Origin of the sequence: Rhodosalinus sp., from assembly GCF_046542825.1 — a bacterium.
Classification (GTDB): domain Bacteria; phylum Pseudomonadota; class Alphaproteobacteria; order Rhodobacterales; family Rhodobacteraceae; genus Rhodosalinus.
The window spans coordinates 1-55,940 of the sequence record NZ_JBKHAQ010000001.1; the positions used below are offsets into that span (position 1 = coordinate 1).

General features: G+C 70.3%; 50 protein-coding genes (1 of these 50 running past the window's edge). 27 read left to right on the forward strand and 23 right to left on the reverse strand.

Annotation, left to right across the window (positions count from 1 at the left end; translation table 11 throughout):
* The 4 genes from leuS to ACLFOB_RS00020 all read left to right on the forward strand — a co-directional run.
* Window positions 1-2,376, forward strand: a 2,376-nt coding sequence (gene leuS / locus ACLFOB_RS00005; protein WP_410924206.1) for a leucine--tRNA ligase, incomplete at its 5' end; no start/stop codon positions are given.
* The gene (lptE, locus tag ACLFOB_RS00010; RefSeq protein WP_410916155.1) at window positions 2,363-2,869 is read left to right on the forward strand and encodes an LPS assembly lipoprotein LptE; all 507 of its coding nucleotides are present in this window, start codon (window positions 2,363-2,365) and stop codon (window positions 2,867-2,869) included. The genes leuS and lptE, both read left to right, overlap by 14 nt.
* The gene (gene holA, locus ACLFOB_RS00015; RefSeq protein ID WP_410924208.1) at window positions 2,866-3,942 is read left to right on the forward strand and encodes a DNA polymerase III subunit delta; all 1,077 of its coding nucleotides are present in this window, start codon (window positions 2,866-2,868) and stop codon (window positions 3,940-3,942) included. Before lptE ends, holA begins: the two co-directional genes overlap by 4 nt.
* 13 nt (window positions 3,943-3,955) lie before the next feature.
* On the forward strand, window positions 3,956-4,552 hold the full coding sequence (locus ACLFOB_RS00020) for a glutathione S-transferase family protein (RefSeq protein ID WP_410924209.1): 597 nt from the start codon (window positions 3,956-3,958) through the stop codon (window positions 4,550-4,552).
* A gap of 87 nt (window positions 4,553-4,639) precedes the next feature.
* Here ACLFOB_RS00020 and ACLFOB_RS00025 read toward each other — a convergent pair whose 3' ends face one another.
* The gene (locus ACLFOB_RS00025; RefSeq protein ID WP_410916152.1) at window positions 4,640-5,812 is read right to left on the reverse strand and encodes a thiolase family protein; all 1,173 of its coding nucleotides are present in this window, start codon (window positions 5,810-5,812) and stop codon (window positions 4,640-4,642) included.
* Window positions 5,813-5,909: 97 nt separating this feature from the next.
* Here ACLFOB_RS00025 and ACLFOB_RS00030 point away from each other — a divergent pair, with 97 nt between their 5' ends.
* From ACLFOB_RS00030 to ACLFOB_RS00040, 3 genes are all read left to right on the forward strand, one after another.
* Window positions 5,910-6,245 (forward strand): STAS domain-containing protein, encoded by a 336-nt coding sequence (locus tag ACLFOB_RS00030; protein ID WP_410916151.1) that lies wholly within the window; start codon window positions 5,910-5,912, stop codon window positions 6,243-6,245.
* Window positions 6,246-6,278: 33 nt separating this feature from the next.
* Window positions 6,279-6,779 carry an ATP-binding protein gene (locus ACLFOB_RS00035; protein ID WP_410916150.1) on the forward strand — a complete coding sequence of 167 codons (501 nt, stop codon included), beginning with the start codon at window positions 6,279-6,281 and terminating at the stop codon, window positions 6,777-6,779.
* Window positions 6,780-6,961: 182 nt separating this feature from the next.
* The gene (locus ACLFOB_RS00040) at window positions 6,962-8,536 is read left to right on the forward strand and encodes a gamma-glutamyltransferase family protein (RefSeq protein WP_410916149.1); all 1,575 of its coding nucleotides are present in this window, start codon (window positions 6,962-6,964) and stop codon (window positions 8,534-8,536) included.
* Between the two features lie 13 nt (window positions 8,537-8,549).
* Here ACLFOB_RS00040 and hspQ read toward each other — a convergent pair whose 3' ends face one another.
* Window positions 8,550-8,876 (reverse strand): heat shock protein HspQ, encoded by a 327-nt coding sequence (gene hspQ / locus ACLFOB_RS00045; RefSeq protein WP_410916148.1) that lies wholly within the window; start codon window positions 8,874-8,876, stop codon window positions 8,550-8,552.
* Between the two features lie 230 nt (window positions 8,877-9,106).
* Between hspQ and ACLFOB_RS00050 the strand changes: the two genes are divergently transcribed.
* Window positions 9,107-9,691, forward strand: coding sequence for a lytic transglycosylase (locus ACLFOB_RS00050; protein ID WP_410916147.1), 585 nt, complete (start codon window positions 9,107-9,109; stop codon window positions 9,689-9,691).
* A 7-nt stretch (window positions 9,692-9,698) separates the two neighbouring features.
* On the opposite strand, the gene ACLFOB_RS00055 is transcribed toward ACLFOB_RS00050, so the two are convergent.
* From ACLFOB_RS00055 to ACLFOB_RS00080, 6 genes are all read right to left on the reverse strand, one after another.
* The gene (locus ACLFOB_RS00055; protein ID WP_410916146.1) at window positions 9,699-10,304 is read right to left on the reverse strand and encodes a LolA family protein; all 606 of its coding nucleotides are present in this window, start codon (window positions 10,302-10,304) and stop codon (window positions 9,699-9,701) included.
* Between the two features lie 70 nt (window positions 10,305-10,374).
* Entirely contained in the window at window positions 10,375-11,823 is a 1,449-nt protein-coding gene (locus ACLFOB_RS00060; RefSeq protein ID WP_410916145.1) for an FAD-linked oxidase C-terminal domain-containing protein, read from the reverse strand.
* Between the two features lie 253 nt (window positions 11,824-12,076).
* A complete protein-coding gene (locus ACLFOB_RS00065; RefSeq protein ID WP_410924210.1) occupies window positions 12,077-14,119 on the reverse strand; it encodes a hypothetical protein in 2,043 nt (680 codons plus the stop codon).
* Window positions 14,116-16,884 carry a DUF4159 domain-containing protein gene (locus ACLFOB_RS00070; RefSeq protein ID WP_410924211.1) on the reverse strand — a complete coding sequence of 923 codons (2,769 nt, stop codon included), beginning with the start codon at window positions 16,882-16,884 and terminating at the stop codon, window positions 14,116-14,118. The genes ACLFOB_RS00065 and ACLFOB_RS00070 overlap by 4 nt, the downstream gene beginning before the upstream one ends.
* Window positions 16,881-17,756: a DUF58 domain-containing protein gene (locus ACLFOB_RS00075; RefSeq protein WP_410916142.1), complete on the reverse strand. Its 876-nt coding sequence runs from the start codon at window positions 17,754-17,756 to the stop codon at window positions 16,881-16,883. Before ACLFOB_RS00075 ends, ACLFOB_RS00070 begins: the two co-directional genes overlap by 4 nt.
* Window positions 17,753-18,760 (reverse strand): AAA family ATPase, encoded by a 1,008-nt coding sequence (locus tag ACLFOB_RS00080; RefSeq protein WP_410924212.1) that lies wholly within the window; start codon window positions 18,758-18,760, stop codon window positions 17,753-17,755. Before ACLFOB_RS00080 ends, ACLFOB_RS00075 begins: the two co-directional genes overlap by 4 nt.
* 67 nt (window positions 18,761-18,827) lie before the next feature.
* Between ACLFOB_RS00080 and ACLFOB_RS00085 the strand changes: the two genes are divergently transcribed.
* Complete coding sequence (locus tag ACLFOB_RS00085) at window positions 18,828-19,424, forward strand: DUF1285 domain-containing protein (protein WP_410916283.1); 597 nt, start codon at window positions 18,828-18,830, stop codon at window positions 19,422-19,424.
* 241 nt (window positions 19,425-19,665) lie between these two features.
* On the opposite strand, the gene ACLFOB_RS00090 is transcribed toward ACLFOB_RS00085, so the two are convergent.
* From ACLFOB_RS00090 to polA, 4 genes are all read right to left on the reverse strand, one after another.
* The gene (locus ACLFOB_RS00090; protein ID WP_410924214.1) at window positions 19,666-20,574 is read right to left on the reverse strand and encodes a cation diffusion facilitator family transporter; all 909 of its coding nucleotides are present in this window, start codon (window positions 20,572-20,574) and stop codon (window positions 19,666-19,668) included.
* A 67-nt stretch (window positions 20,575-20,641) separates the two neighbouring features.
* A complete protein-coding gene (locus ACLFOB_RS00095) occupies window positions 20,642-21,058 on the reverse strand; it encodes a universal stress protein (RefSeq protein WP_410916281.1) in 417 nt (138 codons plus the stop codon).
* 12 nt (window positions 21,059-21,070) lie between these two features.
* Window positions 21,071-21,733, reverse strand: a complete 663-nt coding sequence (locus ACLFOB_RS00100) for a hypothetical protein (RefSeq protein WP_410916280.1) — start codon at window positions 21,731-21,733, stop codon at window positions 21,071-21,073.
* A 54-nt stretch (window positions 21,734-21,787) separates the two neighbouring features.
* Window positions 21,788-24,601, reverse strand: a complete 2,814-nt coding sequence (gene polA / locus ACLFOB_RS00105) for a DNA polymerase I (RefSeq protein ID WP_410924215.1) — start codon at window positions 24,599-24,601, stop codon at window positions 21,788-21,790.
* A gap of 247 nt (window positions 24,602-24,848) precedes the next feature.
* Between polA and ade the strand changes: the two genes are divergently transcribed.
* The gene (ade, locus tag ACLFOB_RS00110; protein WP_410924216.1) at window positions 24,849-26,555 is read left to right on the forward strand and encodes an adenine deaminase; all 1,707 of its coding nucleotides are present in this window, start codon (window positions 24,849-24,851) and stop codon (window positions 26,553-26,555) included.
* Here the strand turns inward: ade and ACLFOB_RS00115 are convergent.
* The 3 genes from ACLFOB_RS00115 to gloB all read right to left on the reverse strand — a co-directional run bounded on the left by ACLFOB_RS00115 (window position 26,542) and on the right by gloB (window position 30,755).
* Window positions 26,542-27,507, reverse strand: a complete 966-nt coding sequence (locus ACLFOB_RS00115; RefSeq protein WP_410924218.1) for a M23 family metallopeptidase — start codon at window positions 27,505-27,507, stop codon at window positions 26,542-26,544. The two genes, ade and ACLFOB_RS00115, sit on opposite strands and share 14 nt — an antisense overlap.
* Window positions 27,507-29,831, reverse strand: a complete 2,325-nt coding sequence (gene clpA / locus ACLFOB_RS00120; protein ID WP_410924219.1) for an ATP-dependent Clp protease ATP-binding subunit ClpA — start codon at window positions 29,829-29,831, stop codon at window positions 27,507-27,509. Before clpA ends, ACLFOB_RS00115 begins: the two co-directional genes overlap by 1 nt.
* A gap of 156 nt (window positions 29,832-29,987) precedes the next feature.
* Window positions 29,988-30,755: a hydroxyacylglutathione hydrolase gene (gene gloB / locus ACLFOB_RS00125; protein WP_410916275.1), complete on the reverse strand. Its 768-nt coding sequence runs from the start codon at window positions 30,753-30,755 to the stop codon at window positions 29,988-29,990.
* Between the two features lie 62 nt (window positions 30,756-30,817).
* On the opposite strand from gloB, the gene ACLFOB_RS00130 reads away from it, so the two are divergent.
* The 8 genes from ACLFOB_RS00130 to ACLFOB_RS00165 all read left to right on the forward strand — a co-directional run bounded on the left by ACLFOB_RS00130 (window position 30,818) and on the right by ACLFOB_RS00165 (window position 38,546).
* On the forward strand, window positions 30,818-31,549 hold the full coding sequence (locus ACLFOB_RS00130; protein WP_410916274.1) for a class I SAM-dependent methyltransferase: 732 nt from the start codon (window positions 30,818-30,820) through the stop codon (window positions 31,547-31,549).
* A 702-nt stretch (window positions 31,550-32,251) separates the two neighbouring features.
* On the forward strand, window positions 32,252-32,818 hold the full coding sequence (locus ACLFOB_RS00135; RefSeq protein WP_410916273.1) for a F0F1 ATP synthase subunit delta: 567 nt from the start codon (window positions 32,252-32,254) through the stop codon (window positions 32,816-32,818).
* On the forward strand, window positions 32,819-34,357 hold the full coding sequence (atpA, locus tag ACLFOB_RS00140) for a F0F1 ATP synthase subunit alpha (RefSeq protein WP_410924220.1): 1,539 nt from the start codon (window positions 32,819-32,821) through the stop codon (window positions 34,355-34,357).
* A 32-nt stretch (window positions 34,358-34,389) separates the two neighbouring features.
* Window positions 34,390-35,265, forward strand: coding sequence for a F0F1 ATP synthase subunit gamma (locus ACLFOB_RS00145; RefSeq protein WP_410917570.1), 876 nt, complete (start codon window positions 34,390-34,392; stop codon window positions 35,263-35,265).
* A gap of 28 nt (window positions 35,266-35,293) precedes the next feature.
* Complete coding sequence (locus ACLFOB_RS00150) at window positions 35,294-36,145, forward strand: hypothetical protein (RefSeq protein WP_410924222.1); 852 nt, start codon at window positions 35,294-35,296, stop codon at window positions 36,143-36,145.
* A gap of 12 nt (window positions 36,146-36,157) precedes the next feature.
* Window positions 36,158-37,582: a F0F1 ATP synthase subunit beta gene (atpD, locus tag ACLFOB_RS00155; protein WP_410917568.1), complete on the forward strand. Its 1,425-nt coding sequence runs from the start codon at window positions 36,158-36,160 to the stop codon at window positions 37,580-37,582.
* A 54-nt stretch (window positions 37,583-37,636) separates the two neighbouring features.
* On the forward strand, window positions 37,637-38,074 hold the full coding sequence (locus ACLFOB_RS00160) for a F0F1 ATP synthase subunit epsilon (RefSeq protein ID WP_410917567.1): 438 nt from the start codon (window positions 37,637-37,639) through the stop codon (window positions 38,072-38,074).
* A 121-nt stretch (window positions 38,075-38,195) separates the two neighbouring features.
* Window positions 38,196-38,546, forward strand: a complete 351-nt coding sequence (locus tag ACLFOB_RS00165; protein WP_410924224.1) for an H-type lectin domain-containing protein — start codon at window positions 38,196-38,198, stop codon at window positions 38,544-38,546.
* A gap of 69 nt (window positions 38,547-38,615) precedes the next feature.
* On the opposite strand, the gene ACLFOB_RS00170 is transcribed toward ACLFOB_RS00165, so the two are convergent.
* Window positions 38,616-39,632, reverse strand: a complete 1,017-nt coding sequence (locus tag ACLFOB_RS00170; RefSeq protein ID WP_410924226.1) for a ribose-phosphate pyrophosphokinase — start codon at window positions 39,630-39,632, stop codon at window positions 38,616-38,618.
* Between the two features lie 105 nt (window positions 39,633-39,737).
* Here ACLFOB_RS00170 and ACLFOB_RS00175 point away from each other — a divergent pair, with 105 nt between their 5' ends.
* Both ACLFOB_RS00175 and ACLFOB_RS00180 read left to right on the forward strand, forming a co-directional pair.
* Window positions 39,738-40,331: a 2-hydroxychromene-2-carboxylate isomerase gene (locus tag ACLFOB_RS00175; protein WP_410924227.1), complete on the forward strand. Its 594-nt coding sequence runs from the start codon at window positions 39,738-39,740 to the stop codon at window positions 40,329-40,331.
* 2 nt (window positions 40,332-40,333) lie between these two features.
* On the forward strand, window positions 40,334-41,182 hold the full coding sequence (locus ACLFOB_RS00180) for an alpha/beta fold hydrolase (RefSeq protein ID WP_410924229.1): 849 nt from the start codon (window positions 40,334-40,336) through the stop codon (window positions 41,180-41,182).
* A gap of 138 nt (window positions 41,183-41,320) precedes the next feature.
* On the opposite strand, the gene plsY is transcribed toward ACLFOB_RS00180, so the two are convergent.
* The 5 genes from plsY to ACLFOB_RS00205 are packed head-to-tail and all read right to left on the reverse strand — an operon-like array spanning window position 41,321 to window position 45,102.
* Complete coding sequence (plsY, locus tag ACLFOB_RS00185; protein WP_410924231.1) at window positions 41,321-41,935, reverse strand: glycerol-3-phosphate 1-O-acyltransferase PlsY; 615 nt, start codon at window positions 41,933-41,935, stop codon at window positions 41,321-41,323.
* Window positions 41,935-43,215, reverse strand: a complete 1,281-nt coding sequence (gene pyrC / locus ACLFOB_RS00190; RefSeq protein ID WP_410924232.1) for a dihydroorotase — start codon at window positions 43,213-43,215, stop codon at window positions 41,935-41,937. The genes plsY and pyrC overlap by 1 nt, the downstream gene beginning before the upstream one ends.
* Complete coding sequence (locus ACLFOB_RS00195; RefSeq protein WP_410924234.1) at window positions 43,212-43,601, reverse strand: hypothetical protein; 390 nt, start codon at window positions 43,599-43,601, stop codon at window positions 43,212-43,214. Before ACLFOB_RS00195 ends, pyrC begins: the two co-directional genes overlap by 4 nt.
* On the reverse strand, window positions 43,598-44,155 hold the full coding sequence (locus tag ACLFOB_RS00200; RefSeq protein WP_410924235.1) for a hypothetical protein: 558 nt from the start codon (window positions 44,153-44,155) through the stop codon (window positions 43,598-43,600). Before ACLFOB_RS00200 ends, ACLFOB_RS00195 begins: the two co-directional genes overlap by 4 nt.
* Complete coding sequence (locus tag ACLFOB_RS00205; RefSeq protein WP_410916110.1) at window positions 44,152-45,102, reverse strand: aspartate carbamoyltransferase catalytic subunit; 951 nt, start codon at window positions 45,100-45,102, stop codon at window positions 44,152-44,154. Before ACLFOB_RS00205 ends, ACLFOB_RS00200 begins: the two co-directional genes overlap by 4 nt.
* A 214-nt stretch (window positions 45,103-45,316) precedes the next feature.
* On the opposite strand from ACLFOB_RS00205, the gene ACLFOB_RS00210 reads away from it, so the two are divergent.
* The 6 genes from ACLFOB_RS00210 to ACLFOB_RS00235 all read left to right on the forward strand — a co-directional run bounded on the left by ACLFOB_RS00210 (window position 45,317) and on the right by ACLFOB_RS00235 (window position 52,665).
* The gene (locus ACLFOB_RS00210; protein WP_410924237.1) at window positions 45,317-46,105 is read left to right on the forward strand and encodes a uracil-DNA glycosylase; all 789 of its coding nucleotides are present in this window, start codon (window positions 45,317-45,319) and stop codon (window positions 46,103-46,105) included.
* Window positions 46,102-46,728: a LysE family translocator gene (locus ACLFOB_RS00215; protein ID WP_410924239.1), complete on the forward strand. Its 627-nt coding sequence runs from the start codon at window positions 46,102-46,104 to the stop codon at window positions 46,726-46,728. Before ACLFOB_RS00210 ends, ACLFOB_RS00215 begins: the two co-directional genes overlap by 4 nt.
* A complete protein-coding gene (moaB, locus tag ACLFOB_RS00220) occupies window positions 46,725-47,267 on the forward strand; it encodes a molybdenum cofactor biosynthesis protein B (protein WP_410916113.1) in 543 nt (180 codons plus the stop codon). Before ACLFOB_RS00215 ends, moaB begins: the two co-directional genes overlap by 4 nt.
* Window positions 47,264-47,701 carry an NUDIX domain-containing protein gene (locus ACLFOB_RS00225; RefSeq protein ID WP_410916114.1) on the forward strand — a complete coding sequence of 146 codons (438 nt, stop codon included), beginning with the start codon at window positions 47,264-47,266 and terminating at the stop codon, window positions 47,699-47,701. The genes moaB and ACLFOB_RS00225 overlap by 4 nt, the downstream gene beginning before the upstream one ends.
* Window positions 47,702-47,810: 109 nt before the next feature.
* Entirely contained in the window at window positions 47,811-49,268 is a 1,458-nt protein-coding gene (locus ACLFOB_RS00230) for an efflux RND transporter periplasmic adaptor subunit (protein WP_410924241.1), read from the forward strand.
* Window positions 49,269-49,272: 4 nt separating this feature from the next.
* The gene (locus ACLFOB_RS00235) at window positions 49,273-52,665 is read left to right on the forward strand and encodes an efflux RND transporter permease subunit (RefSeq protein ID WP_410916116.1); all 3,393 of its coding nucleotides are present in this window, start codon (window positions 49,273-49,275) and stop codon (window positions 52,663-52,665) included.
* A gap of 130 nt (window positions 52,666-52,795) precedes the next feature.
* On the opposite strand, the gene ACLFOB_RS00240 is transcribed toward ACLFOB_RS00235, so the two are convergent.
* Window positions 52,796-53,590 carry a protein-disulfide reductase DsbD domain-containing protein gene (locus ACLFOB_RS00240; protein WP_410924243.1) on the reverse strand — a complete coding sequence of 265 codons (795 nt, stop codon included), beginning with the start codon at window positions 53,588-53,590 and terminating at the stop codon, window positions 52,796-52,798.
* 137 nt (window positions 53,591-53,727) lie between these two features.
* Here ACLFOB_RS00240 and ACLFOB_RS00245 point away from each other — a divergent pair, with 137 nt between their 5' ends.
* Complete coding sequence (locus ACLFOB_RS00245; RefSeq protein ID WP_410924244.1) at window positions 53,728-54,294, forward strand: YqgE/AlgH family protein; 567 nt, start codon at window positions 53,728-53,730, stop codon at window positions 54,292-54,294.
* A gap of 422 nt (window positions 54,295-54,716) precedes the next feature.
* On the opposite strand, the gene ACLFOB_RS00250 is transcribed toward ACLFOB_RS00245, so the two are convergent.
* Window positions 54,717-55,940, reverse strand: partial view of a cytochrome P450 gene (locus ACLFOB_RS00250; protein WP_410924246.1) — the 3' portion only. It continues 138 nt past the right edge of the window; the window shows 1,224 of its 1,362 coding nt (coding positions 139-1,362); its start codon lies beyond the right edge, outside the window — the gene reads right to left on this strand; it ends in the stop codon at window positions 54,717-54,719.

The following is a 55,940-nucleotide window of genomic DNA, read 5'->3' on the forward strand; positions in this document are numbered from 1 at the left end:
CTGCACCCGATGGGCTGGGACGCCTTCGGGATGCCGGCCGAGAACGCGGCGATGGCGTCGGGCGGCCACCCGAAGGACTGGACCTACGGCAACATCGCGCAGATGCGCGACCAGATGAAGCCGCTTGGCCTCTCGATAGACTGGAGCCGGGAGTTCGCCACCTGCGACCCCGAGTATTACGGCCAGCAGCAGGCGCTGTTCCTCGACTTCCTCGAAAAGGGCCTCGTCTACCGCAAGGCCGCGGTCGTGAACTGGGACCCGGTGGACATGACCGTGCTCGCCAACGAGCAGGTGATCGACGGCAAGGGCTGGCGCTCGGGCGCGGCGGTCGAGCGGCGCGAGCTGGTGCAGTGGTTCTTCCGCATCTCGGACTATTCCGAGGAACTGCTCGACGCGCTCGACACGCTCGACGACTGGCCCGCCAAGGTGAAGACCATGCAGGCCAACTGGATCGGCAAGAGCCGCGGCCTGCAGTTCGCCTTCTCGCTGGTGGACGGGATCGAGGGGCACGACCGGGTCGAGGTCTACACCACCCGGCCCGACACGCTCCTTGGCGCGAGCTTCGTCGCCGTCTCGCCCGACCATCCGCTGGCAAGGGCGCTGGAGCGGCACGACGAGGGCATCGCCGCCTTCAACGCCGAGTGCCGGCGCATGGGCACCTCCGAGGAAGAGCTGGAGACGGCAGAAAAGCGCGGCTACGACACCGGGCTGCGCGCCCGCCATCCCTTCGACACCAGCTGGGAACTGCCGGTCTGGATCGCCAACTTCATCCTGATGGACTACGGCACCGGCGCGATCTTCGGCTGTCCGGCGCACGACCAGCGCGACCTCGATTTCGCGCGCAAGTACGACCTGCCGGTGATCTCCACCTTCGCGCCGGTCGAGGACGACGGCCAGCCGCTGGCCGAGGACGGCGGGCCGGCCTTCGTGCCGCCCAAGTCCGAGCGTGTCATCTACATCCGCGGCTTCGCGGGCGAGACCGAGCAGACGGGGGAAGAGGCGGTGGAGGCCGCCATCGACTTCTGCGAGGCGAACGGGGTGGGGCAGGGCGTGACCAAGTACCGCCTGCGCGACTGGGGCCTCTCGCGGCAGCGCTACTGGGGCTGCCCGATCCCGGTGGTGCACTGCGACGACTGCGGCGTGGTGCCGGAAAAGAAGGAAAACCTGCCCGTCCTGCTGCCCTACGACGAGGACGGCGCGCCGATCGACTTCTCGGTACCCGGCAACCCGCTCGACCGGCACCCGAGCTGGACGCAGACCACCTGCCCCGCCTGCGGCAAGCCCGCCCGGCGCGAAACCGACACCATGGACACCTTCGTGGACAGCTCATGGTATTACGCGCGCTTCACGGCGCCCCACGCCGATACGCCGACGGACCCCGAGGAAGCCGCTTACTGGATGAACGTCGATCAGTATATCGGCGGCATCGAGCACGCGATCCTGCATCTGCTCTATTCGCGGTTCTTCGCCCGCGCGATGCACATCTGCGGCCACCTGCCCGAGAAGTCGAAGGAGCCCTTCGATGCGCTCTTCACGCAAGGCATGGTGACTCACGCGATCTACCAGACCACGGACGCGCAGGGGCGGCCGGTCTACCACTTCCCCGAAGACGTCGAGAGCCGCGACGGCCAGCACGTCCTGACGGCCACCGGCGAGGCGGTGGAGGTCGTCCCCTCCGCCAAGATGTCCAAGTCCAAGAAGAACGTCGTCGATCCGGACACGATCATCCGGCAGTATGGCGCCGACACCGTGCGCTGGTTCGTCCTTTCCGACAGCCCGCCGGAGCGCGACGTGGAATGGACCGCCGCCGGCGCCGAGGCCGCCAACCGTCACCTGGCCCGCGTGCACCGCATCGTCGCCGAGATCGCGGAGATGCCGGCCGAGGCGGGCGCGCAAGCGGCCGACGAGGCGCTGCTGCGCGAGATGCACAAGACCATCCACGAGGTCACCGGCGGCGTGGAAAGCTTCGGCTTCAACGCCGCCATCGCGCGGCTCTACGCCTTCACCACCACGCTGCAGAAATCGCAGGCCGGTGGTGCGGCGAAGCGTCAGGCCGCCGCCGCACTCGCGCAACTCATGTCGCCGATGACGCCGCATCTGTCCGAGGAACTCTGGTCCCTTCTGGGCCAGGAGGGGTTGATCCTCGACGCCCCATGGCCTGTCGTGGACGAGGCCATGCTGGTCGAGGAGCAGGTGACCCTCCCCATCCAGATCAACGGCAAGCGCCGGGGCGAGATCACCGTGCCGCGCGACCTGAGCAAGGAAGAGGTTGAAAAGGCCGCGCTCGAAAGCGACCCTGTGGTGCGCGCCCTTGAGGGAGGCGTGCCGAAAAAGGTGATCGTCGTGCCCGGCCGGATCGTGAATGTGGTGCTCTGACCGCCGCCGCCTGCTGATCCTCGGCGCCGCCGGGCTGCTGGCGGGCTGCGGCTTCGCGCCGGTCCATGGCCCGGGCGGTGCGGCCCGCGCACTCGCGGGGCAGGTGGCCATGCCGGTGCCGCGGACGCGGGCGGACTACCTTTTCGTCCGGCGGCTGGAAGAGCGCCTTGGCCCGGCCTCGGCGCCACGCTACCGGCTGGAAGCACCGCTCGAGATCACGCGCGACTCGCTCGGGACAACCGCCGACGGGCTCACGACCCGTTACCAGTACCTGGGCCAAAGCGCCTGGCGGCTTCTGCCCGCAGAGGCCGGCCCGGAGGCCCCCGCGCTGGCGCAGGGGCGTGTCGAGGGTTTCACGGGCTATTCCTCCACCGGCTCCACCCTCGCCACGCGGGCGGCCGAGCGCGATGCCGAGGCGCGGCTCGCGACCATCCTGGCCGACAGGATCGTCGACCGACTGCTGCTCGCAGCGCCGGGGCTTCGGGCCGCATGAAGCTCTCCGCGCGCGAGGTTGCCCGCTACTGCGCCCGCCCCGACCCCGGGGCCGCGGGTCTGCTGCTCTTCGGCGGCGACCCGATGCGGGTGGCGCACCGCCGGCAGCAGGCGGTCCTGGCGATCGTCGGACCCGAGGGTGAGGCCGAGATGCGTCTGAGCCGACTTGCGGGCGCCGACCTGCGCCGCGACCCCGCGGCCCTGCTCGACGCGGTCAAGGCGCAGGGCTTCTTCCCCGGCCCGCGTGTCGCGCTGGTGGAGGACGCAGGCGACGCGCAGGCCGACGCCATCGCCTCCGCCCTTGGGGACTGGAAGCCGGGCGATGCGCAGATCGTGGTCACGGCGGGCGCGCTCAAGCCCGCCTCGAAACTGCGCAAGCTGTTCGAGGGGCACCGCAGCGCGCGTGCCGCCGCGATCTACGACGATCCGCCGGGGCGGGACGAAATTCAGGCCGAGCTGGTGCGCGCCGGTCTCTCCGGCGCCGAAGGCGAGGCACTAGACGCGCTTTTTGCCCTTGGCCGCACGCTGGAGCCCGGCGATTTCCGCCAGACGCTTGAAAAACTCGCGCTCTACAAGCTGGACGATTCCGCGCCGCTCGACGCCGCCGATGTCGCGCGCCTGGCGCCTGTTTCGACCGAGGCGGAGGCCGATGCGGTGATCGACGCCGCGGCAGAGGGCCGGGCGGGCGCGATCGGCCCGCTGATCCAGCGCCTTTCCGCGCAGGGCGTCACGCCCGTGCGCCTGTCGATCGCTGCCGGGCGACATTTCCGCGCGCTCTACCGTGCGGCCTCGGATCCCGGCGGGCCGGGGCAGGGGATTGCCCGCCTCCGTCCGCCGGTTTGGGGGCCGCGGCGCGACCGGATGGAGAAGCAGGCGCGCGGCTGGGGGGCGGAGCGATTGCAGGCCGCGCTGGAACTTCTGGCGGAAACCGACCGCGCGCTGCGCTCGGCGAACCAGACCGCGCCGCAGATGGCGGTTATGGAACGCACGCTGCTGCGCCTCGCCAGCCTCGGCGCCCGGCGCCAGGGCGCTGGACATTCGCCCACGCCTGCCGTTGCATCGGCGCGACCGTAGGGGAGGAGACGCCATGTACACCGTGATCGGCAACCTCAAGAGCCGCGCCTTCCGCGTGATCTGGATGCTCGAGGAACTGGAGGAGCCCTATGAGCTGCGCCCCGAGCCGCCGCGCTCCGACGCGGTGCGGGCGCTCAACGTCTCCGGCAAGATCCCCCTGCTGCTGGAAGCCGACGCGGTGCTGAGCGATTCGACCGCGATCATGACCTATCTCGCCGACAAGCACGGGCGCCTCACCCATCCCGCCGGCACCCTGCCGCGCGCGCGCCAGGACGCGATGACCTTCCGCATCCTCGACGAGATCGAGAATGCGCTCTGGACCGCCGCGCGGCACAGCTTCGTCCTGCCCGAGGAGCGGCGCGTGCCGCAGGTCAAGGACAGCCTGAAATGGGAATACGCGCACAGCATCGCCTCGCTCATGGACGACCTGTCCGGCGACTACCTCGCCGGCGCGGAGCCCACCGTGCCGGATCTCCTGCTTGCGCATTGCGGCGGCTGGGCCAGAGCGGCGGGGTTCCCGGCGGAGGAGCCGCGCTTTGCCGACTACCTGGAACGCATGCGGGCGCGCCCGGCGTTTCGCCGGGTCGTCGAGATGGCAAAGGCCGCCTGACCGGCGGAGAAAATTCTTCGTCCGAAGAATTTTCGGCAGCCTCCGAGACACCGAGGCGATTTTTCGATCGAAAAATCGCCGCTTTCCTCACATCCGTTCGATCGCGATCGCCGTCCCCTCGCCGCCGCCGATGCAGATCGCGGCGACCCCGCGCTTCAGCCCTCGCACCTCGAGCGCGTTGAGCAGGGTCACCACGATGCGCGCCCCCGAAGCGCCGATCGGATGCCCCAGCGCGCAGGCCCCGCCGTTCACGTTCACGATGTCGCGCGGCAGCCCCATCTCGCGCATGAAGGCCATGGGCACGACCGCGAAGGCCTCGTTCACTTCCCACAGGTCCACGTCGCCCACGCGCCAGCCGAGGCGCTGCAGCAGTTTCTGCGCAGCGGGCACCGGTGCCGTGGTGAACCAGCCCGGGGCCTGTGCATGGCTCGCGTGGCCGAGGATGCGGGCGCGCGGCGTGACGCCGGCGGCCTCCGCGTGCCCGCGCTCGGCCAGCACCAGCGCCGCCGCGCCGTCCGAGATCGACGAGGCGTTGGCCGCCGTGACCGTGCCGCCCTCACGGAACGCGGGCTTCAGCTGCGGGATCTTGTCGGGCCGCGCCTGGCCCGGCTGCTCGTCGACCTCGACCACCGTCTCGCCCCTGCGGCCCCTGACCGTCACCGGCGTGATCTCGCGCGCGAAGGCGCCGCTTTCCTGCGCTTTCAGCGCCCCTTCGAGCGAGTCCAGCGCGTAGTCGTCCTGCGCCTCGCGCGTGAACTGGTAGTGTTGAGCGCAATCCTCGGCGAAGGTGCCCATCAGGCGCCCCTTGTCGTAGGCGTCCTCCAGCCCGTCGAGGAACATGTGATCCACCGCCGCCTGGTGCCCGATCCGCGCGCCGCCGCGCATCGCGGGCAAAAGGTAGGGCGCGCGCGACATGCTCTCCATGCCGCCCGCGACGATCACCTGCGCCTGACCCAGAGCGATCACATCGTGGGCGACCATCGCGGCCTTCATGCCGGATCCGCACATCTTGTTGAGCGTGGTGGCCGGCACCTCCTCGCCCAGCCCGGCGGCAAAGCCGGCCTGCCGCGCAGGCGCCTGGCCCTGGCCCGCGGGCAGCACGCAGCCCATCACCACCTCGTCCACCGTGGGGCGACCGGCCTGGTGAAGCGCGGCGGCGATCGCCGTGCCGCCAAGCTCCGCCGCGGGCACGCCGGCGAGCGCCCCCTGCAACCCGCCCATCGGGGTGCGGGCCGCGCCCGCGATCACGACTTCGGCCATCCCGGGCCCTCCTATCGGTCCTGCGCATGCATACCGGATCGTAAGGATTGAGGTCCAGAGTGCCTGCGTGAGCAAGGACGCAGCAAGGAAAGCCGACATGAAGCTTGAAGGCCGCGACAGCGGGGATATCCGCATCGTCACCGTGCTGGAGGACAGGATCGACGCCGCCGTCGCGATCCGGTTCAAGGACCTCATGCGCGAACAGAACGCCGGCGAACCTGAACGAATCGTGCTGGACCTCAGCCGTGTCGGCTTCATCGATTCGAGCGGGCTTGGTGCCGTTGTGGCCTCGATGAAGCACATGGAAGGGCGGCGGCTGGAACTGGCCGGACTGACCCCCGCCGTGGACAAGGTGTTCCGCCTGACCCGGATCGACAGCATCTTCGCCATTCACGATCGTGTCGAGGATGCGCTCGAGACCCGCGCCGGGTGACATCTGGCGCGTCAGGGAGGTGTCGCCAAACCCATGCCCCGCCTGCGCCACGAGCCGCTGATCGCCCTCTCCTGCCGCGGGCGGCAGTCCGAGATCCGCCCGGCGCTCGAGGCCGTGCGCGCGGCTGTCGCATCGCATCTGGCCAGCTGCGAGGCGGGGATGCTGGATTCCGTCGAAATCGCGCTCGCGGAGGTTCTCAACAACATCGTTGAGCACGCCGCACCCTCTGACACGCGCGGGGCAATTCGCATTTCCGCATGTGGCCTGATGCACGCCCTGGCCGTCTGCATCAGCGACGACGGGCGTCCGATGCCCGGCCTGTGCCTGCCGGCGGGCGCCCTGCGCGATCTGTCCGTCCCGCTGGGCGACCTGCCAGAGGGGGGCTTCGGCTGGGGGCTTGTGCGGGCGCTGAGCTCGGGGCTGCGCTACCGCCGCCGGCTCGGGCGGAACGAACTCGCGATGTGCTTCCTCTGCCTTTCGGGCGAGGGGCGCGGCATCCCGGCTGCCGGCGCCGCCCCGAAATCGCCCAATTGAGTCCCAAGGCCGGCCAGATTGCAGGGGCATACACGAACCTGTAGCTGCATAGGCTTCCCTCGGTGTCGCGTCGTTGATAGCCCCCACCCAGTGCGCGGCACCGAGGTCTTTCCCAGGCTCATCCGACCGATTGCGCCCCCCCGTTGTCCGGACTACGAAAGGGTGACCCAGGGGAGGATGCGATGCGCGATTTCCAGATTCCGGGGCGTTCGCCCGTCCTGGCCACCGAGGGGATGTGCGCCACCTCGCATCCGCTGGCCGCGCTCACCGCCATCGACATCCTGCGCCGTGGCGGCACCGCGATGGATGCCGCCATCGCCGGTGCCGTGATGCTGGGCCTGTGCGAGCCGCAGATGACAGGCATCGGCGGCGATGCCTTCGTGCTCTGGACCCGCGGTGCCGGCGACGAGGTGCGTGCGCTCAACGGATCGGGCCGGGCGCCGGCGGGCGCAGACCCGCAGGCACTGCGCGACCGGGGCCTTTCCGCCGTTCCGGTGGACGGGGCAGAGGCCGTCACGCTTCCGGGCGCCATCGACGCCTTCTGCCGGCTGGCCGACACCGAGGGGCGGCTGGGGATCGACGCGCTGCTCGCGCCCGCGATCGAGGCGGCGGAGCGCGGCGTGCCGGTCGCGCCGCGGGTGGCCTTCGACTGGGCGACCGATGCCGACCGTCTGAGCGGCGCGGCGCGACGGCACTACCTTTTCGACGGCCGGGCACCGGCGCCGGGCACGCTTTTCCGCGCGCCCGGACAGGCCGAGGTTCTGCGCGGTGTCGCCCGCGACGGCGCCCGCGCCTTCTACGAGGGCGCGGTGGCCGAGGACATGCTGGCCGCGCTGACCGCGCGCGGCGGCGTGCATACCGCAGAGGATTTCGCCGCGGTCGAGGCCACGGGGGCGCAGCCCATCGCGGGCGACTACCGCGGCCGCGAACTGATCGAGCATCCGCCGAACGGGCAGGGCGCGGCCGCGATCCTTCTGGCGCAGATCCTGGCCGAATTCGACCTTGCCGCGCTCGACCCGCTGGGGCCCGAGCGCGCGCATCTTGAAGCCGAGGCCTGGAAGCTGGCCGAGGATGCGCGCAACCGTTTCATCGGTGATCCTGAAGCGGCGCAGGCCGAGCGGCTGACCGACCCGGAGACCGCGCGCCGGCTTGCCGCGCTGATTCGGCCCGACGCAGTGCTGCCCGATCCCGCCCCGCTGGCCGAGGCGATCCATCGCGACACGGTCTACATCACGGTGGTGGACCGTGACCGCAGCGCCGTCTCGCTGATCTACTCGATCTTCCACGGCTTCGGGTCGGGCATCGCCTCCGACAGGTTCGGCATCCTGCTGCACAACCGAGGCGCGGGGTTCACCCTGACGCCGGGCCATCCCAACGAATACGGTGCCCGCAAGCGCCCGCTTCACACCATCATCCCGGCGATGCTGCGCGAGGGCGGGCGCGTGACCATGCCCTTCGGGGTGATGGGCGGCGCCTATCAGCCCACGGGCCATGCGCGGGTGCTCTCGAACCTGGCCGACTACGGCATGGACCCGCAGGCCGCCATAGATGCACCGCGCGCCTTCGCGGACGGCGGCGTTCTGAAGCTGGAGCGGGGATATCCCGACGCCTCGCGCCAGGCGCTGGCCGCGCTGGGCCATACTGTCGTGACGCCCGAGCGCCCGGTGGGCGGCGGTCAGGCGATCCTGATCCGGAACGACGGTGTGCTGGAGGGGGCGTCAGATCCGCGCAAGGACGGTTGCGCGCTGGGCTACTGAGACCCGTCGCGACTCAGTTGAGCTGCACGTACAGAGGGTAATGCCCGTCCTCGAACGGGCCGAAGAACTCGGGGATGTCGGGATGATCCACCGGCTCGCCGGAGTAGTCGGCGATCAGGTTCTGTTCCGAGACATAGGCGACGTAGAAGCTTTGCTCGTTCTCCGCCAGAAGGTGATAGAACGGCTGTTCCTTCGCCGGGCGGCTGTCCTCGGGGATGGCCTGATACCACTCCTCGGTGTTGCTGAACTGCGGATCGACGTCGAAGATCACGCCGCGGAACGGGTGCTTGCGATGCCGCACCACCTGTCCCAGAGAGTATTTCGCACGAGTCATTTGCATCTCTTTTGCCCCAGTGACCCTTCTAGCGCCGCACACGGGGCGATGTCCATGCGTGCAGCCGGACGGCACGGGAAACACTGTGTGAAGACCGAACCGACAGTCGTGCGCACCGGTTCCGGCGCGCGGAAAAACGTGAATTCCCACCGGAGCCTCGATGCGCTACAATGATCGGAAATTTCCGGCATCACGATCGGGAAACACAAGACACGTTCGAGCCGAACGAGAGGCAGATGAGCAGACTCCTGATCGCGCTCCTGGCGGCGCTCTTCGTCGGGTCCTGCGGCGGCGGTGGAAACTACTCGGCGCCGCGAAACCTTGACGATGCCTGCGCGATCGCCGGCGAGCGGCCGCATTATTACCGTGCCTTCCGCGCCGCCGAGCGGCGCTGGGGCGTGCCGGTGCACGTCCAGATGGCGGCGATGCACCAGGAAAGCAAGTTCATCGGCGACGCGCGGACACCCTTCCGCTACGTTCTGGGCGTCCTGCCGATGGGGCGCCAAAGCTCTGCCTTCGGTTATTCTCAGGCGCTGGACGGGACCTGGGAAGAGTATCAGAAAGCCACGGGCAAGCGGCGCGCGCGACGGGATGACATCCGCGACGCCACCGATTTCATGGGCTGGTACATGACATTGTCGCGCGAGCGGAACGGCATTCCCCTGTCGGACGCGCGCAACCAGTATCTGGCCTATCACGAGGGTCACGCCGGGTTTGCGCGCGGCAGCTACAACGCGAAGTCCTGGCTTCTGCGCGTGGCCGACCAGGTGGACGACCGATCGCGCCTCTACCAGGCGCAGCTCGCCACCTGCCGCCGCTGAGGCGCGTTCAGCGGCCGCCCTCGCGCTGGGTGTTGATCTGGATGTTGAACAGGCTGTCGGGCAGCCGCCCGCCCACGCTCACATCGCCCAGCACAACGGTGGTCGAATTGCCCTGATCGTCGTTCACCCGCCATTGCCGCAATTCGATGGGCGGGCCGGTGAAGACAAGCTGGATGTCACCGTATTCCGGGTGCTCGGGATCCTGCGCTGTCACCACGGTCGAGTTGCCGTCAAGCGCATGTCCGGTCACCATGCGCTCGCGCGTCAGGTCCACGTTCTCCGCAAGGATGATCTTCAGCGGCGTGCGGTCCAGCGGATAGGTCTCCGGCCCCGCGTTGCCCTTGGGATCGAAGATCGCCACCGCACCGCCCGAGGCCAGCACCAGCGTCTCTTCCGGCGGGTCGTATTCGAAACGCACCTTTCCGGGTCGGCTGATGTAGATCGTGCCGGTCTGGATCGTGTCGTCGGCGTTGATCTGGGTGAATTCGCCCTCGACCGTGCGAAGCTGGTTCAGATAGGCCGAAATCTCCGGAAGCGACAGCTTGTCCGCTGCCGCCGGGCCGGCTGCGGTCAGCGCGAAGGCCGCCGCGATAAGGGTGCGCGTCATCGTCATGCCGGCAATCTAGGCGTTCCCATGTCCGGGCGCATCACCCCCGCGCTCACTTTGCCGCGACGGGCACGCGTCATTGGGCGGCAATCTGCGCAGCGCGCCGGCCGGCCGAGACCTCCAGCGGAAAGACCTTGGCAGGATTGAGCAGCCAGGCCGGGTCGAAGACGTCCTTGACCCGCATCTGCGCCTCCAGGTCGGCGGGCTGGAACTGATGCCCCATCAGGTCGCGCTTTTCCACCCCCACCCCATGCTCGCCGGTCAGGCAGCCGCCCGCCTCGACGCAGAGCTTCAGGATCTCGGCGCCCAGCGCCTCGGCGGTTTCCAGGTCGCCGGGCTTGTTGGCGTCGAACAGGATCAGCGGATGCATGTTGCCGTCGCCCGCGTGAAAGACGTTGGCGACGCGCAGGCCGAAGTCGTCCGACAGGTCGGCAATCCGGCCCAGCACGCGCGGCAGTTCCGACACGGGGATCGTCCCGTCCAGGCAGATGTAGTCGCCCATCTGGCCCATCGCGCCGAAGGCGGACTTGCGGCCCTTCCAGATGCGGGCGGCCTCGTCCTCGTCGGCGGCCTCGCGCAAGTCGACCGGATCGTGGCGGCGCGCGATCTGCTTGATGAGGCCCAGCTGGTGGTCGATCTCGGCCTCCGCGCCTTCGACCTCGACGATCAGCAGCGCCTCGCAGTCGGGATAGCCCGCATGGGCGAAGGCCTCGGTCGCCTCGATGCAGGGGCGGTCCATGAACTCGATCGCCACGGGCAGCACGCCCGCGCGGATGATGTCGCTGACGCAGGCGCCCGCGACCTCCGAGGAGTCGAAGCCCATAAGCACCGGGCGCGCGCCCTCTGGCTTGGGCAGGATGCGCAGCGTGGCCTCGGTCACCACGCCCAGCTGCCCTTCGGAGCCGCAGAACAGGCCCAGAAGGTCGAGCCCGCCGGCATCCATGTGCGCCCCGCCCAGCTCGATCACCGTGCCATCCATCAGCACCACGGTCGCGCCCAGCAGGTTGTTCGTCGTCACCCCGTATTTCAGGCAGTGCGCGCCGCCCGAGTTCATCGCGATGTTGCCCGCGATCGCGCAGGCCAGCTGGCTCGACGGGTCGGGCGCGTAGAAGAAGCCGTCCTCTTCTACCGCGCCGGTGACGGAGAGGTTGGTCCGCCCGCTCTGCACCCGGATGACGCGGTCGGCGTAGCTGACTTCCAGAACGTCGGTCATCCGCGAGACGCCCAGCAGCACGCAGTCGGCGGTGGGCAAAGCACCGCCGGCAAGGCTGGTGCCCGAGCCGCGCGGCACCACCGGCACGCCCATGCGATGACAGAGCGCCAGCACCGCGCTCACCTCCTCGGTCGAGCCCGGCAGCACGACGGCCAGCGGCGGGCAGCGGTAGGCGGTCAGCGCGTCGCATTCGTAGGCGCGCGTCTCGGCCGCGTCGTGGATCACGGCGCGTTCCGGCAGGATCTCGCGCAGTCGGGCGACAAGCTCGTCCTTGCGTGCGAGCGTCGCGGGATCGGGGATGGGCATGTCCATGGATGCATCCTCCTCTCCCGAAAGGAGTAGGGGCGCGATGGCCCTCTGACAAGCTTTCGCGGACTCGCGCCGGGTCATAACTGCGAAAGGCTTCCGGCCAATGCCCCATGCGATCGCCGACCTGTCGTGCCCCACCGGCGCCCCGCTCGGCGCCGATCCAAAGCGGAGCGCTCGTCGGCCCTTGCGGGCGCGCCTCGCTTGTCGCGGCGCGGACATTCAGCGAGGACGCCCGCAAGGGCGGAGGAGCGCGCCGCTATCGTCGCCCCTCGCGCAGCCAGGCGCCGAGGATCAGGGCGGAGGCCAGCAGCAGCACCGCCCAGGCAGGCAAGAGCGGCGCCTGCCGCACGCTCAACGTGCGATAGGCCTCGCGCGGCGTGATGCCGATCCAGCCGCGCCCGGCGGCCGGTCGTCCCTCGCGCACGTTGCGGACGGTGGGCAGCCCCTCTTCCAGCCGCAGGATGCCGCCGCGCACCGCCCCGATCGCGGGTTCAAGCGCCGCGCCGCTGGCGATGGTCTGCACGAACTCGCGCGGGGCGGCGGGGCCAAGGCCGATCACCGCCTCCTGTTCGCCCTGCTCCAGACGGTAGAGGCCGATCTCCGGCCCGTCGTAGAGCGCCTCGTACCGGCCGGGCGCGATCTCCTGCATCGGCAGCGTGACCTCTTCGCCCGATGGCGTGGTGACCGTGACCGCGCCCACCTCTTCCGACAGCGTGCGCCGGAGGATCCGCATCCGCTGCCCGGTGGCCTCGGCGGTCAGCGACTCCTCCTCCAGCTCCGGCTCCTTCATCATCCAGTGGGCAAGGCGGCGCAGCAGTTCAAGCTGCGGACCGCCGCCTTCGTAGCCCCGGTTCCAGAGCCAGGCGTGATCGGACGCCAAAAGCGCGATCCGCCCCTCCTCGACCCGGTCGAGCACGAGGAGCGGCCGCTCGTCGGGGCCCTGCATCACGACATGCCCACGCTCCGGCGTCACCTCGATCTGGCGCATCCAGCGGCCCCAGTCGCCCGCGTCGGGCAGGTCCGCGGCCACAGGGTGGCGCTGGCCCAGTTCGGTCACCTCCGGGCGATAGGGCGCATCGACCACCCGCGCGGTGGGGGCGGCCGGGATCACCGTGGAGAGCGGCGAGCGATAGAGGCTGTCGGCGCTGGCGAAATCCGGGCCCGCCGCGACCAGCACCGCCCCCCCGCCGCGCACGTATTCCGCCACGTTGTCCAGGTAGATCGACGGCAGGATGCCGCGGCGCTTGTAGCGGTCGAAGATGATCAGGTCGAAATCGTCCACCTTCTCGAGGAACAGCTCCCGCGTCGGGAAGGCGATGAGCGACAGTTCCGAGACCGGCACGCCGTCCTGCTTGTCGGGCGGGCGCAGGATGGTGAAATGCACCAGGTCGACCGAGCTGTCGGATTTCAGCAGGTTGCGCCAGGTTCGCGTGCCGGCGTGCGGCTCGCCGGAGACCAGCAGCACGCGCAGCCGGTCGCGTACGCCGTTGATCTGCACCAGCGCCGAATTGTTGCGGTCGGTCAGTTCCCCCTCGGCCTCGGGCACCGAGAAGCGGATCACGTTGCGCCCCGCGTGCGGCAGGGTGACGGGCAGACGCACGTCACGCCCGATGTCGATCTCGAACCGCTCGGGTTCCGCCCCGTCCACCGAGATGTCGAGCGGCGCGGTGCGCGCGCCCTCTGGCGCTGCGCCCTCGTCCTCGATCCGGATCGTCAGTTCGATCTCCTCGTCGAGGATGGCGAAGGCAGGCGCGTTCCGGACCACCAGCCGGCGGTCCCAGTCGGTCTCCTTCCCGGTGAGCAGCAGGTGCATGGGCGCCGGCAGGTCCGGCAGGCGCTCCAGATCGTGCAGCCGGCCGTCGGACATCAGGATCACGCCGGCGACCCGGGCCCGCGGCTCGCGCGCCAGCGCCTCGGACACGGCGGTCATCAGCAGCGTGCCCTCGTCGCCCTCGCCATCGGGCACGGTCACGCGCCGCACCTCGGTGCCGGGGCGCGATGCGATCTCCTGCGCCAGCGCCTCGGCGGCCTCTGCCGTGGTCGCGGCCCGCTCCGCAAGGCGTTGCGAGGCGGTGCGGTCCTCCACCAGCAGCACGATGTCCGACAGCGGCGCGCGGTCCTCCTGTTGCCAGCTGGGCTGCGCCAGCGCGGCAAGGATCACGAGGCCCGCAAGGCCGCGCAGCGCCCAGCCCGACAGCCCGCGCCAGGCGGCAAGGATCACGGCCACCAGCACGGCAGCACCACCCGCCGCGATCAGCCACAGAGGCACCATCGGGTCGAAGAGGATGTTTCCCGTCATTGGCCCAGCCTGTCGAGCAGGGCGGGCACATGCACCTGGTCGGACTTGTAGTTGCCGGTCAGCACATGCATCACGAGGTTCACGCCGAAACGATAGGCCAGTTCGCGCTGCCGCTCGCCGGAGTAGCCGCGGCCCACCGGAGAGAGCGGATTGCCGCGCTCATCCATCGCCCAGGCGGCGGCCCAGTCGTTTCCGCCGATCACCACGGGCGTCACGTTGTCGTTGAGATTGCGGAAGGGCATCCCCTCGATCTGCTCGGCATCGGCCGGCGCCGCCTCGACCCACACGTCGCGGCCGGCATGGCGGCCCGGGAAGTCCTTGAGCAGGTAGAATGTCCGCGTCAGCACGTGATCCTCTGGCACCGGCTCCAGCGGCGGGATGTCGAGCGGGCGCGCGAGTTGCTGCAGCTTGCGCCCGTTGGGCGAGGCGGCACCATAGCGCGCCACGTCGGCATCGCGCGTGTCGAACAGGATCATGCCGCCCGAGCGCAGGTAGTCGTTGAGCTTTGCATAGGCTTCGTCCGACGGGATCGGCTGGTCGGGGGTGATCGGCCAGTAGAGCATCGGGAAAAAGGCCAGCTCGTCGGTCTCGAGGTCCACGGCGAAGGGCTCCGCAGGCTCGACCGAGGTGCGGAAGATCAGCGTTTCGCTCAGGCCCCTGAGCCCAGCCTGCGCCATGTCGTCGATCTCGTCGTTGCCGGTCACGACATGGGCCAGCGCCACGTCCTGCGTGGCGGCGAGCGCGAAGTCGTCCTCGTCCTGCTGCGCGGCGGCGGGCTGCGGCGCGGCCATGAGTGCGGCAAGCAGCAGCGCCGCAGTTGCGCCGCCCGTGCGCCCGGCCAGCCGGCCCGACAGCGCGAGCGAGGCGATCACGTCGGCCAGCAGCAGCGCCAGCGCGGCGAGCAGGAAGGCGCCGGAAAGCGGTGTCTCCTGCGTGCGTTCCAGCCCCTCGACGGCGATGCGGTCGGGCCAGACGGCGGGGGCGAGGTCGGTCTCCGCCGTCACCGCGTTACGCGCCAGCGTGCGCTCCTCGCTCTCGTAGAAACCCGGGCGAAGGTCGGGGCCAAGCGGGGCCGAGACAAGCTCGGGCCCCGGCACGCCCGGCAGCGTGCCGGCATCGCCCAGCCGGCCGAAGCCGTCGAGCAGTTCCACGGGCTGCCACACGGTGCCCTCGAGGTCCTCCGGCTCCGGCTGGGCCACGGCGGACGACACCGCCAGCCGCTCCAGCATCTGCACGAAGAGCCCCGACAGGGGCAGGCTGGACCACTCGGCATTGGCAGAGACATGAACCAGCACCACCTGCCCCTGGCCCATCTCCTTGCGCGTGACCAGCGGTGTGCCGTCGGTCAGTTCGGCGATCACCCGCTCCGACAGGCCCGGATCGGGCTGCGCCATGACCTGGGCCGAGACCGTCACGTCCTCGGGCACGTCGAGGCCGACGAACGGGCTGTCCTCCGCGAAAGGGGCAAGCTGCTTGGGTTCCCCCCAGCTCATCGCGCCGCCTACGGTCCGGCCGCCGGCGCGCAGGCGGACCGGCATCAGGATGTCCTCTTCCGCGCGGCTGACCTCGCTCGCCGCCAGCCGGGGACCGGCGAAGCGCAGCAGCAGGCCGCCGTTCTCCACCCATTCGACCAGGCCCTCTTCCTCGGCCGCCGACAGGGTCGCCACGTCGGCCAGCACGATCACGTCCGGGTTCGCGGGCAGAACGTCGGTCAGCGCCCCGTCGAGCAGGTCCGCGGTGGGTTCCAGCGCGTTCTCGAGGTAATGCAGCGGCGACAGCAGCTCCAGCCCCTCGCGGTCGTCGCGCCCGGCGATCAGCGCGACCTCGCGGCGGCGCAGCGAATCGTCGGGCAGCGCCACGGCGCCCGCGCTGCGCGCGCCCTCGATCTCGAAGCGGGTCAGCCGCGCGCGCAGCTCTGCCGGCAGCGACAGCGCGGTTTGCGCGGTGGTGCCGCCTGCCGCGAATTCCGTCGTCGCACGGGCAAGGATGCGGGGCGCGCCCGCGGGATCGAGGCCATGCGCGGCGATGGTGATCTCGCGCGGCGCGTCGCCTGCACTGCGCCGCGCGGTCAGCGTGATCTCCCCGTCCTCGAACGCCGGCGGGTCCAGCGCCAGCACCGCGCCCGGCGACTGCATCACGCGGACGGTGCCGCGATCCTCCAGCGCATCGAGCAGCGTCGCGCGGCTCTCGCGCGCCAGCCCGTCGGACAACCAGAACGTATCGAACGCCTCATCGCCCAGTTCCTCGACGAAAGCCTCCGTGTCCCCGGCATCCGGTGTCCAGGGCTGCGGCGCGAGTTCCGACAGCCGCCCGCGCCAGGCGTCGGCGGCCTGAAACACCGGCGCCTCGGGGGTCGTCAGCCGCGCCAGTGCCACGGTGCGCCCGGCGCGTCCAGCCTCGGCCAGAATGCCCTCCAGCGCCTCTTCCTTCGCGCGCCAGTCCGCCGCGCCGCCCCAGGATCCGTCCGACAGGATCAGCAGCGGGCCGCGCCCTGCCTGCGCGTCGTTTTCGGGGTTCAGCACCGGCCCGGCAAGCCCGATGATCACCGCCGCCACGGCCAGCATCCGCAGCAGCAACAGCCACCACGGCGTGCGGTCGCTCACCTGTTCGTCGTCGCTCAGCCCCAGCAGCAGCGCGACGCCGGGAAACCGCCGGCGCAGCGGCGCGGGCGGGATCGCCCGCAGCAGCAGCCACAGGATCGGCAGCGCCGCCAGCGCGGCCAGAAGCCAGGGCGCGGTGAATCCGATCGTCCCGAAAAGGGTCATTCGAGGCCCCCGTCCATCGCCTGCCAGAGCCAGAGCAGCGCGGCCTGCGCCGAGTCGCCCGTGTGGTGGACATGATAGCGCCACCCGGTCGTTTCACAGAGCGCCGAAAGCCGCGCCTTGCGCTCCGCCAGCCGTTCCAGGTAGCGGTCACGCAGATCGTCGGCCTTCAGCGTCTCGTGGCTGAGGCTGCGGCCCACGCTCTCGAAGATGGTGCGCCCGCGAAAGGGAAAGGCCTCTTCCGCCGGGTCCAGCACCTGAAGCATCACGCCGCGCACGCCGCGATCCGCGGCCTTGGCCAGCGCGGCCTCGGCCGGCCCCGGATCGCCCAGGAAGTCCGAGACGAAGAGCGCGCGGGACTGCGGCAGCATCGCCCGCGTCTCCGGCTCGCCATAGTCCCCGATTTCATCGCGCGAAAAGGCCTCGGCCAGCCGCACCAGCTGCACCTGGCCGCGCCGGGGCGGCAGGCTGCCGCCCGTGAGCCCCACGCGCTCGCCGCCCCGCACCAGAAGGATCGCCATGGCCAGCGCCAGCAGGCGCGCGCGATCCGCCTTTTCCGGAAGGTCGGGCGACGAGGAAAAGCGCATCGCAGCCGCCTGATCGACCCACATCATCACGGACTGCGCGATCTGCCATTCGCGCTCGCGCACGAATTGCGCGTCGGACCGGGCCGAGCGGCGCCAGTCCACCATGCGCGCCGTGTCGCCCGCCATCATCGGGCGGTACTGCCAGAAATCGTCGCCCATGCCGGCGCGCCGCCGCCCGTGGCTGCCCAGCAGCACCGCGCCGGCCAGGTGGTCTGCCCGCGCCAGCAGGGGCGGGAGGGTGCCGGCCTCTGCCTCGGCACGGGCGCGAAGGGCGAGGGGGTCGCTCACGCAGCCGCCTCGGGACGGGCCATGCCCTCGCAGGTCTCGGCGATGATCTGGGACAGGGTTTCGCCCCGCGCGCGCGCCGCGAAGCGCAGCGCCATGCGGTGGGTGAGCACGGGTGCGGCCATGGCAAAGACGTCCTCGACCGAGGGCGCGAGCCGCCCCTGCAGCAGCGCGCGGGCCCGCACGGTCAGCATCAGTGCCTGCGCGGCCCGCGGGCCGGGCCCCCAGGCCACGCTTTCGCGGATCCGGTCGCTGGCCGTCTCGTCGCCGGGGCGGAAGGTGCGCACGAGGTCGAGGATGACCTCGACCACAGCCTCGCCCACCGGCATCCGGCGCAGCAGCGTCTGCGCGGCGATCAGCTCGGCGGCGCTGAAGACCTGATGCGCCTCCTCCTCCCCGGCGCCGGTCGTGGCCAGCAGGATCTCGCGCTCGGTGTCCCGGTCGGGGTATTCCACGTCGATCTGCACCAGGAAGCGGTCGAGCTGTGCCTCGGGCAGGGGATAGGTGCCCTCCTGCTCGATCGGGTTCTGGGTGGCGAGCACGTGGAAGGGCGCATCGAGCGGCCGGTCCTCGCCCGCCACGGTCACCTGCTTTTCCTGCATCGCCTGCAGCAGCGCGGACTGGGTGCGCGGGCTGGCGCGGTTGATCTCGTCGGCCATCAGAAGCTGGCAGAAGATGGGGCCTGCGATGAACTTGAAGGCGCGGCTGCCGTCGGCGCCGGTCTCCAGCACCTCGGAGCCGAGAATGTCGGCCGGCATCAGGTCCGGCGTGAACTGGATGCGGTTGCCGTCAAGGCCCATGACGGTCGACAGCGTCTCGACCAGTCGCGTCTTGCCCAGACCCGGCAGGCCGATCAGCAGGGCGTGCCCGCCGCACAGCAGCGCCGAGAGCGTCAGGTCCACGACCTTTTCCTGACCGATGAAGCGCCGGGTGATCGAGCCGCGCGCCTGCGCCAGCTTCGCTTCCAGCGCCTCGATCTCGCCCACCAGATCGGCATCCTCGGCCATGACAGGCCCTCCTTGCATCATATATCGAGTCCAACAGTTATCGCGTGACGGAAGGAAGGCAAAAAGCATGAGCGCACAAAATCCCGTGACCCCGTCCGCCGAAAGCATCGCCGAGGCCGCCCGCGCCGCCAAAAAGGGCAGGGGCTTGCCGCCCGTCCACGCGTGGACTCCGCCGTTCTGCGGCGATCTGGACATCCGAATCGCCCGCGACGGGACATGGTTCTACCTTGGCACGCCGATCGGCCGGCCGGAACTGGTGAAGCTCTTCGCCTCGATCCTGCGGAAGGACGGTGACGAGTATTTCCTGGTCACGCCGGTCGAGAAGGTGGGAATCACCGTCGACGACGCCCCCTTCGTCGCCGTGGACTTCGAGGCCGAAGGGCAGGGCCGCGACCAGCTGCTGACCTTCACGACCAACGTGGGCGATCACGCGGCGGCGGGACCCGAGCATCCGATCCGGGTGGAGCGCGATGCCGGGACGGGCGAGCCCGCGCCTTACGTGCTGGTGCGCGACCGGCTTGAGGCGCTGATCGACCGCAAGAGCTTCTACCGGCTGGTCGAGCGCGGCAGCCGCGAGGAGGTGGAGGGCCGCCGCTGGTTCGGCCTGTGGTCGGGCGGTGCGTTCTTCCCGGTGATACCGGCCGAGGAACTGCCGGAGGGCTGAGGCGGAAGGCGTTTGAACAACGCCTTCCAAGCGGTTTGCAAACCGCTTGGCGCCGGCGAGGGGAGGCGTCGACGGCGGCATCCGCAATCCGGGCCGGACCGAGCCGTCTGACGCGCCCGATTCGGTGCTGGACCCCGACGCGATCGCGCGCGCCTCTCTCGGGCTCATTCGGCAGGACCGCTCGGCCTGGCCCGACGAGCTGACGCTGCGGCCCTGGGTCGAACGCTTCCGACTCCCGCCGTCAGGTCGGATGCCCGATCGCGCGGGCCTCGGGGCAGGCGCTCTCGGCGCTTTCGATCTGCAGGGTGGTGTGCTTGAGGCCGAAACGCTCCCTGAGCAGGTCGCGCAGGGCGAGGCGCACCTCCTCGGCGGGCACCTCGCCCGACAGGACGACATGCGCCTCGAGCGCGGCCTCGTGCTCGTCCATCCGCCAGAGGTGCAGGTGATGCACGCCGCTCACGCCGGGTGCGCTGCGCATGGCGTCCAGCACCTCGGCCGTATCCACGCCTTCGGGGCTCGCCAGCATCAGGATGCGCGCGACGGGCGCCAGGCCCGCCAGCGACTGCCACAGGATATAGCCCGCGATGGCCAGCGTCACGACCGCGTCCAGCCAGTGCCAGCCGTAGAGCAGGATCAGGCTGCCCGCGACGATCACGCCGACCGAGGCCATGGCATCGGACAGGTTGTGCAGGAAGGCGGCGCGGATGTTCACGCTCGACCTCGCCATCGCCCATGTCAGCGCCACTGTCGCCACGTCCACCACCAGCGCGATGCCCGCCACGATCACCACGATCCAGCCCGCCACCGGCTCCGGCGTGACGAGCCGCATGACCCCTTCCGAAAGCAGCCAGACCGCGATCACGATAAGCGTCGTGTAGTTGATCAGCGCCGCCACCACCTCGGCCCGGCCATAGCCGAAGGTCATGGTTGCATCCGCCGGCCGGCGCCCGATCCGCCGCGCGGCAAAGGCGATGCCCAGCGCCAGCGCATCCGAAAGGTTGTGCATCGCGTCCGCGATCAGGGCGAGCGATCCGGCCGCCACGCCCGCCACGATCTGCGCCAGCGTCAGCGCCAGATTGGCGCCGACGGCCAGCGCCACGCGGGTGTCGCCCGCCTGCGGGTCGATGTGGTGATGATGGTGGCCGGCCATGCAGATCTCCTGCCCGGGGGGTAGCAACGGGGGCGACCCCTGTCCATCCGGCGGCGGGCCGGGTCGCTCAGGGCGTCCGCACCAGATAGACCGAGCAGGGGGCGTGCGCGGCGACGTGGCTGGCCGTGGTGCCCAGAAGATAGTCCTGGATCCTGGGGTTCGCGGCCTCCATCACGATCAGGTCAACCTTTTCCTCGATCGCCAGCTTCACGATCGCGCGGTGCACCGCGCCCTTGCGCACGATCAGCCGCGGTTTCACCGGGCCCGGCGGATTGGCGCGCACGAATTTCTTCAGCTCCTCCTGCCAGTAGGCTTCCGCGTCGCGGATGTTGAGGTTGCGCTCCATCTCGGGTGCGATCGTCGCCACGATCAGCTCGGCATTCCGGCGCGTGGCCATCTCGAAGGCTTCTTCGTAGGCGTTCTGCTCCAGCTTCAGGTGGCGCAGGTTGACGGGGCAGAGGATCGTGCGGGTCTGGCGAGGCATGGGCCCTCCCTTTCATGAAATGTCGAGCCTGGCAGGCCGGACGCCACGCCCCAAGTCTTCGCTCAGCTGCGCCTTGAGCCGCTGCATCACGCGCCAGCGCCCCAGCCCGTGGCGCAACTGCCTGGCCATCAGCCGGTCCGCGACGAAGCTTAGGCTGCCGTCCGCGGTTCGGTTCACCCGGTACGCGCGGCACGCTGCCACGATCCTGCTCGCCCGGCCCGAGGCGAAGGCGGCAGTGAGCGTCAGCTCTTCCGCGCGGGCCAGCGCATCCTTCAGCCCGCTCCGCCGCTCTACCCGGTGCAGCACCTCCGCGATGCTGCCGATGTCCAGAAAGGCCCCGCCTTGCAGCGGGCCCAGGTTGGTGCGCTCGACCGGGCGGGTCACGTCGCCGAAGCTCAGTTCGTCGCGCTCGGTGACGAGAGCGCTGTAGCGTTCGTCTCCCGCCCGCACGTCCGCGATCACGTCGAGCAGGTAGATCGGTTCGGAACTCATGTTGGTGATCAGGCAGCGCGCCTGCTCGTCGTGCGAGGCCCCGGTGGTGATCAGGACCACGGGCGTGCGCTGTCGCAGGAAGCTCATCAGGAAGATGTGCAGATAGCCGACCCAGACGAACAGGGTGACGAGCGCCACCCCAAGTTCCAGCACCTTCGCGTTTCCGGCGATCCAGTCGAGCACCCGGGCCTCCTTTCCGAAGGCGTTAACCCGCCGTGATCGGGAAGGTTTCGCCGCTCAGTGCGCGGCAGCCCAGTTCGGGCCCGTTCCGGCGTCCACCACCAGTGGCACGTCGAGCGTCACGACCGGCTCCGCCGCGCCCTGCATCACCTCGCGCGCGGCGGCGATCAGCGCCTCCTCGGCGCCCTCGTCGACCTCGAAGAGCAACTCGTCATGCACCTGCAGCAGCATCTCGGCCGGCAGCCCCTCGATCGCGGCGGGCATCCGCACCATGGCGCGGCGGATGATGTCGGCCGCGGTGCCCTGAATGGGCGCGTTGATGGCGGCGCGCTTGGCAAAGCCCGCCCGCGGGCCGCGCGCGGTGATCTCCGGCGTGTGGATCACCCGGCCGAACAGCGTCTCGACCCGGCCGTGCTCCTTCGCGAAGGCCACGGTGTCGTCCATGTAGGCGCGGATGCCGGGGAAACGCTCGAAATAGCGGTCGATGAAGCCCTGCGCCTCGGCCCGCGGGATGCGCAGGTTCCGCGCAAGCCCGAAGCCCGAGATGCCGTAGATCACGCCGAAGTTGATCGCCTTTGCGCGGCGCCGGATCTCGGGCGTCATCTGGTCGAGCGGCACGCCGAACATCTCCGAGGCGGTCGCGGCGTGAATGTCGAGTCCGTCGCGGAACGCCTCCTTCAGCGCCTCGATTCCCGCGACATGGGCGAGGATGCGCAGCTCGATCTGGGAATAGTCCAGGCTGACCAGCACCTTGCCGGGTTCCGCGACGAAAGCCTCGCGGATGCGCCGCCCCTCTTCGGTGCGCACGGGGATGTTCTGAAGGTTCGGGTCGGTCGAGGCCAGCCGCCCGGTCGCCGCGCCCGACTGGACGTAGGAGGTGTGCACGCGCCCCGTCTCTGGATTGATGTGCTCCTGCAGGGCGTCGGTATAGGTGCTCTTGAGCTTCGAGACCGCGCGCCAGTCCAGCACCTTGCGGGCCAGTTCGTGCTCGGTCGCCAGATCCTCGAGCACGTCGGCGGGCGTGGCATAGGCGCCCGTCTTGCCGCGCTTGCCGCCCGGCAGGCTCATCTTGTCGAACAGGATCTCGCCCAGCTGCTTCGGGCTGCCCACGTTGAACGCCTCGCCCGCAAGCGCGTGGATTTCCGCCTCGAGCCCCGCCATCTTCTGCGCGAAGGCGCCGGACATCCGGCTCAGTGTCTCACGGTCCACCCTGACGCCCGCCATCTCCATCCGCGCGAGCACCGGCACCAGCGGCCGCTCCATCCGCTCGTAGACGCGGGTGACACGGGCCGCGTGCAGCTGCGGGCGGAACGCCTGCCAGAGGCGCAGGGTCACGTCCGCATCCTCGCCCGCATAGGGCGTGGCCGTGTCGATCGGCACCCGGTCGAAGGTGATCTGCGCCTTGCCCGAGCCGATCAGCGCCTTGATGGGGATGCAGGAATGCGCGAGGTAGCGGTCGGCCAGCGTGTCCATCCCGTGCCCGTGCAGGCCGGAATACATCGCGTAGGACATCAGCAGCGTGTCGTCGAAGGGCGCCATGCGGATGCCGAGGCGGGCCAGCACCTTGGCGTCGTATTTCACGTTCTGCCCGATCTTGAGCACCGCGTCGTCCTCGAGCAGGTCGCGCAGGGCGGGCAGCGCCGCGTCCATCGGGATCTGCCCCTCGGCCAGCGCGTCGGAGCCGAAGAGATCGCCCGCGCCCTCTGCCTTGTGGGCGAGCGGGACATAGGCGGCCTCGCCGGGCGCCACCGCCAGCGACACGCCCACCAGGTCGCAGCGCATCTCGTCGAGGCCCGTGGTCTCGGTATCCACGGCGACCCAGCCCTGCGCCCGCGCCCGCGCGATCCAGTCCATCAGCGTGCCCATGTCGCGGATGCAGGCGTAGCTGCCGGTCTCGAAGGGCGCGGGCGCCGGCAGTGCGGGGCCGTCGCCCCCCGTCTCGGCCTCCGCCTGCGGAGCGGCCTCGGGCACCGCGGGCGCCTCGACCCCCAGCGCCTCGGCGATGCGGCGGGTGAGCGTGCGGAACTCCATCTCGGTGAGGAAGCCCAGCAGGCGCTCGGGATCGGGCTCGCGCAGCTCCAGATCGTCGGGGCCGAAGTCGAGCGCCACGTCGCAGTCGAGCGTGACCAGCTGCTTCGACAGGCGGATCTGCTCGGCATGGTCTATCAGCGTCTGCCGGCGCCTGGGCTGCCTGATGTCCTCCGCCCGCGCCAGCAGCGTCTCCAGATCGCCGAACTCGTTGATCAGCAGCGCGGCGGTCTTGACCCCGATGCCGGGCGCGCCGGGCACGTTGTCCACCGAATCGCCGGCCAGCGCCTGCACGTCCACCACGCGCGCAGGGTCCACGCCGAACTTCTCGCGCACGCCGTCCACGTCGATGCGGCGGTTCTTCATCGCGTCGAACATCTCGACCCCGCCGCCCACAAGCTGCATCAGGTCCTTGTCGGAGCTCACGATGGTCACGCGGCCGCCCGCCGCGCGCGCCTGGCAGGCCAGCGTGGCGATGATGTCGTCGGCCTCGAACCCCTCGAGCTCGATGCAGGGGATGTTGAAGGCCTCCGTCGCCCGGCGCGTGAGCGGGATCTGCGGGCGCAGCTCCTCGGGCATCTCTTCGCGATTGGCCTTGTAGGCGTCGTAGAGGGTGTTGCGGAAGGTCTGGCTGCCCTTGTCGAAGATGACGGCGAGGTGCGTCGCCGCGTCCACCCCCTCGTTCGCGGCGATGTAGCGCTGCAGCATGTTGCAGAAGCCCGCGACCGCGCCCACCGGAAGCCCGTCCGAGCGCCGGGTCAGCGGCGGCAGCGCGTGATAGGCGCGGAAGATGAAGGCCGAGCCGTCGATCAGATGCAGGTGGTGGCCCTTGCCGAAACTCATGCGCTGGTCCTCCGCGGTGCATCCGCCTTTTGCCACGGGCGCGCGCGGGGGGCCAGTGGCGGCTGCGACGGCGGGGCCGAAGAAGGGGGCGCTGCCCCCTCGGCCCGTTCCGGGCCTCACCCCCGGGGTATTTCGCGCAAGAGGAAGGACCGGGCGTTCGCGTCGAGGCGCCACCAAGCTGCGGGAGACCTTGCGCGGAACGGCCGGGTGGGGCGAAGATCGGGGCGCAACTGCAAGGAGCGCGCGCATGTCCCGACCCGATCTCGCCACGCTGATCGCCCAGGGCGCGGGGCGGGAGCCGGCCGAGCTCGTCCTTCGTGGCGCACGGGTTCTCGACGTGGTCACCGGCGATCTGCTGGAGGGCGATGTGGCGATCTGTGGCGATACGATCGTCGGCACCTGCGACGCCTACGAGGGACGCGAGGTCGCGGATGTCTCTGGCCTGATCCTGGTGCCCGGGTTCATCGACACGCATCTGCATGTCGAAAGCTCGATGGTCACGCCCTTCGAGTTCGACCGCTGCGTGGCGCCGCGCGGGATCACCACGGCGATCTGCGATCCGCACGAGATCGCCAATGTCGCGGGGCTGGAGGGCATCCGCTATTTCCTGGAGGCGGCGGAGCGCGTGGTGATGGACCTGCGGGTGAACCTGTCGTCCTGCGTGCCCTCGACGGCGATGGAGACCTCCGGCGCGCGGCTGGAGGCCGCGGATCTGGCCCCGCTGATGGATCATCCGAAGGTGATCGGGCTGGCCGAGATGATGAACTATCCGGGCGTGGTGCACGGCGATCCGGGGGTGCTGGCGAAGCTGGAGCTTTTCCGCGGGCGGCACATCGACGGGCATGCGCCGCTGCTTTCGGGGCGCGGGCTCAACGCCTATCTCGCGGCCGGCATCCGGACCGAGCACGAGGCGACCACGGCCGGGGAGGCGCTGGAGAAACTGCGCAAGGGGATGCGCGTGCTGATCCGCGAGGGGTCCGTCTCGAAGGATCTGGAGGCGCTGCTGCCGCTGATCACCGAGCGGCACGCGTCTTATCTGGCCTTCTGCACCGACGACCGCAATCCGCTGGACATCGCGGAGGAGGGGCACCTCGATCACATGATCCGCTTCGCCATCGCGGGCGGTGCGCCGCCGCTCGCCGTCTATCGCGCGGCCTCGCTCTCTGCCGCCGAGGCCTTCGGGCTGAAGGACCGCGGCCAGATCGCGCCGGGCAAGCGGGCGGACATCGTCGCGCTGGAGTCGCTGGACGCGTGCCGCGCCGTGCGTGTCTGGTGCGGCGGGGTCGAGGCGACCGAGGCGGCCTTTGCGGCGCGCGAAACCGTGGCGCCTGTGGCGCGGGACAGCGTGAAGGCGCCGCGGGTGACGGCGGAGAGTTTTCGCTGCGCCGGCAATCGCGCAGAGACGCCGGTGATCGGCATCCTGCCCGGCAAGATCATCACCGCCCACCTGACCGAGGAGGTCGTGCCGCAGGATGGCGACAAGCGCCCCGATCCGGCGCGCGACCTGGCCCGCATCGCCGTGGTCGAGCGGCACGGGGTGAACGGGAACATCGCCACCGGCTTCGTGCGCGGCTTCGGCATCGCGCGGGGCGCGATCGCGGCGACCGTGGCGCATGACCATCACAACATCGTCTGCGTGGGCGCGGATTACGCCGACATGGCGGTGGCGGTGAACCGGCTGTCGGAGATCGAGGGCGGCTTCGTCGTGGCCGAGGGCGGGCGCGTGACGGCCGAACTGGCGCTGGAGATGGGCGGGCTGATGTCGCTTGCGCCCTTCGAGGAGGTGCACGCGCGGCTCGTCGAGCTGCGCGCGGCGGCGAAGGCGCTGGGCGTGACGCTGGCGGAGCCCTTCCTGCAGCTTGCCTTCGTGGCGCTGCCGGTGATCCCGCACCTGAAGATCACCGATCACGGCATGGTCGACGTGGACCGTTTCGAGGTGATCAGCGCAGGGTGACGGTGGTCTCGATGCGCTCCAGCTCGGTGCCGTCGCGGCGGAGCGTGACGGTGCCGCGGTAGTCGCCCGCGGGCCAGCCTGCGGGCGGGCGGCGGGTGCCCGCAGCGCGGAACATCTGCGCCCGGTCGCGTTCGAGCAGGGTGGAATGGTCGATCACCTCGCCCTGCGGGCCCGCGATCCGCAGGGCGATCACGTCGCCTGCGCGCGTGCCGAAGGCGAAGCCGAAGAGGACCAGCGCGGGGGCCTGCGTGGTCATGGCGGTTTCGCTGGCGGTCCCGGCCTTGATCGCGGCGTATTCGGGAATCGCAGGGGCAAAGCCCGCGTCCAGCATCCCGCCGGGGCGATAGGGGGGCGGATCGGTCCAGAGCGCGTCAGGGGAAGCGGTGCCGCAGACCTCGTCGCCCGTGGGATCGAAGGGATCCACGGTCGCGCCGTCGCGGCGCAGGATGAATTCGAGGTGAGGAAACTCGGTGCGCCCGCTCAGCCCCACCTCGCCCAGCAGATCGCCGCGGGCGACCGTGTCGCCGGCCCGGACCGCGATGGAGCCGCGGCGCAAATGGCAATACTGCGTCTCCCATCCGTCCTCGTGCCGGAGTGCCACGCCGTTGCCGCAGCCGCGCCCGTCGAGCGCCTCGGCCATTTCGGGGGTGTAGAGCCGGTCTGCCCTGCCGTCGCGCACGCCGCGCACGGTGCCGGGGGCGGCGGCCCGCACCGGCACGCGGGCGTCGAGGTCAGCCAGCGTGGGCAGGGCGAAGTCGGTGCCGGTGTGCCCGTCGTAGCTGAGCGTGCCGCAGGCGTAGTCCTCTGCCTCCGGGCCCGGGTCGGTGTCGACGTATTGCTGGATGTAGCAGCCCATGTCGGGCGGGCAGTCGATGGGCACCGAAAGCTGAAGCGCCCCCGCGGCCGGCACGGCCACGGGGGCGAGGGCGAGCGCGACGGCCCGCAGGATCATCAATCGGCGGTCAGAAGCGGGGGCTTCTTCGACGACAGCCGCGGCTTCGGCGTGCTCTCGATCTGCAGGTCGAGCGCACCGTCCTTGACGGCCACCCGGACCACCCCGCCCTTGGCCAGCTTGCCGAAGAGCAGCTCTTCGGCCAGTGGCTTCTTGATGTTCTCCTGAATCACGCGGCCCAGCGGGCGCGCACCCATCTTGTCGTCGTAGCCCTTGTCGGCCAGCCACTCGGCGGCTGCTGTGGTGAGCTCGATGGTCACGTTGCGATCCATGAGCTGCGCCTCGAGCTGCAGGACGAACTTCTCGACCACCTGCAGGATGACCTCCTTGGGCAGCGCACCGAAGCTGATGACAGCATCCAGTCGGTTGCGGAACTCCGGCGTGAAGGTCCGCTCGATCGCAGCGGTATCCTCGCCCTCGCGGCGGTCGCGGCCGAAGCCGATGGCGGCCTGCGCCTGTTCGATGGCGCCGGCGTTCGAGGTCATGATCAGCACCACGTTGCGGAAGTCGACCTGGCGACCGTTGTGATCGGTCAGCGTGCCGTGGTCCATAACCTGCAGCAGGATGTTGAACACGTCCGGATGCGCCTTCTCGATCTCGTCGAGCAGGAGCACGCAATGCGGATGCTGGTCCACGCCGTCGGTGAGCAGGCCGCCCTGGTCGAAGCCCACGTAGCCCGGCGGTGCGCCGATCAGCCGCGAGACGGCGTGCTTTTCCATGTATTCCGACATGTCGAAGCGCAGCAGCTCCACGCCCAGCGTGTCGGCGAGCTGTTTCGCCACCTCGGTCTTGCCCACGCCGGTCGGGCCGGCGAAGAGGTAGTTGCCGATCGGCTTGTCGGGCTCGCGCAGGCCGGCACGCGCCAGCTTGATCGAGCTTGCCAGCGCCTCGATCGCCTTGTCCTGCCCGAACACCACGCGCTTGAGCGTGCCCTCGAGGTCCTTGAGCACCTCTGCGTCGTCCTTGGAGACGCTCTTGGGCGGGATGCGGGCGATCTTGGCGACGACGGCCTCGATCTCCTTCTGGCCGATGGTCTTGCGCCGCTTCGATTCGGCCAGCAGGTGCTGCGCCGCCCCGGCCTCGTCGATCACGTCGATGGCCTTGTCGGGCAGCTTGCGGTCGGTGATGTAGCGCGCGGAAAGCTCGACGGCCGACTTGATCGCGTCGGCAGTGTATTTCACCGCATGATGCTCCTCGAAATAGGGCTTGATGCCCTTGAGGATCTTCACGGTGTCGTCGACGGTGGGTTCCGTCACGTCGATCTTCTGGAACCGGCGGCTGAGCGCGCGGTCCTTCTCGAAGTGCTGGCGGAACTCCTTGTAGGTGGTGGAGCCCATGGTGCGCAGCTTGCCGCCCTGCAGCGCGGGCTTGAGCAGGTTCGAGGCGTCCATCGCGCCGCCGGAGGTCGCGCCGGCGCCGATGACGGTGTGGATCTCGTCGATGAAGAGCACGGCGTCGGGGTGTTCCTCGAGCTCGTTCACCACGGCCTTGAGCCGTTCCTCGAAATCGCCGCGATAGCGGGTGCCCGCCAGCAGCGCGCCCATGTCGAGCGCGTAGATGGTGGTGTTCTTCAGGACCTCAGGCGTTTCGCCCTTGACGATCTTGCGCGCCAGGCCCTCGGCGATGGCGGTCTTGCCCACGCCCGGATCGCCCACCAGCAGCGGGTTGTTCTTGCGCCGGCGGCACAGCACCTGGATGCAGCGCTCGACCTCGGTGTCGCGGCCGATCAGCGGGTCCACGTCGCCCGAGCGCGCCTTGGCGTTCAGATCGACGCAATACTTGCCCAGCGCCGATTCCTTCTGGTCGCCGGGTTCGGCGGCGGTCTGTGCCTCTTCCTCCTGCTCGGTGGCGCCGGTGACGGGGCGGCTTTCGCCATAGGCGGGGTTCTTGGCCACGCCGTGGGCGATGAAGTTCACCGCGTCGTAGCGGGTCATGTCCTGCTCCTGCAGGAAGAAGGCGGCGTTCGATTCGCGCTCGGCGAAGATCGCGACGAGCACGTTGGCTCCGGTCACCTCGGTGCGGCCGGAGCTCTGCACATGGATCGCCGCGCGCTGGATCACCCGCTGGAAGGCGGTGGTCGGCACGGCCTCGGATCCTTCGATGTCGGTGACGAGGTTCGACAGTTCCTCGTCGATGAAATCCACCAGCGTGCCGCGCAGCTCTTCGGTGTCGACATTGCAGGCCTTGAGCACCTTGGCCGCCTCGGGCTCGTCGACGAGCGCGAGCAGAAGGTGTTCCAGCGTGGCGAATTCGTGCGACCGCGAGTTCGCCAGCGCCAGCGCGGAGTGGATTGCCTGTTCCAGCGTGGTCGAGAAAGACGGCACGGGCTGTGCTCCTCTGGTCTGGGCGGAAGGGGAAGAGGCCCTTCCACCATGGGCTCTGAGTGTTAAAGTTTGGTCGAAGACGGGCGGTCTTCAAGCACTTTCTTGGGCGGGTGGGACACATTGCCCTGATCCGGTGCGCGCCCGCCGCGCGACAGATCAGAAATTGTCCTTGCGCGCGCGCAGGGCTGCAAAGACCTCGGCTGCGGAGGCGTCCGGCAAACCCACGTTGGAGCGGATTTCGGGGCTGTCCGGGCGCAGGAACGGGTTGGTTTCCAACTCCAGTGACAGGGCCGACGGAACGGTCGGCCGGCCCTCTGCACGCGCTTTCTTGCTTTCTTCAATACGCGAGATAAGGCGCCGGTTCCCCGGTTCAACGGACCGGGCGAAGTTTCCGTTGGCCAGCGTGTATTCGTGGCCCGAGCAGATCAGCGTCTCGGGCGGCAGCGCGGCGAGCTTCGACAGGCTCTGCCACATCTGCTCCATCGTGCCCTCGAAGACGCGCCCGCAGCCCAGCGCCATCAGGCTGTCGGCGGTAAAGGCCGCGCGGCTTTCGGGGAAGTGGAACGCGATGTGCCCGACGGTGTGGCCCGGCACCTCGATCACGGTGCCTTGCTCGCTGCCGATCTCGACCGTGTCGCCTTCGCGCACTTGCTGGTCCAGCGGCGGAAGACGGTGCGCGTCCTGCGCGGCGCCGACCACCCGCGGTGCGAAGCGCGCCCTGATCGCGTCAAGGCCCTGCACGTGATCGGCATGATGATGGGTGAGCAGAACGACATCCGCGGACCAGCCGCGGTCGTCGAGCGCGGCGAGGATCGGGGACGCCTCGGGCACGTCGACCACCGCCGTGCGGCCGGTTTCCGGGTCGTGCGCGAGAAAGGCGTAGTTGTCCGACAGACAGTGGACGGTCACGATTTCCAGGGGCATGGCGTTTCGGCCCTCCGTTGCTATTGTCGGTCCAGCTTGACCGATCGCACCGTGGGGCCGCAATGCATCTCGACGTGCAGGACCTCAGAGAGTTCTACTATCGCAGCGCGCTGGGCCGGGCGGTGCAGGCCGCCGTGCGCGGTCAGCTGACCGAATTCTGGCCCGAGGCGCAAGGCCAGTCCGTGGCGGGCTTCGGCTTCGCCGTGCCGCTGCTGCGTCCCTATCTGGCCGAGGCGCGCCGTGTCGTCGCGCTGATGCCCGGGCCGCAGGGCGTGATGCCGTGGCCGGCGGGGATGCCCAATGTCTCGGTGCTCTGCGAAGAAACGCTCTGGCCGCTCGAGACCGGCCACATCGACCGGCTGGTCATGCTGCACGGGCTGGAAACGTCCGAGCGCCCCGCGGCGGTGCTGGAAGAGGCGCATCGCGTGCTTGGTCCCGGCGGGCGCGCGATCTTCGTGGTGCCCAACCGCGCCGGCCTCTGGTCGCGGTCGGATGCCACGCCCTTCGGCTACGGTCGTCCCTATTCGCTGGGACAGCTGGAGACGCAGATCGAGGCGCATGACTTCGTGCCGGAGCGGCACGCCGCCGCGCTTTTCCAGCCGCCCAGCACGCGGCGCTTCTGGATGAAGTCCGGCCCGATGTGGGAGCGCATGGGCCGCAGGCTGCACACCGTGCTGGCGGGCGGCGTGCTGATCGTCGAGGCGACGAAGCGCCAACCGCCCCGGCCCAGCGGGCTGCGCGAACGGGCGCGCGAGCCCGCGGGCGTGCTGGCGCCGGAGGCCAAGCCCGCCTGATCCGCAGGGCCACCGCCTTGCCCGGGGAGCCTCCGGCCGCGAGGCTGCCGGTGCGGGGCCCGAATGCCTGCGATGGATATTCACCGCGTCATGGCGGCCTGCTGGCGGGTCCGGGAAGGGCAGACCGGCACGGGCACGCCGCGCGCCTCGCGCCGGACGGCCGCTGCCGGAACACGCCCTTGCAGGTCCTGACCGGGGCGCTTGCCGGCGCGCGGATCGAACCGAAACGCGACCGGCCGCTCGCCTGCCGGGGTCCGGACCGGACGGACCGCGGTGATGCCGCGCACCGGCGCGTGGGCCATCTGATCGGCGCCAGGGCGCTTTCCGGCGTCCGTGCGGCCGTGACCGGGACCGGGGTGGCCGAGTGCGCGCCGGGCGTTCCGCTGCCGCGGCTCGCTGCGCAAGGGATGCGGGCCGCGCGCGCCGCTTCGCATTTCGTGCCGGTCAGCGGCGCGGGCGCCTGGAGCCGGCCGCGAGTGCTGCGGCGCGGCGTCCCGGCGCAGGCAGGTTCGCGCATTGCCCGGCCAGGGTCACGGGGGCCAAGCCACAGGGGCCTTGCGGCGAAAGGCGGGATAGGTTGTTGCCCGCCGTGAAAGCCTCTGCTACACGCACACCGATTTTGCGGCCCGGCGCCCGGCCGGGCGTCTCAACGCCCCCGGGCGGCTCGTGTCGTGCCGCATGCGGGGGCTTCACAGCGGAAGGGTGGACGTGTCCGAACCTGCTTCGATTTCCTCTGGCATTGCGTCCCGTTATGCCACCGCCATCTTCGAAATCGCGCTCGAGGGCGACTCGCTTGGCGAGCTGGAACGCAGTGTGGACGATCTTGGTTCCGCGCTCGACGACAGCGCCGACCTGCGCGCGCTGATCTCGTCGCCCGTTTACACCCGCGCCGAACAGGGCGCGGCGATCCTCGCCGTTGCCGACAAGATGGGCGTGATGCCGGGCCTGCGCAACGCGCTGGGCCTGATGGCGGAAAAGCGGCGTCTCTTCGTGCTGCCCGCACTGGTGCGCGAACTGCGCGAGCGCATCGCGCGCCACAAGGGCGAGGTGACGGCAGACGTCGTCTCGGCCCGGCCGCTCAGCGACGAGCAGTCGAGGAAGCTGGCCCAGACGCTGCGCGCCCAGGTCGGAAAGGACGTCAAGATCAATGCCACCGTCGATGAGGATCTCATCGGCGGCCTCGTCGTGAAGGTGGGTTCGCTGATGATCGACAGTTCGGTCCGCGCGCGCCTCGCCGCACTCCAGAACGCAATGAAAGAGGTCGGATAGATGGGTATCCAAGCTGCCGAGATCTCGGCGATCCTGAAGGAGCAGATCAAGTCCTTCGGCCAGGAAGCCGAGGTGGCAGAGGTTGGCCGCGTGCTCTCTGTCGGCGACGGCATCGCCCGTGTTCACGGCCTCGACAACATCCAGGCCGGCGAGATGGTCGAGTTCCCCGGCGGCATCCGCGGCATGGCGCTGAACCTCGAGATCGACAACGTGGGTGTCGTGATCTTCGGCTCCGACCGCGACATCGGCGAGGGCGATGTCGTCAAGCGCACCAGGTCCATCGTGGACGTGCCGGTGGGCGACGCGCTGCTGGGCCGCGTGGTGGACGCGCTGGGCCAGCCGCTGGACGGCAAGGGCGAGATCGCGGCGTCCGAGCGCCGCGTCGCGGACGTGAAGGCCCCCGGCATCATCCCGCGCAAGTCGGTGCACGAGCCGATGGCCACCGGCCTCAAGGCGATCGACGCCATGATCCCGATCGGCCGCGGCCAGCGGGAGCTGATCATCGGCGACCGTCAGACCGGCAAGACCGCGGTGGCGCTCGACGCCATGCTCAACCAGAAGAGCTACAACGAGGCCGCGGGCGACGACGAGTCGAAGAAGCTCTACTGCGTCTATGTCGCTGTCGGGCAGAAGCGCTCGACCGTTGCGCAGCTGGTCAAGCGGCTCGAGGAGAACGGCGCGATGGAATACTCCATCGTCGTCGCCGCGACCGCCTCGGACCCCGCGCCGATGCAGTATCTCGCGCCCTATTCGGCCTGCGCCATCGCCGAATATTTCCGCGACAACGGGCGGCACGCGCTGATCGTCTACGACGACCTGTCGAAGCAGGCCGTGGCCTACCGCCAGATGTCGCTTCTGCTGCGCCGTCCGCCGGGGCGCGAGGCCTATCCGGGCGACGTGTTCTACCTGCACTCCCGCCTTCTGGAGCGCGCCGCGAAGCTGAACGAGGATCATGGTGCGGGCTCGCTGACCGCGCTGCCGATCATCGAGACGCAGGGCGGCGACGTGTCGGCCTTCATCCCGACCAACGTGATCTCGATCACCGACGGGCAGATCTTTCTGGAAACCGACCTGTTCTATCAGGGCGTTCGCCCGGCGGTGAACACCGGCCTGTCGGTGAGCCGCGTGGGCTCGTCCGCGCAGACCGGCGCGATGAAGTCGGTGGCCGGCTCGCTCAAGCTGGAACTCGCGCAGTATCGCGAAATGGCGGCCTTCGCGCAGTTTGGCTCGGACCTCGACGCAGCCACCCAGCGCCTGCTGAATCGCGGTGCGCGGCTGACCGAACTGCTCAAGCAGCCGCAGTATTCGCCGCTGACGAACGCGGAGATCGTGGCCGTGATCTTTGCCGGCACCAACGGCTTCCTCGACAAGCTCCAGGTCTCGGACGTGCGCCGCTTCGAGGATGGCCTGCTCCGGCACCTGCGCGGCAAGCGCAAGGACATCCTTGACTGGATCGCGGAGGAGGACCCCAAGATCAAGGGGGAGGCCGCCGACAAGCTGAAGGCCGCGATCGACGAATACGCGAAAGACTTCAGCTGACCTGATCCCAAGGGACAAAGGACCAAGGCCACATGCCGAGCCTCAAGGACCTCAAGAACCGGATCGCGTCGGTCAAGTCGACCCGGAAGATCACCAAGGCCATGCAGATGGTCGCGGCGGCCAAGCTCCGCCGCGCCCAGGAGGCGGCCGAGTTGGCGCGCCCCTATGCCGAACGGTTCGCCGCGGTCATGGGGCAGCTTGCCGCCAGCGTGGGCGACAGCGATACCGCGCCGAAGCTGCTGGCCGGCACGGGCAGCGATCAGACCCACCTGCTGGTCGTGATGACGGCCGAGCGCGGCCTTTGCGGCGGCTTCAACGCCAACATCGCCAAGCTCGCCCGCCAGCGCGCCGAGGAACTGCGCCGGCAGGGCAAGGCCGTGAAGATCCTGACCGTCGGCAAGAAGGGGCGCGATGCCCTGCGCAGGGAATGGTCCGACGCCTTCGTCGGCCACATCGACCTGAGCGAGGTGAAGCGCCTGGGCTACGGCGACGCGCAGCGCGTGGCGAAGGACGTGCTCGACCGCTTCGAGGCGGGCGAGTTCGATGTCGCCACCATCTTCTTTTCGCGGTTCGAGAACGTCGTGAGCCAGGTGCCCACCGCGACGCAGGTGATCCCGGCCGATTTCGAGGCGCCGGAAGAGGGTGAAGCCGCCACGCTCTACGACTATGAGCCCGGCGAGGAGGAGATCCTGGCCGATCTCCTGCCAAAGGGCGTGGCGACGCAGATCTTCTCGGCACTGCTGGAAAACGGCGCCTCGGAGCAGGGCGCGCGGATGACCGCGATGGACAACGCGACGCGCAACGCGGGCGAGATGATCGACAAGCTGACCATCGAATACAACCGCTCGCGCCAGGCCGCGATCACCAACGAGCTGATCGAGATCATCTCGGGCGCCGAGGCGCTCTGAGCCGCACGGAACCGGGGACGACAGGGACATGACAGCCATCGCGCCGCGATACGTGACGGAAGAAGCGACAGCCGAGCTGTCGTTCTCTGTCTGCACGCTCGTGGCCTCGGAGGCAAAATACGAGCGGATGCTCGCTTCCTTCGCGCGGCTGGGGTTCGATGCGTCCAACACCGAGTTTCTTGCACTGGACAACCGCGATGCCAACCGCTTCGAGGGATACGGCGCGTTGCGGGCGGTGTTCCCCGCCTGTCGCGGCGAGTATATCCTCTTCACGCATGATGACATCGAACTGGTCGATCAGGGGGCGGAAGAGCTGCTCGACGTGCTGCGCGCTCTCGAGGACCGCGATCCACTCTGGACGGTGGCGGGCAATGCGGGCTGGTCGGCGGGGCGGTCGGAGCAACTCGTGCTGCATCTGAGCGACCCGCACGGGACGCACCGGATGGAGGGCGGCCCGGTCGAGGTGCAGTCGCTGGACGAGAACTTTCTCGTCCTGCCGCGGCGGCGGATGACCTTTCCGTCACTCGACCTGGAGGGGTATCATCTTTTCGGCACGGACCTCTGCCTGCAGGGTCGCGCCGCGGGCGGCCGCGCCTATGTGGTGCCGTTCTTCCTGCACCACCACAGCGGCGGATCGGACAGCCCGGCCTTCCGCATCGGTCTGGACCGGTTCTCGACCAAGTATGCGCACCTGAGCCTGCCCGCCCGGATCCGCGCGCCGGCCACCCATGTCTACATCGGCGCGACCGGGCAGGCGTTGCAGGCCGTCGATACCGTATCGCGACGGCTCAAGGACCTCTGGAGCCGCGTCTCTTCTCGCGTGGCGCCGAAAAAAAAACCGCTGCCTCCGGCGGCGATGAATCGTAAACTCCCAGCCTGAAAGGTTACTTGGATGGCGAACGCAAAAGGCAAAGTGACCCAGGTCATCGGCGCCGTGGTGGACGTGCAGTTCGGCGACCACCTGCCCGAGATCCTGAACGCGCTCGAGACCGACAACAACGGCAAGCGTCTGGTGCTCGAGGTGGCGCAGCACCTGGGCGAGAACACGGTGCGCACCATCGCGATGGATGCCACTGAAGGTCTGGTGCGCGGGCAGGAGGTGACGGACACCGACGGCCCGATCACCATGCCGGTGGGCGACGCCACGCTGGGCCGCATCATGAACGTCGTGGGCGAGGCCATCGACGAGAAGGGCGAGATCGAGACCGAAGAGCGGCGCCCGATCCACGCGCCCGCGCCCGAGTTCGTCGACCAGTCGACCGAATCCGAGATCCTTGTCACCGGCATCAAGGTCATCGACCTGCTCGCCCCCTACGCCAAGGGCGGCAAGATCGGCCTCTTCGGCGGCGCCGGCGTGGGCAAGACGGTTCTGATCCAGGAACTGATCAACAACATCGCCAAGGTGCACTCGGGCTACTCGGTGTTCGCCGGCGTGGGCGAGCGGACGCGCGAGGGCAACGACCTCTATTACGAATTCATCGAGTCGGGCGTGATCAACGCCGACGACCTGACGAAGTCGAAGGTGGCGCTGGTCTACGGCCAGATGAACGAGCCGCCGGGCGCGCGGGCGCGCGTGGCGCTGTCCGGCCTGACGCTGGCGGAGCAGTTCCGCGACCAGTCGGGAACGGACGTGCTGTTCTTCGTCGACAACATCTTCCGCTTCACGCAGGCGGGCTCCGAGGTGTCGGCGCTTCTGGGCCGCATCCCCTCGGCCGTGGGCTACCAGCCGACGCTTGCCACCGACATGGGCCAGTTGCAGGAGCGGATCACCTCGACCCGGCAGGGCTCGATCACCTCGGTGCAGGCGATCTACGTGCCCGCGGACGACCTGACGGACCCGGCGCCGGCGACCTCCTTCGCGCACCTCGACGCAACGACCGTTCTGTCGCGGGCGATCTCGGAGCTTGGCATCTATCCGGCCGTCGACCCGCTCGACTCGACCTCGCGTCTGCTCGACCCGGCGGTGATCGGGGAGGAGCACTATCAGGTCGCGCGGGACGTGCAGGGCGTTCTCCAGCGCTACAAGGCGCTGCAGGACATCATCGCGATCCTCGGGATGGACGAGCTGTCCGAAGAGGACAAGCTGACGGTGGCCCGCGCCCGCAAGATCCAGCGCTTCCTCAGCCAGCCCTTCGACGTGGCCGAGGTCTTCACCGGCTCGCCGGGTGTGCAGGTGTCCCTCGAAGACACGATCTCGTCCTTCAAGGCCGTCGTCGCGGGCGAATACGACCACCTGCCCGAGGCCGCCTTCTACATGGTCGGCGGCATCGAGGACGTGAAGGCGAAGGCCGAAAAGATGGCGGCCGAAGCCGCCTGATCGGGACGATCGCACGCCCCGGCCGGTGCGGCCGGGGCCACATGAGGAGACCCCATGGCTGACACGATGCAGTTCGATCTCGTGAGCCCCGAGCGCCGGCTGGCCTCGATGGCGGTGACGGAGGTGGAGATCCCCGGCACAGCGGGCGACCTGACCGCGATGGCCGGTCACTTGCCCACGATCACGACCCTGCGCCCCGGCCTGCTCAAGGCGCGCGGTCCCGAGGGCGGCGACGAATATGTCGTCACGGGCGGCTTCGCCGAGATCGGCGCCGAAGGCGTGACGGTTCTGGCCGAGCGTGCGGTGCCGCGGGGCGAGATGACGCAGGAGCATCTCGACGAGATGATCGCAGAGGCACGCGAAGCGCACACGAAGGCGAAGGAAGCCTTCGTCAACGAACCGGGCCCCGTGGACGATGCGGCCAAGCTGCTGGCCGATATGGTCGCCGTCGGCACGCACATCGGCCTCGATACCCGGCAGGCCAGCCTCTGAGCGAGCGCGCGGGAGGGACCGGCGCTGCAAGGGACCCCGTCGCGGCGGGGCCCCTTCGCTCGTTTGTGCCACGCTCTTGCCGGAGGATGCCACAGCCCGCCCGGCCGGCACCGGAAGCGCCATGAAAACCTTCGAATCCCGTCTCTTGGGTATCGAACAGGGCGAGGTGACGCTGTTCTCGGACTACGAGGACGGCGGCCCGATGTGGACCGGAAATGGCGCGCGCGCGCGCCGTGACAGGGTGCGGTTTTCCAGACCCTTCGCGAGGCGTCCGGCTGTGCAGGTCTCGGTCACCCTGTGGGACTTCGACCAGGGCACGAACGCGCGCGCGGACCTTGCGGCCGAACGGGTGACGGAGGAGGGGTTCGAGATCGTCTTTCGCACCTGGGCCGATACGCGGGTTGCGCGCATACGGGTGGGCTGGATCGCGCTGGGCCAGATGCCCAATCCTGACGACTGGAATCTCTACTGACGTTGTGCGGATGGCGGGGGCAAGCGGTTTCCAAACCGCTTGAACGCGCTTGCAAGCGCGTTGCCCGCCTCAGCTGCGAAGCTGGCCCTCGTAGAGCGGCTCCAGCATCTCGGTGTTGAAGAGCGACGAGACCGAGGTGCCGTTCCAGATGTTCAGGATCGCCTGCGCGAAGACCGGCGCGGTGGGCAGGATGCGGATCTTGTCTGCAACGCGCACGCCCTCGCTGGGCGCGATGGTGTCCGTGATGACCAGGTGCTTCATCACCGACCCGCTGATCCGCTCCACTGCCGGTCCCGACAGCACGCCGTGCGTGATATAGGCGTGCACCTCGGCGGCCCCCTTCTCCATCAGAAGCTCGGCCGCCTTCACCAGCGTGCCAGCGGTGTCGCAGAGGTCGTCCACGATCAGGCAGCGCCGGCCCTCCACCTCGCCGATCACCGTCATGCCCGCGACCTCGCCGGCCTTCTCGCGGCGCTTGTCCACGATGGCGAGCTGGCTGCCGATCCGGGTGGCAAGCTCGCGCGCCCGCGCCACGCCCCCCACGTCGGGCGAGACCACGGTCACTTCCTCGAGATGGCCGTTGAACCGCTCGGCAATATCGAGCGCGAAGACCGGCGAGGCATAGAGGTTGTCGACGGGGATGTCGAAGAAGCCCTGGATCTGCGCGGCGTGCAGGTCCATGGTCAGCACCCGTTCGATCCCGGCCTCGACCATCATGTTGGCGACCAGCTTGGCCGAGATCGGTGTCCGGGCCTTGGTGCGCCGGTCCTGCCGGGCATAGCCGAAGTAGGGGATCACGGCGGTGATCCGCGCAGCCGACGAGCGGCGCAGCGCGTCGGTCATGATCAGCAGTTCCATCAGGTTGTCGTTCGCCGGGTTCGAGGTCGACTGGATGATGAACATGTCCTCGCCGCGCACATTCTCGAAGACCTCGACGAAGATCTCGCCGTCGTTGAAGCGTTCCACCCGCGCATCGACGAGGTCCACGTTCATGCCGCGATGCATCGACATGCGGCGGGCGATGGCACGGGCGAGCGGCAGGTTGGCATTGCCCGAAATGAGCTTGGGCTCGACAGCGTTCGGCATGGGGAGGGGGCTCCGTCAGAGGCGGCATGACAGATTCGTGACGTTGACACCGCTTAGCACGCGCCTAGGGTCGCGCAAACCCGGACGCGACGGAGGGCGGGCTCGATGCGGATCGACTACTACTTCTTCACGGTCTCGCCCTTCGCCTGTCTGGCCGGCGACCGGCTGGAGCGGATCGCGGAGCGCCACGGCGCCGAGATCGTCTACAAGCCCGTGGACGCGGCTGCCCTCTTCGCGCGCACCGGCGGCCAGCCGCTACCCGAGCGTCCGCAGGCGCGCCGCGATTACCGGCTGCAGGAGTTGCGCCGGCAGGCGAAGAAGCGCGAGATGCCGATCGCCCTGCAGCCCGCGCATTTCCCGACCAATCCCGCGCCCTCGTCCTACGCGATCATCGCCGCGCAGGCAGACGGCGCGGGGGATACCGGCGCGCTGGTGCGCAACATCCTCACCGCCTGCTGGGTCGAGGAGCGCGACATCGCCGAGGACGCGGTGATCCGCGACTGCCTCGGGCGCGCGGGCTTCGATCCCGGCCTGGCCGACCGCGGCCTGCTGGCGGGGGCGGAAACCTACGCCCGCAACCTCGAAGAGGCGGTGGAGGCCGGCGTCTTCGGGTCACCCTTCTACATCGTGGGCGACGAGCGGTTCTGGGGACAGGACCGGCTGGAGGATCTGGACCTCCACCTCGCGGGCAGGCTCTGAGCGTGGAAAGCGCCGGACCGGGCCGCGTGACCGCCGGCGGTTTTCCGACCTTTGTGCGGCGCTGGGGTCGCGGCGACCGGGCGGCGGTGCTGATCCACTGCTCGCTCGGGCAGTCCACGCTCTGGGAGGGCGTGGCGCAGCGGCTGTCGGATGCGCTGTCGATGACCGCCTTCGACCTGCCCGGCCACGGGCGCAGCGGCGCCTGGGAGGGGCCGGGCGACGTTCAGGCACAGGCCGTGGCGATGGCGGCGGACCTGATCGAGGGGCAGGCGGACCTGATCGGCCACAGCTTCGGGGCGACCGTGGCGCTGCGGCTGGCGGTGGAGCGGCCCGCGCTGGTGCGCAGCCTCGTGCTGATCGAACCCGTGTTCTTCCAGCTTCTGCCGGAGGACCGGCCCGACCTGATCGCGCGGCACGACGCCGAGATGGCGGATTACACCGCCGCGGCGGCGCGCGGGGACTGGGCGGAGGCCGCGCGCCTTTTCACCGCGAAATGGGGCGACGGTCGCCCCTGGGAGGATCTGAGCCCGGCGCAGCGGGAGACGCTGGCGCGCCGCATCCGGGTGGTCGAGGCAGCCTCTGCCGTGATCCGCGCCGACGGCGGGGAAGTGCTGCGCTCCGGCGCGCTGGGCCGGCTGGAGGTGCCGGTGCTGCTGATGGAGGGGGCGAAGAGCCCCGAGTATATCGCGGCGATCGACGCGGGCCTCGCCGCGCGTATCCCCGGCGCCCGGCGGGTCGTCATTCCCGGCGCGGGCCACATGCTGCCGGTGACGGATCCCGAAGACGTGGTTGAAGAGATCCGGAGGTTCCTGGACCTGCCGCACAAGGGGAGCGTTGCGCCCGAACGCTGACGCGGCCTCGACCTTGGGTATCGTCAGAGCGGGGAAAGCGCCGGTATCGGCTGAAGAGGCCCCCGCACGCGGCCGGGCGCGTCCCGGATAGGCGGGCCGGCCGGGTGCGGAGCGCGTCTTGCAACGCCCGGCACCGCCTCAGCCCTCGCGCTTGCGGCCGATCCGGGGCTCGGTCCCTGCGCGGATGCGGGCGATGTTGTCGCCGTGGCGCCAGAGCACGACAATTGCCAGCGCGGCGGCGAGCGCTGCTGTCTCGCCCCGGCCCAGCAGCACGGCCCAGAGTGGCGAGAGCGCGGCCGCAACCAGCGCGGCGAGCGACGAGAGGCGGGTGACTGCCGCCGTTGCGAGCCAGGTCGCGCAGGCAGCGAGGCCCAGGGGCCAGGCCAGCGCCAGCAGCGTGCCGAGGAAGGTCGCCACCCCCTTGCCGCCGTCGAACCGCAGCCAGACCGGGAAGCAGTGCCCGAGAAAGGCGGCGAGCCCGGCCACCTGCGCGGCGTCCTCGCCCGCCATGGCGCGCGCGAGCAGCACTGCCGCGGCCCCCTTGCCGCTGTCGAGGATCAGGGTGGCTGCCGCGGCGCTCTTGCTGCCGGTGCGCAGCACGTTGGTCGCACCGATGTTGCCCGAACCGATCGCGCGCAGGTCGCCCAGCCCGAAGGCCCGCGTGATGACGAGGCCGAAGGGCACCGAGCCCAGCAGGTAGCCGGCGGCGGCCCAGAGGAGCAGCAGGAGCCATGCGGTCTCGAGCGGGGGCATCAGGCCTCTCCGTGGATGCGGCGCCCGCCGACCCAGGTGCCCAGCACCCGGCCCTGCAGCAATGCGCCGTCGTAGGGCGTGTTCTTCGATTTCGACTGCATCGTCCAGCGGTCCAGACGGAACGGCGCGTCGGGGTCGAAGAGCACGAGATCGGCGGGCGCGCCCGCGCGCAGGGTGCCTGCCTCCAGGCCCAGCCGGCGCGCGGGATTGAGCGCCAGCGCGCGGAAGAGCGCGGGCAGGTCCAGCGCGCCGGCGTGGTAGAGGCGCAGCGCGGCCGGCAGCAGCGTTTCCAGTCCCACGGCGCCGGGCGCGGCCTCTTCGAAGGGCAGGCGCTTGCTTTCCTCGTCCTGCGGCGTGTGCATCGAGCAGAGCAAGTCAATCAGCCCCGTGCGCAGCGCCTCGACCACCGACAGGCGATCTTCCTCCGACCGCAGCGGCGGGGTGAGCTTGAAGAAGGTGCGATAGTCCCCGACGTCGAGCTCGTTGAGGGTCAGGTGATGCACGCTGACGCCCGCGGTGACGTCGAAGCCGTTCGATTTCGCGCGCTCCAGCGCGGGCAGGGCGCGGGCGGTGGTGATCTGGTCGAAATGCACGCGCGCGCCGGTCATCTCCACCAGCGCAACATCGCGGTCGAGGCCCATGCGCTCGGCCATCGGCGAGACGGCGGGCAGACCCTTGAGCGTGGCGAACTTGCCGCCGGTGGCCGCGGCCCCGCGCGACAGCCCCGGTTCCTGCGGGTGCAGGACGGCCAGCGCACCCAGCCCGCGGGCATAGGTCAGGGCGCGCGAGAGCACGCGCGCATCCGCCGTGACGCGGAAGGCATCGGTGAAAGCCACGGCGCCCGCGTCGCGCAGGAAGCCGATCTCGGTCATCTCGCGCCCCTCGCAGCCCTTGGTGAGCGCGGCCATGGGGTGGATGCGGACGCCACCCGCCTCGCCCGCGCGGCGGCGGACGAAATCCAGCGCCTCCGGCGTGTCGAGCGGCGGCAGCGTGTCGGGGCGGGTGATCAGCGTGGTGACGCCGCCCGCCGCGGCCGCGCGGCCCGCCGAGCGGAAGCTTTCCTTGTGCCGTTCGCCCGGCTCGCCGATCTTCACGCCCCAGTCCACGATGCCGGGGGCGAGGCAGCGGCCGCGCGCATCGATCCGCTCATCGGCCCCGGGCGGGGCCTCTTCGCCGCTCAGGCCCGCGATCCGGCCGTCGCGGATCAGCAGCCAGCCGCGGGTCTCGCGCGCGGCCTCGGGGTCGATCAGGCGCGCGTTCTGGATCAGGATGGAGGTCACAGGGTCCTCCCCGCGGCCTGCCGGATCGCGGCGAGCACCGCCTCTCGGTCGGCGAGATACTTGATCAGGTGCTTGTCGCCGCCGCGCGTCACCACCTGTACGGCGCTGCCGAGGGGACGCAGGCGTTCGATCTGGTCCAGCGCCACGCGCCGCCCGCCGGGGCCGTGCAGCGCGCCGTCCTCGATGCGCCACTCGTGCCCCAGTTCCTCGGAGGCGAGATACCAGGCGCGGACGCCGACGGCGGCAAGGCCCGCGACGGCGCCGGTCCAGACATGCGGGTTTCCGATCGCCCAGAGCACGGCCATCGCGCCCGCCATCGCCAGCGCCGCCATCCAGGCGTGATCGCGGATGTAGGTGGCCCGGTCGGGGCGGAAGACCGTGCTCATCTGCCGCCCCCCAGCACCACCGCGGCGACGAGGAGCGCCAGCACCAAAAGCGCCAGAAGCGCCAGAACCGGCGATGTGCGCCGCGCGGGCGGGGGCGGGACCGGCGCGGGCGAGATCGTTCCGTGGCCGGACCCGGACCCAAGCGCGATGCGCGGGGTCTGGCCCCCTTCCTCGGTCAGCCGCGCGACGAGCCGCAGGGGCGCGCGCACCTCCAGCCGTTGCGGCTTGCCGCCGAAGGCGCTGGACATGGTCACGGCCACATGGCCCGTGAGCGCGTCGAGCCGGCCGCGCAGCGACGCGAGTTCGTCCTCGGGGAGTCCGTAGCCTTCGGCGAGATAGGTGGACAGCGACATCGCGCCCAGGTCGGCCACGCGGATCACCTCGGCATAGGTGCGGTCGAAGGGATCGGCGCCCAGCGCGCGGGCGAGCGGGTCGTCGCCCTCGTCGGAGCCTTCGGGCGCGCGCCAGCGCTCCGCCTCCGCTTCGGGCAGATCGAGGGCGAAGACGCGGATCACGCCGGCCTCGTGCGCGGGCAGGTCGATGGGCTCGCTCATGCCGTGACCTCGGCCGCGGCCTCGCGCCAGTTGCGGGCGAGCAGATGCATCGCCGCCATGCGCACGGCCACGCCCATCTCGACCTGATCGCGGATCACCGAGCGGTTGATGTCGTCGGCAAGCGTGCCGTCGATCTCGACCCCGCGGTTCATCGGGCCGGGGTGCATCACGATGGCGTCAGGTTTCGCATGCGTGAGCTTGTCGTGGTCGAGCCCGTAGCGGTGGTAATACTCGCGCTCGGACGGGACGAAGCCGCCGTCCATCCGCTCGCGCTGGAGCCGCAGCATCATCACCACGTCGACGTCGCGCAGGCCCTCCTCCATGTCGCCAAAGACCTCGACGCCGAAGGCGTCGATGCCCGCGGGCAGCAGGGTGGGCGGCGCGATCAGCCGGATGCGGTTTTCCATGCGGTTGAGCAGCAGGATGTTCGACCGCGCGACGCGGGAATGCGCGATATCGCCGCAGATCGCGACCGACAGGCGGTGCAGCCGCCCCTTCGCCCGGCGGATGGTGAGCGCGTCGAGCAGCGCCTGCGTGGGATGTTCGTGCCGGCCGTCGCCCGCGTTCAGCACCGCGCAGGTGACCTTTTCGGCCAGCAGATTCACCGCGCCCGACTGCGGGTGCCGCACCACCAGCAGGTCGGGCCGCATGGCGTTGAGCGTGGTCGCGGTGTCGATCAGCGTCTCGCCCTTCTTCAGCGAACTGGCCTGCATCGCCATGTTCATCACGTCCGCGCCCAGTCGCTTGCCTGCCAGCTCGAAGCTGGCCTGGGTGCGGGTGGAGGCCTCGAAGAACATGTTGATCTGCGTGGCGCCGGCAAGCGCGTCTGCGTGGCGGGCGGGCTGGCGATTGAAGGCGACGTAGCTGTCGGCGAGGTCGAGAATCTCGGTGATCGCGGCGGGGCTGAGCGGCTCGATGCCCAGAAGATGTCGGTCGGTGAAGCCCATGCGCGCCCTCTTCGCCGCTGGCGTCGGTATAGGACCCGCGACGGGGCGGGGCAAGGCGCGGCTGTGCCGCGCGGGTGGCGGTCAGGGAGATGAATTTTCGATCGAAAATTCTTCGGACGGGCTGCTTCCGAAAAATCTTCGCAGAAGATTTTTCTTCGCGCGCACCACCTGCGGCGGGCTGGCGGCCTCTTGCCGCGCGCACTACTCTCGGATCATGGAGTCCGCGATCGACTGGCACACCGCGAAGGCCCTGCTGGAATGGCAGGTCGAGCTCGGCGCGACCGAGGCCATCGGCGATGCGCCGGTGGATCGCTTCGCGGAGGCGGAGGCGGCGGCGCAGGCCGCTGCCGCCGCGCAGGAGGCGCCCGTCGCCACGCCTCAGTCCGCCGGGGCACGGACGGACCCCGTGGCAGAGGCGGAGGCCGCGGCGCGCGGCGCCGCGGATCTCGATGCCTTGCGCGCGGCGCTTGCGGCCTATCCGCATTGTGCGCTGAAGCAGGGCGCGCGCAGCCTTGTCTTCGCCGACGGGCGGGCGGGCGCGCGGGTGATGATCGTGGGCGAGGCGCCCGGACGCGAGGAGGATCTGGAGGGGCGGCCCTTCGTCGGGCGGGCCGGCAGGCTGCTGGACCGGATGCTTGCCGCCATCGGCCTCGACCGCGCAGCCGCGGCGCCCGAAGGCTCGGTCTACATCACCAACGTCCTGCCCTGGCGCCCGCCGCGCAACCGCGAGCCCACGGCGGAGGAGACGGCGATGATGCTGCCCTTCCTGCGCCGGCACATCGCGCTTGCCGCGCCGGAGGTGCTGGTCGTGATGGGCAATTCCAGCGCGCAGGCGCTGCTGGGCCGCAGGGGCATCACCCGGCTGCGCGGGCAGTGGGACGAGGCGCTGGGCCTGCCCGCGCTGCCGATGCTGCATCCCGCCTACCTGCTGCGCAATCCGCACGCCAGGCGCATGGCCTGGGAGGACATGCTGACGCTCGCCGCGCGGCTGGAGGGCGCATGATCGACCCGCTCGTCCTGCTGGCTTTCCTGCCGGCCGCGCTTGCGCTGAACCTGACGCCGGGGGCGGACATGATGTTCGCGCTGGCGCAGGGGCTGTCGGGTGGACGCCGCGCGGCGCTCGGCGCCGCGGCCGGCATCTCCGCCGGCGTCATGCTGCATGCCCTCGCGGCGGGGCTGGGCCTTGCCGCGCTGATCGCGGCGCATCCCGCCGCGCTGGAGGCGATCCGCTGGCTGGGCGCGGGGTATCTGCTGTGGCTGGCAGTTCAGGTGTTGCGCCGCCCGCCGGCGCAGGTCAGCGCCGCTGCCATGCCGGCGGCGCGCGCCTTTCGGGCGGGGCTTGCGGTGAACCTGCTGAACCCGAAGGTCATCCTTTTCACGCTGGCCTTCCTGCCGCAGTTCGTGCGCCCCGCCGAGGGCGCGATCCTGGCGCAGTTCCTGATCCTTGGCGGGCTGCTGGCGCTGGGCGGCCTTCTGGTCAACGGGGCGGTCGGCCTGTCGGCAGGCAGGGCCGCCGCCCGTCTCGTGCGGGCGCCGCGCGCGCGGCGGATCGCCGCCCTGGTCTCTGCCGGCATCTTCGGGGCGCTTGCACTGCGCCTTGTCCTTGGCGCAAGGTCCGCAGCATGAGCCGCATCGACCAGTCGCGCGAGTTCCTGCCCGTTCGCATTGCCGTGCTGACCGTGAGCGACACGCGCACGCCGGAGGACGACCGCTCGGGCGCCGCCCTGGTGGAGCGGATCGAGCAGGCGCGGCACGTCCTGGCAGACCGCCGCATCCTGCCCGACGAGCGCGAGATGATCGCGGAGCAGCTTCGCCGCTGGGTGGCCGACCCGGACATCGACGTCGTGCTGACGACCGGCGGGACAGGCCTCACCGGCCGCGACGTGACGGTGGAGGCGCACCGCGACGTCTACGAAAAGGAGATCGATGCCTTCGGCACGATCTTCGCGCTGGTCTCCTGGCAGAAGATCGGCACCTCCGCGGTGCAGAGCCGCGCGACGGCCGGGGTGGCGGGGGGCACCTATCTCTTCGCGCTGCCGGGCAGCCCCTCGGCCTGCCGCGATGCCTGGGACGCGATCCTTGGCCCGCAGTTCGACTATCGCCACAGGCCCTGCAACTTCGTCGAGATCCTGCCGCGGCTCGACGAGCACCGCCGCCGAAAGTGAGCGGGTTCCGCAGGCTGGGTGCCCTGCCCGAGGCGGAGGGCTGGCAGGGCGCGCTGGTCATGGCGCAGGACGGCGCGGGCCGCGTGCTGATGCAGTTGCGCGACGACCGTCCCGACATCGCAGCGCCCGGGCACTGGGGGCTCTTCGGCGGCGGCGTCGAGCCGGGCGAGAAACTGGTCGAAGCCGCGGTGCGCGAATTCCGGGAAGAGACGGGCGTCTGGCTGTCGGAGCATGAACTGGCGCCGCTGGTGCGGGTGCCCTCCCACGCGCGCGCCGACGGGGTGCTCTATGTCTTCCATACCGACCGGCGGGTCGCGCCGGGCGATCTGCGGCTGGGCGAAGGGGCGGGTTTCGCCTTTCTCACTCCGGCGCAGCTTCTGCGTTTCGACGTGATCGAGCCGTTGCGCCCGCTCTTTGCGGAAATGTTCGACTGAGCGCGACGGAAGGGCGCATCCGTGACGCAGGAACCGCGCGGGCTTGGGGATTCCCCGGGGGCTGCCTATCTGCCTATTCTGGCCCGGCAGGGCCGCACGAGGGGGATGGATGCGATTTCTCAGACAGAGCGTCACGGGCCTGTTCCTGGTGGCCGCGGCGCTGGGCCTTCTGGTCTATGCCGGGCTGTCGCTGCAAGGCGCGGTGCAGGAGCGCATGGCGCAGGAGCCGCGCGTGCCGCAGGTGCGCGAGCGGGTCTTTGCCGTCGACGTGGTGCGCGCGGAGGCGGGCACCGAGACGCCGGTCCTGTCCGCCTTCGGCGAGGTGCAGAGCCGCCGCATGCTGGAGCTGCGGGCCGCGGCTGCGGGCCGTGTCGTCGCGCTGTCGGACGACTTCGTCGAAGGTGGCCAGGTCGCGGCGGGCGAGGTGCTGCTGCGCCTCGACCCGGCCGAGGCGCAGGCGGCGTTCGATCGCGCGCGCGCCGATCTGATGGATGCCGAGGCCGAGGCGCGGGAGGCCGAGCGCGCCCTGGGCCTCGCGCGGGACGAACTGGCGGCGGCGCGCGATCAGGCCGATCTGCGCGAACGCGCGCTGGCGCGGCAGAGGGACCTCGCCGGTCGCGGCGTGGGCACGGCGGCGACGGTCGAGACGGCGGAACTGGCGGCCTCCTCGGCGCGGCAGGCGGTGGTCGCGCGGCGGCAGGCCGAGGCGCAGGCCGAGGCGCGCGTGGCTCAGGCCGCCACCCGGATCACCCGCAGCCGCATCGCGCTTGGGGATGCGGAGCGGCGGCTGGACGACACCGTGCTGCGCGCGGGGTTCGACGGAACGCTGGCCGATGTCGCGGCGATCGAGGGCGGGCTCGTGTCGCTCAACGAACGGCTCGCGCGGCTGATCGACGCCGAGGCGCTCGAGGTCGCCTTCCGCGTCTCGACGACGCAATATGCCCGCCTGCTCGATGCGGAGGGCAGGTTGCGGCCCGCGCCGGTGGAGGTGCGGCTCGACGTCTTCGGCACCGACCTGTTGGCACGGGGCCAGCTCGAACGCGACAGCGCGGCGGTCGGCGAGGGACAGTCCGGCAGGCTGATCTTCGCCCGGCTCGAGGCGGCGCGCGGCTTCAAGCCCGGCGATTTCGTCACCGTGCAAATCGAGGAGCCGCCGCTGGAACGCGTCGTGCGACTGCCCGCCGCCGCGCTCGATTCGGGGGGCGACGTGCTGGTGGTGGGGCCGGACGACCGTCTGGAGGCGATGTCCGTCACCCTGCTGCGACGGCAGGGCGACGAGGTGCTGGTGCGCGCCCCGGGCCTCGACGGGCGGCAGGTGGTGGCGGCGCGGACGCCTCTGCTCGGCCCCGGCGTGGAGGTGCGCCCGCTTGAGGGCGAAATCGCGAAGGATGCGGCGCCCGAGCCGATGCTGGAGCTGAGCGAAGAGCGCCGCGCGCGGCTTGTGGCCTTCATCGAGGGCAGCCGGCAGATGCCGGACGACGCCAAGGCGCGGATCCTCGCGCGGCTTGCCGAGCCCGAGGTGCCCGCCCGGATGGTCGAGCGGATCGAATCGCGGATGGGGGGCTGAGCGCATGGCGCGCGAGATCCCCGCCCGCGCGGGCGGCATCCTGTCCTACTTCACGCGGCATCCGACGCTTGCCAACCTGCTTCTGGTGCTCATGCTGGTGGCGGGCCTCGTGTCCTTTCCCAACATGCGCGCGCAGTTCTTTCCCGACGTGGTGGTGGACGACATCACCGTCTCCGTCGCCTGGCGGGGCGCGGGCGCCGAGGACGTGGACTCGGCCATCGTGCAGGTGCTGCAGCCCGCGTTGCTGGCGGTCGAGGGGGTGGAGGGCACCGACTCGACCTCGCGGGAGGGGCGGGCGAGCCTGCGCATCGACTTCGAACCCGGCTGGGACATGGGGCGCGCGGCGGCGGACGTGCAGACCGCGGTGGACCAGATCGCCACGCTACCGGAGGAGGCCGAAGAGCCGCAGGTGCGCCGCGGCGCCTGGCGCGACCGGGTGACGGATGTTGTCGTCACCGGGCCAGTGGGCGTCGAGCAGCTGGCGCGATATGCCGACGAATTCGTCGCGCGGCTCTTCCAGCAGGGGGTGACGCGTACGACGATCCAGGGCCTTGCCGCGCCGGAGACGGTGGTCGAGGTGCCCTCTGCCGCGCTGATCGCGCACGACCTGAGCATGCAGGAGATCGCCGCCGCCATCGCCGCCGAAGTCGATGCCGAGCCCGCAGGCGACGTCTCCGGCGCGACCACGCGGGTGCGCACGGGAGTCGAGAAACGCGGCGCCGACGAGATTGCGGCCATCGTCCTGCGCTCGACGCCCACCGGCGGCACGCTCACCGTCGGAGAGGTCGCCACCGTCCGGGTGGGCGGCCCGGACCGGGAGCGTAGTTATTTCGTGGGGGAGAATCCGGCGATCTCGGTCCGCGTGGACCGGTCGGACCGCGGCGATGCCATCGGCATCCAGCAGACGGTCGAAGAGGTGGCGGCAGAGCTTCAGGCCACGCTGCCCGAGGGCGTGAGCGTCGACCTGATCCGCACGCGGGCGGACTACATCACCGGCAGGCTCGACATCCTGATCGAAAACGGGCTGATGGGCTTGGGCCTTGTCGTGCTGCTGCTGTTCCTGTTTCTCAACGCGCGCACGGCCTTCTGGGTGGCCGCCGGCATTCCCACGGCGATGTTCGCGGCCATCGCGGTGATGTATGCCGCGGGCCTGACCATCAACATGATCTCGCTCTTCGCGCTGATCATCACGCTGGGCATCGTGGTGGACGACGCCATCGTGGTGGGCGAGCACGCCGATCACCGCTATCGCCACCTGGGCGAGCCGCCGGTCGTTGCGGCCGAAAACGCGGCGCGGCGCATGGCGATGCCTGTCTTTGCGGCCACGCTGACCACGGTGATCGCCTTCTTCGCGCTCGTCGCGGTGGGCGGGCGCTTCGGCGACCTGATCGCCGACATCCCCTTTACCGTGATCGCGGTGCTGCTGGCCAGCCTCGTCGAATGCTTCCTGATCCTGCCCAACCACATGAGCCATGCGCTCAAGGCCGCGGACCGCGAACACTGGTACGACTGGCCCTCTCGGCAGGTGAACCGCGGCTTCGTGCAGGTGCGCGACCGGCTCTTCCGGCCTGCCATGCGGGGCGTCGTGCGCGCGCGCTACGTCGTGCTCGCGGGGGCCGTCGCCGTGCTGGCGAGCCAGGTGGCGCTGCTGATCTCGGGCGAGGTGTCCTGGCGATTCTTCAACGCGCCCGAGCAGAGTTCCGTCACCGGCAACTTCGCCATGGCCGCCGGAGCCACCCGCGAGGACAGCCTCGAGCAGATGGCCGCGATGCAGCGCGCGGTCGAGGAGCTGGCGGCGGACTACGAGGCGGAGCACGGCCTGAACCCGGTGCTCTACGTGCTCGCCGAGGTCGGCGGCAATGCCGGCTGGGGCATGGCGGGGACCGACACCAAGGAACCCTATCAGCTTGGCGGCATCTCCATCGAGTTGATCGACGCCGACCTGCGGCCCTATTCGGCCTTCGCCTTCGTGGGCGAGCTGCAGGACCGCGTCGTGCAGCACCCGATGGCCGAGACGGTCAGCTTCCGCGGCTGGCGCTCGGGGCCCGGGGGCGATGCGCTGGACGTGCAGTTCTACGGCGCCGAGGCGGAGACGCTTAAGGCCGCGGCGGAGGATCTCAAGACGGCGGTCGCGCGCTTTGCGGAGGTCTCCGGCGTCGAGGACACGCTGGCCTACGACAAGGAGGAGCTGATCCTGGAGCTCACGCCGCAGGGGCAGGCGCTTGGCTTCACGCCCGACGAACTGGGGCGCGTGCTGCGCCATCGCCTGGGCGGGATCGAGGCCGCGACCTATCCCGCCGGCCCGCGCAGCGCGACGATCCGGGTGGAACTGCCCGAGGGCGAACTGACGGCGGATTTCCTGGAGCGCACGCAGATGCGCACGCCTGCGGGCGAATACGTTCCGCTGGCCGACATCGTCTCGGTCGAGCGGCAGATCGGGTTTTCCACCGTGCGGCGCGAGAACGGTCTGCGCGTTGTATCGGTCACCGGCGATATCGACATGGACGATGCCGCGCGCGCAGCCGAGATCACGACCGCGCTGGAGGAAGAGATCCTGCCGGCCATCGCGGCCGAGCGGCAGGTGGACTGGCGCCTTGCCGGTCTCAGCGAACAGGAGGACGCGTTCCTCTCGGACGCGCTGACGGGGCTCCTGCTGTGCCTCGTGGGCATCTACCTCGCGCTGGCCTGGATCTTCGGCAGCTGGACGCGGCCCCTGGTCGTGATGGCGGTGATTCCCTTCGGTCTTGTCGGCGCGGTTTGGGGTCATCACCTGTGGGAGGTGCCGCTGTCGATGTTCTCGGTCGTCGGGCTTCTGGGCATGACCGGCATCATCATCAACGATTCCATCGTGCTGGTGACGACGATCGACGAGAAGGCGCGCAGCCGCGGCCTGCGGCCCGCCATCGTGGACGGCGCGGCGGACCGGCTGCGGCCCGTGATGCTGACCACCGCGACAACGGTGCTGGGGCTGATGCCGCTGCTCTACGAGGGGTCGAGCCAGGCGGAGTTCCTCAAGCCCACGGTGATCACGCTGGTCTACGGGCTGGGCTTCGGGATGCTGCTGGTGTTGCTGGTGGTGCCCGCGCTGGTGGCGATGCAGGAGGATGCGGGCCGGCAGGTGCAGGCGTTTCGCCGCGGGCTGCGGTTTCGCCGGCGCCGGCTGCGGCTTGGTCTGGCGCTCGGGTTTGCCGCGAGCCTCGGCTGGCTCGTGGCGACGCTGGGCTGGACGGCGGCGACCGGCGCGCTGCCATCTGCGCTGAGCCTGCAGGGACTTGGGGATCTGTCGCCCCTTGTCGCGGCGCTGACGGTCTATCTTGGCGGGATCGCCGTGCTGGCGACGACCGTCTATCTGGCCGCTGCCGTGGCGGCGCGGCGGACCGCGCGCCGCGCGGCATGAGAGGCAAGAAAGCGCGTTGCAACGCGCTTGCAAGCGGTTTGGAAACCGCTTGGCGCGCTCCATGCCAAGGGAAGCGAATCGATGACGCGCGGCGTCAAGCGCGTTGCAACGCGCTTTCCCGAGGCACGGGTCACTTCGCGGAACACCCCCGGATATCGATCGCCGTGCCCGAGCCCAGCAGCGTGATCCGCAGCGCGCCGCGGTCGAGGGCGAAGTCGCCGCCCTCCATGTGTTCCAGAACGCTGGTCGCCGTCAGGCGGTCCGGAGAGATGCGGGCGATGTCCGGTTCGGACACCCAGATTTCCGGATCGCCCGCCTCGATCACCGCCGCGCCCGTGCGTCCGGCGCGCGGCATCTCGATCTCCGCTGTCAGGCGCAGGCCGCGTGCGCCTGGCACGATGGTGCAGGCGACCCGGCGCACGCCCGCCTCCGCCGCGCTGAGGGGACGCGCGGCCAGTGCCGCGGCGATCGCCGGATCGGGCCGGGATGCGTCCTCCGGTAACACCTCTGCCACGCCCAGCGAGGTCGGGACGCAGATATCCTCGCAGACGCCCAGTTCCACCCGGGCATCGAGGCGGATCGGGGCGCCTTCGCGCAGGGGACGGACGTGCAGCGGCAGCACCACCTCGCCCTCGTAGACGATCGAGCGCATCCCGTTCTGGTCGAAGATCTGCGGCATGGGCCAGGCGATCTCGACCGCGCGCAGGTTTTCCGACCCGCTCCAGTCGAAGCGCGGGGGGATGCCTGCGTCGCCCGGGGCGCGCCAGTAGGTCTTCCACCCCGGCGCCAGTGTCAGCCGCAGCCCGGCCATGTGCGTGCCGTCGTCGAGGCGCCAGCCGGGCAGGATCTCGCCCGCGATCACGTCGAGCGCGCGGGCGGGCAGGGGAAGGGCAAGCGCGGCGCAGGAAAACGCGGCAAGGAGCATCTGTCGCACTGTCATGGCCCCGACATCGCGCAGCGCGCACAGTTTGCCAAGTCGCGCCGCCTCACGTTGCGGCGAGCGCGCGGCCTTGAACCCGTCCCGTGCCGGGGTCATGTTGAACGGCAGACCGGAGAGGCCGCATGTCCGAGACCACCCCGCTGACCGGAAAGCTGCTGATCGCGATGCCCGCGATGGGCGACCCGCGCTTCGCGCGCAGCGTCGTCTTTCTCTGCGCGCATTCCGAGGAAGGGGCGATGGGCCTGATCCTGAACAAGCCCACCGACGACATCACCCTTGCCGACCTTTTCGAGCAGCTCTCGATCGAGGCCGGGCCGCAGGCGCGGCGCATGAAGGTGCATTTCGGCGGTCCGGTCGAGACCGGGCGCGGCTTCGTGCTGCACGGGCCCGACTATGCCTCTGACCGCTCGACCCTGCATGTCGATGCGAACTTCGGCATGACCGCGACGCTCGACATCCTCGAGGAGCTTGCGCGCGGCAAGGGACCTCAGAAGGCGCTGATGGCGCTGGGCTATGCCGGCTGGGGGCCCGGGCAGCTCGAGGCCGAACTCGCGGAAAATGCCTGGCTCACCACGGAGGCGACGCCCGAGCTGGTCTTTGCCGCCGACGACGGTGGCAAGTGGCAGGCGGCACTTGGCACGCTGGGCATCGACGCGCTCATGCTGTCGGGCAGCGGCGGGCGCGCCTGAGGGCCTTCGGGGCGTTGCCGGCGGGCACGGGACTGTCCGGATCGCGGGGGTTGTGCGCCCGGGCAGGCGCGGACGGTCCCCTTCCGGCGGCACCGGGCGGGACTGTGCCGCAGCGGATCCAGCGCGAGACGTGCAGCCGGATATGCCTGCCCGGCAAGACAGGGCGCCGGCCGGCGGCATCGCTTCGGTCGGCAGCGGGCCTGTCGGCGCGCAGAGCGGTGCAAGCGCCTCCTCCTCTCGCGGGCTTGCCGCTTCGCGTCTGGACGCAAGGGAATCCGGATCGTCGCGCAGCAGCCCTGAAGGGCAGGCGCCATGCCGTTGCTGTCCGTGTTGCACGACCGTGGATCACGCCAGTTGCCATGCGGCCGACAGGAGGCGTGCCCTCGACCGTCGCTGCGCCTGACGGCTCCGTCGGCAGCGATTCAGCGTCCGGCAACTTTCAGCCAGATACCCTCGCGTGAGCGCACGGTCAGATGCGCCACCGGCACCGGTGGCGGGCGCGTGCCCGGCGCGACCTGCAGGTCACGCAGCAGCCGCGCCAGCAGCAGCACGCCCTCGACCATCGCGAAGCCGGCGCCGGTGCAGACCCGGGGACCGGCCGAGAAGGGCATGTAGGCCTCGCGCGCGCAGCTGCGGCCGTTCTCCGTCTCCCACCGGGCAGGATCGAAGCCGTCGGGGTTGTCCCAGAGCCGGGTGTGCCGGTGCTGATGCCAGGGCGAGAGCACGATCTGCGCGCCGCGGGGCAGGTCGCGGTCGCGGAACCGCTCTGCCTGCGTTGCCTCGCGCACCATCATGGGCACCGGCGGGTAGAGGCGGAGCGCCTCGCGGAAGACGTCGCGCGTCACGCGCAGGCGCGAGACGGCGGCGAAATCGGCCGGTGCGTCGCGCGGCAGATTGGCGCGCGCCTCCTCTGCCACGCGGTCCTGCCAGTCGGGAAAGATCGCCATCAGGTAGAGCGTCCAGGCGAGCGCCGAGGCCGAGGTCTCGTGCCCGGCGAGGAAGAAGATCGCCACCTGGTCAACCATCTCTTCCGTGGTGAAGGTCTCTCCGGTCACCGGGTCGCGGGTCGTCATGATCTTGGTGGCCAGGTCGTCGGGCGCCGCGCCGGCCTCGATCGCGCGCATCCGCTCTGCCGTCAGTTCGGTGATCAGCGCCCGGATCGCGCGGGCCGAGGCGCGGGTGCGCCGGCGGTGCCCGCGCGGCAGCCAGCGCGGCAGGGGCACGAAGGCGGCGGCGTTCAGGATCGGCTGGGTGCGCTGGTAGGCGCGGAATTCGTGGAAGACCTCCCGCGCGATGCGGTGTTCTATGGGGATCGAGAACAGCGTGCGAAAGATCACGTCGGCGGCGGCGTGGCTGGTCTGTTCCTCGATCTCCACCTCCTCGCCCGCTTGCGCGGCGAGGCGGGCCGCCGCGGCCTCTGCCGCGTCGCGCATCGCCGGGAAGGTGTCCTTGAGCCGCCCGCCCTCGAAGGCCGGGTCGATGATCCGGCGCTGCCGCTTCCAGGCCTCGCCGTTGGTCACGAAGACCGACTCGCCCAGCAGCGGGCGCAGCCCTTCCGAGATGCGGTCCGACTTGGGGAAGTCGTCGGGCCGCTCCTTGAGGACGCAGCGCACGAGGTCGGGCTGGTTGACGAGGTAGGACCGGAA

Bases quoted from the DNA above. Each gene is read 5' to 3' on its own strand.
- ACLFOB_RS00235 (WP_410916116.1), top strand. From the start codon at position 49,273: ATGGCGCGCGAGATCCCCGCCCGCGCGGGCGGCATCCTGTCCTACTTC.
- ACLFOB_RS00200 (WP_410924235.1), bottom strand. From the start codon at position 44,155: ATGAGCGAGCCCATCGACCTGCCCGCGCACGAGGCCGGCGTGATCCGC.
- ACLFOB_RS00025 (WP_410916152.1), bottom strand. From the start codon at position 5,812: ATGGCCGAAGTCGTGATCGCGGGCGCGGCCCGCACCCCGATGGGCGGG.
- ACLFOB_RS00070 (WP_410924211.1), bottom strand. From the start codon at position 16,884: ATGACCCTTTTCGGGACGATCGGATTCACCGCGCCCTGGCTTCTGGCC.
- moaB (WP_410916113.1), top strand. From the start codon at position 46,725: ATGAGCCGCATCGACCAGTCGCGCGAGTTCCTGCCCGTTCGCATTGCC.
- ACLFOB_RS00195 (WP_410924234.1), bottom strand. From the start codon at position 43,601: ATGAGCACGGTCTTCCGCCCCGACCGGGCCACCTACATCCGCGATCAC.
- ACLFOB_RS00170 (WP_410924226.1), bottom strand. From the start codon at position 39,632: ATGCCGAACGCTGTCGAGCCCAAGCTCATTTCGGGCAATGCCAACCTG.
- ACLFOB_RS00215 (WP_410924239.1), top strand. From the start codon at position 46,102: ATGATCGACCCGCTCGTCCTGCTGGCTTTCCTGCCGGCCGCGCTTGCG.
- holA (WP_410924208.1), top strand. From the start codon at position 2,866: ATGAAGCTCTCCGCGCGCGAGGTTGCCCGCTACTGCGCCCGCCCCGAC.
- ACLFOB_RS00055 (WP_410916146.1), bottom strand. From the start codon at position 10,304: ATGACGATGACGCGCACCCTTATCGCGGCGGCCTTCGCGCTGACCGCA.
- ACLFOB_RS00150 (WP_410924222.1), top strand. From the start codon at position 35,294: ATGACAGCCATCGCGCCGCGATACGTGACGGAAGAAGCGACAGCCGAG.
- ACLFOB_RS00175 (WP_410924227.1), top strand. From the start codon at position 39,738: ATGCGGATCGACTACTACTTCTTCACGGTCTCGCCCTTCGCCTGTCTG.
- lptE (WP_410916155.1), top strand. From the start codon at position 2,363: ATGTGGTGCTCTGACCGCCGCCGCCTGCTGATCCTCGGCGCCGCCGGG.
- plsY (WP_410924231.1), bottom strand. From the start codon at position 41,935: ATGCCCCCGCTCGAGACCGCATGGCTCCTGCTGCTCCTCTGGGCCGCC.
- ACLFOB_RS00130 (WP_410916274.1), top strand. From the start codon at position 30,818: ATGCATCTCGACGTGCAGGACCTCAGAGAGTTCTACTATCGCAGCGCG.
- ACLFOB_RS00035 (WP_410916150.1), top strand. From the start codon at position 6,279: ATGCCCCGCCTGCGCCACGAGCCGCTGATCGCCCTCTCCTGCCGCGGG.
- ACLFOB_RS00065 (WP_410924210.1), bottom strand. From the start codon at position 14,119: ATGACGGGAAACATCCTCTTCGACCCGATGGTGCCTCTGTGGCTGATC.
- ACLFOB_RS00040 (WP_410916149.1), top strand. From the start codon at position 6,962: ATGCGCGATTTCCAGATTCCGGGGCGTTCGCCCGTCCTGGCCACCGAG.
- ACLFOB_RS00080 (WP_410924212.1), bottom strand. From the start codon at position 18,760: ATGGCCGAGGATGCCGATCTGGTGGGCGAGATCGAGGCGCTGGAAGCG.
- gloB (WP_410916275.1), bottom strand. From the start codon at position 30,755: ATGCCCCTGGAAATCGTGACCGTCCACTGTCTGTCGGACAACTACGCC.
- ACLFOB_RS00160 (WP_410917567.1), top strand. From the start codon at position 37,637: ATGGCTGACACGATGCAGTTCGATCTCGTGAGCCCCGAGCGCCGGCTG.
- atpA (WP_410924220.1), top strand. From the start codon at position 32,819: ATGGGTATCCAAGCTGCCGAGATCTCGGCGATCCTGAAGGAGCAGATC.
- ACLFOB_RS00115 (WP_410924218.1), bottom strand. From the start codon at position 27,507: ATGATCCTGCGGGCCGTCGCGCTCGCCCTCGCCCCCGTGGCCGTGCCG.
- ACLFOB_RS00060 (WP_410916145.1), bottom strand. From the start codon at position 11,823: ATGGACATGCCCATCCCCGATCCCGCGACGCTCGCACGCAAGGACGAG.
- ACLFOB_RS00020 (WP_410924209.1), top strand. From the start codon at position 3,956: ATGTACACCGTGATCGGCAACCTCAAGAGCCGCGCCTTCCGCGTGATC.
- ACLFOB_RS00165 (WP_410924224.1), top strand. From the start codon at position 38,196: ATGAAAACCTTCGAATCCCGTCTCTTGGGTATCGAACAGGGCGAGGTG.
- ACLFOB_RS00230 (WP_410924241.1), top strand. From the start codon at position 47,811: ATGCGATTTCTCAGACAGAGCGTCACGGGCCTGTTCCTGGTGGCCGCG.
- ACLFOB_RS00050 (WP_410916147.1), top strand. From the start codon at position 9,107: ATGAGCAGACTCCTGATCGCGCTCCTGGCGGCGCTCTTCGTCGGGTCC.
- atpD (WP_410917568.1), top strand. From the start codon at position 36,158: ATGGCGAACGCAAAAGGCAAAGTGACCCAGGTCATCGGCGCCGTGGTG.
- ACLFOB_RS00090 (WP_410924214.1), bottom strand. From the start codon at position 20,574: ATGGCCGGCCACCATCATCACCACATCGACCCGCAGGCGGGCGACACC.
- ACLFOB_RS00205 (WP_410916110.1), bottom strand. From the start codon at position 45,102: ATGGGCTTCACCGACCGACATCTTCTGGGCATCGAGCCGCTCAGCCCC.
- ACLFOB_RS00145 (WP_410917570.1), top strand. From the start codon at position 34,390: ATGCCGAGCCTCAAGGACCTCAAGAACCGGATCGCGTCGGTCAAGTCG.
- ACLFOB_RS00210 (WP_410924237.1), top strand. From the start codon at position 45,317: ATGGAGTCCGCGATCGACTGGCACACCGCGAAGGCCCTGCTGGAATGG.
- ACLFOB_RS00095 (WP_410916281.1), bottom strand. From the start codon at position 21,058: ATGCCTCGCCAGACCCGCACGATCCTCTGCCCCGTCAACCTGCGCCAC.
- hspQ (WP_410916148.1), bottom strand. From the start codon at position 8,876: ATGCAAATGACTCGTGCGAAATACTCTCTGGGACAGGTGGTGCGGCAT.
- polA (WP_410924215.1), bottom strand. From the start codon at position 24,601: ATGAGTTTCGGCAAGGGCCACCACCTGCATCTGATCGACGGCTCGGCC.
- ACLFOB_RS00245 (WP_410924244.1), top strand. From the start codon at position 53,728: ATGTCCGAGACCACCCCGCTGACCGGAAAGCTGCTGATCGCGATGCCC.
- ACLFOB_RS00030 (WP_410916151.1), top strand. From the start codon at position 5,910: ATGAAGCTTGAAGGCCGCGACAGCGGGGATATCCGCATCGTCACCGTG.
- ACLFOB_RS00085 (WP_410916283.1), top strand. From the start codon at position 18,828: ATGAGCGCACAAAATCCCGTGACCCCGTCCGCCGAAAGCATCGCCGAG.
- ade (WP_410924216.1), top strand. From the start codon at position 24,849: ATGTCCCGACCCGATCTCGCCACGCTGATCGCCCAGGGCGCGGGGCGG.
- ACLFOB_RS00240 (WP_410924243.1), bottom strand. From the start codon at position 53,590: ATGCTCCTTGCCGCGTTTTCCTGCGCCGCGCTTGCCCTTCCCCTGCCC.